Source organism: Pedobacter aquae (assembly GCF_008195825.1).
GTDB lineage: Bacteria > Bacteroidota > Bacteroidia > Sphingobacteriales > Sphingobacteriaceae > Pseudopedobacter > Pseudopedobacter aquae.
Genome location: NZ_CP043329.1, coordinates 2,709,521 through 2,767,191 on the forward strand (window position 1 = coordinate 2,709,521; position 57,671 = coordinate 2,767,191).

A 57,671-nucleotide genomic window follows, 5' to 3' on the forward strand; every position below is an offset into this window, starting at 1 on the left:
TAGAGTTTGAGTAAAAACCCAATTTACCTAACTGCTGTGTTAAGCGCTCTACATAATGCGGATGCGTATGACCTATAGAGATTACAGCATGCCCACCATAAAGGTCTAAATATTCCTGTCCTTTATCGTCCCAAACCAAGCTCCCCTGGCCTTTTACGATTTCTATATTGTTTATTGGGTATACGTCGAAAAGTTTCATTTTTTAGAGTTGTAAGTTTTAGGTTTTTAGGTTGTAAGTAGCTTATGCTCTAACTTTTTGAATTAATAAAATAAGCATTGCCTTCACTTCATTGATGTTTTTTTCTAAAATTAAATAATCTTCTATAGGTAAATAACCGAGGTCTTTTGCAAGCAGCAGAAAGTATTCTGTTTCGTTTGCTGATCCTAAAGCAATATTCAAATATTTACCGAAATCGTTTTTAGTATTTTTTCCACATCCCTCAGCAATATTGGCCGGTATAGATGATGAAGCCCTTCTAATCTGACTGGTAACTGAATAAATCTCTTCTTTCGGAAAGTTCTTAGTCACGCTGTAGATTTTAAGCGTTAATTCATGTGACTTTACCCATACTCTTAAATCTTTGTAATTCTGCATTGGCTAACTTATAACTCAAGAACTTATAACCTAAAACCTTTTAGCTAAAACCCAATCGCTTTCAACCTCAATCCTTCTTTTTCATCCAAACCAAACATCAAATTCATATTTTGTACGGCTTGGCCTGATGCGCCTTTTAGTAAGTTATCTATGATGGATAAAATCATCAGTTTATTGCCGTGTTTTTCTAGATGAATAAAGCATTTATTGGTATTCACAACCTGCTTTAAGTCTATATTTTCCTTGCTGATATGCGTGAAAGGTGCATCTGCATAAAAATCTTGATATAATTTCTCTGCTTCTTCTAAACTTAAATCACAATCCATATAGCTTGAGGCCATAATTCCACGAGCAAAACTACCGCGATAAGGAATAAAGTTTAACACTAAATCCTCTTGTTCTCCTGTCTTTGCTCCCTCTCCTTTGGAGAGGGTTGGGGTGAGGCTTTTTAGGCTTTCGCCGATTTCATTTAAATGCTGATGCTCAAAAGCTTTATAAACCGATAGGTTATTACTCCTCCAACTAAAATGAGAGGTTGTTGTTGGCTTTTGCCCTGCCCCTGTAGAACCTGTTGTTGCAGTGATGTGTACTTCAGATTTTAACAGCCCGGCTTTGGCTAAAGGCAATAAAGCCAGTTGTAAACAGGTTGCAAAACAACCTGGATTAGCAATATTCTGAGCTGTTTTTATGGCTTCTTTGTTAAGCTCGGGTAAACCGTAAATAAATTTTCGATTTTCGATTTTTGATTTTTGATTGAGCCTGAAATCTTGAGAAAGGTCAATAATTTTGATGTTATCGTTAAAATTATTTGCTTCTAAAAACTTTCTAGCATCGCCATGCCCAACGCATAAGTACAACACATCGATATCCTGCGAAAGCTTATCGGTAAATTTCAGGTCGGTATCGCCAAGTAAATCAGTATGCACATCTGATATTAAGTTACCAGCATTGCTATTACTGTGTACATAAGCAATATCAACCTTTTGGTGATTAACCAAAATTCTTAAAAGCTCTCCGCCAGTATATCCTGCACCACCAATTATACCTACTTTTATATTACTCATCTTTAATACCCTCGTTTACTTTATGCCAGATACTTACTTGGTTACCAAATATTTTAGAAAATCCTTTTACATCGTCTCCGGTATAACCTTCGTTCATCTCGCCATAGCTGCCAAATTTGCTACTCATTAAATCGTTCTCAGACTCGATACCGATAATCAGGAATCTGTAAGGTAATAGCTGTACAAATACTTTTCCGTTGACTGTTTTCTGGGTATTTTCTAAGAAAGCTTCAATATCTCTCATCACAGGGTCGTGAAACTGACCTTCATGCATCCAATTCCCGTAGAACATGGCCAATTGGTCTTTCCAGCTTAACTGCCATTTGGTTAAAGTATGCTTTTCTAAAGCATGGTGAGCTTTGATAATTACCATTGGTGCTGCGGCTTCAAAACCAACTCTTCCTTTTATCCCAATAATGGTATCACCTACGTGGATATCTCTTCCTACGCCAAACGGAGCAGCAATTTGCTGTAAAACTTGAACGGCTTCTGTTGGATGGTTATATTTTTTGCCATTTACAGCTACTAACTGCCCTTTTACAAATTCAAGCTCAACATTTTCTGCCTCTGTTTTGGTTACTTGAGTTGGCCATGCTTCTTCTGGTAGCATACCATTAGAAGTTAGGGTTTCTTTACCGCCTACAGAAGTACCCCAAATACCTTTATTGATAGAGTATTTAGCTTTTTCGGCATTAATTTCTACGCCATGTTTATGTAGATATTCAATCTCTGCTTCTCGGCTCAATTTCAAATCTCTAATAGGCGTAATAATACCCACTTTAGGAACCAAGATATTGAAAATCATATCAAAGCGCACTTGGTCATTACCAGCACCTGTACTACCATGAGCAACAAAATCAGCATTAATTTCTTTTGCATAGTTTGCAATAGCAGTAGCTTGGGTAACACGCTCTGCACTTACAGAAAGTGGGTAAGTATTGTTCTTTAACACATTACCAAAAACTAAATATTTTAAACAAGAATCATAATAGCCTTTTACTGCATCAACAGCGTGATGAGAAGCCACCCCTAAACTGTAAGCTCTTTCTTCTATTTGTTTTAATTCTTCTTCAGAAAAACCTCCGGTATTTACAATAACCGAGTGTACTTCTAAATCCAAATCTTTAGTAAGATATATGCAACAAAACGAGGTATCTAATCCTCCGCTAAAGGCTAAAACTACTTTTTTCTTCATTTTTTTAGTATTGAGTATGGAGATATGAGATTTGCGATCTCATATTTCGATACAGTTTATTTTTAAATTAATCCGGCTACTACCATTTTTAAAGAGCGTAATTTTGCTTCTATTCTTTGTAGTAAAGTAGCTTTGTGTGTTATCTTCTTTAACCTTTCGGCTTCTTCGGCTTTTTTCTCTTCTGGGTCGTAAAGCATAGCTGTACACATGCAATTCTGCCTGTTTTTACTCATCAGAATATCGTAGTTTACGCAGCTTTGGCAGCCTTTCCAGAAATTCTCATCTTGGGTAAGTTGCGAATAAGTAACGGGCTCGTAACCTAAATCAGAGTTGATTTTCATAACCGCTAAACCCGTTGTTAAACCAAATATTTTAGCGTCCGGATATTTTTCTCTAGATAAATCAAATATCTTAAACTTAATAGCCTTAGCTAAACCAGCTTTACGGTAAATAGGGTTAACAATTAAACCAGAGTTAGCAACAAACTCGCCATGGCTCCAAGTTTCTATATAACAAAAGCCTGCCCAAGTGCCATCTTTATGTAAAGCAATAACTGCTTTACCTTCCAACATTTTATTGGCAACATATTCTGGAGAACGCTTTGCTATACCTGTTCCACGCACTTTTGCAGAGGTTTCCATCTCTGTGCAAATAGTTTCTGCATAACCTACATGTTGCAAACCAGCAACCAGTATGTTAAAATCTTTAGTATGCATTTTTTGAAAAAGATAAATCCTTCATGAGGGATTTTAATCAGAATAAACAAAAATTTAATTAGAGACCTGTTTACTTACAAACAGAAAAAGAGATTGAAACTATCAGCAGAGGTTTAGGCCCTGGTGACAAACAGAGGTCTTCGTCGTAGTAAACGAATAGATGTGTGTAAATCAGAAAGCAACATATAAAAATTAAACGCCTTTTTAACAGCAGCTAATTTCTTAAAAGTATGTAAGTTTTGTTGTTTCATTTCTTTGTATCCATCAACCACTTAGGGCTGATATTTGACGCAAAAGAGCGCATTATTTTTATTAATTACAATAAAAAAATGCAATTAATAATAATATAACACAGAGGTATTGAAAAAACAACACAACACCTCTGTGTGTAAAGCATTTAAGCTTTTCTTAATTTTATAATTCTTACCCAATGTAAAACCTTTAAAATAGGATATACTGGATCAAACTCGAACCACTTTTTTGCAAAGTTTGGACTGTTTGGAAACTTATGGTGATTGTTTTGAAAAAGCTCTCCTAACATGAAAAAATCAAAAGGGGTTGAGTTTTTAGATTTATCATCATTATCAAAATTTGAATAACCATATTTATGTCCGCACCAGTTTACAATAGCGCCATGTAATGGCCCCATGATAAAATGGATAGGAAGTAATAAAAACATCCACCAAGAGGTTGCAAAAAACACATAAAAAGCAATGTAACCTAAGCCAAACAAAATTCTAGTGATAAAAGAAGAAGCTACTTTATCTATAAATTTCCATTCAGGATAGTTGCCTTTAAACTCTTTATCTGCTTGTAAAGTTCCTTGGGCAAAACCATTGTACATGCCTCTAGTATTCCACATCATTTGGAAAACATCTTCAAAAAAGTGTGGCGAATGCGGGTCTTTTTCTGTATCTGAAAAAGCATGGTGCATACGGTGCATAATGGCGTAAGCTTTAGGTACTAAGTAAGAAGAACCTTGACTAAACCAAGTGAAAATATAAAAGGCTTTCTCCCAGAATGCATTTAAAGTAAACATTTTGTGAGAAGCGTAACGGTGAAGGTAGAAGGTTTGGGCAAAAAGGGAAAGAAACCAATGTGCCAAAAAGAAAATAATAATGTACATGTGTGATTTAAAAAAAAATTCAGATAATATAATCTGGCTACTAAGTTAGGGTAATTGTTTTTAATCTAAAAAAAGCCATCATTTTAATTTGTTAAATATTTAAGTAAACGTAATTTTCTTGCTCCTTGTTATAAATGGCCTTGTAACGTTTATACTGCTGCTCGTCTCCCAATTTTTGGTAGGTTAAAGCCATACCTTTCAAAATATCGGGCCTAAAGTATTTATTTGATGTATTTAGCAAGCTATTAGCTAGTTTTAAATCGGCCAAAGCCAAACCATAATCTTTAATTCTATTTTTCACTTTCGCCAGCATCAATAAAGAACGTATGGTGCCTACCCTATGGTGTAATTTATTTGCTAAAATATTGGCTTGTACAAAAAACCACTTCGCTTCTGTAAACTTATTCTGATGCCAATAAACTCGGCCCAATTGCTGATAACAATTCATTTCGGCTTGTTTACTATTCATCCTGTAAGCCATTAGTAAAATTTTGGTAAGGATTTGTTGCTCTGCTTGTTTTAAATTTCCGGCCCTCAGCATCAACTCATTTTGTTGTAATAACGCTTTCACTAGTTTTTGATCTTGCTCCATAATTCTGTATCCGGCTATGGCCATATCATTAAAATCGGCAGCAGCTTTATCATCTCCAGATAATAAAGATAATTGATACAAATAGCTTGAAGTTTGTGCCACTTGGGCATGGTTAAGTTGCGCCTGATAAAGGAATAATGCTTTACTAAAATGATGATAAGCAATATCTAAATCGCCTGATAAGGTTTCTGTAACGGCCATCATTTTATATAAACCTGCTTGGTGATTAAGTAAGTTTGCCTTCGAATAAAAATCAAGCTGTTGCGGTAAAGCGTTAAAATAATGTTGACGCTGGTGATAGCTAATTGCGCTTACGCTGATGTTTAGACTTAAAGCATCGGTTACGCTTTTTACCAGTTGATAAGTATCTAAAAGCACAATACCATCTGCCAATAAATACTTATCTGGTTGTTTATGGAAAATAGAATCGGCAAATTTTTGTTGGATATTACTGGATAAAACAAAATTCCCTCTTGCAAAGCTCTTCCCTGTTATACAAATACATAAAACTGATAAAAGAAAAAAACGTAGCATGAGGGTATTTTAATTAACAAGCTAAATGCTTTTATATGATATTTTGCAAACGCTTAGCGCTGATTTTGATACTTTCATAAGGATTGATATCAAAGTTTTCTTGCTCTACAAAAGGATATTTTAAGCCTGATAATTTTGCTTCCTTAGTAAAAGACTCAAAATTAATAGAACCGCTGCCAACTTCTGTATTTTTTTGAGGGTTTACCTTATCCATATCTTTTACATGCCACAAAGCAAAACGACCTTTATAAGTTTTAAAGAGCTTTAAAACATCTTGCTTTGCTCTTACGGCCCAATATAAATCTAATTCAAAATCTATACTTGGAAGTGTATTTTCTACTAATATCTCATAAGCTGTTTTATCTCCTAGTTGCTTAAACTCAAAATCGTGATTATGGTAAGCCAGTTTCAATCCTTCTTTTTCTAATCTTTTAGAAGCCTTGTTAAGCTTATCAGCGAAAGCTTTTACACTTTCTACACTATTAAATATTTGAGGGTTGATGAAAGGGACAACAATATATTTTTGTTGCAGTGTTTTGGCAGCTGCAATATAGGCGTCTAAAATAGCATCATTACCTGTTTTTTCCCATTCGCTAAATTCGTAATGAGCGCTGGGCGAGGTTAAGCTATATTTATCTAACAATTGTTTAAACTGCGTTGGAGTTAAGCCCCAAAAACCATTTTTTACAGAGTAGCCATAACCTTCTACCCAAGAATAACCTGCTTTTGATACCTCAGCAATTACATTTTCTACACCTTTAGAAAATTCGTCTCTTAAAGAATAAAGCTGTATTCCTATTCTTTTTTTATCATCTACCAAACAGCCAAGATTTGGTAAAACCAAAACCGATGCGGCAGCCAAACCTACTTGCCTGATAAATACTCTTCTACTGTTAGATGCTTTCATAATTAAACGTCACAAATTTTAACTGCTTGATATAAAGATGCTATTTTATCTTCCTTTTTAGGGATAAATTCTTGAGCAACATAGCCTTTAAAACCTGTTGCTACAATGGCTTTCATAATAGCCGGGTAATTTAGCTCCTGATTTTCGTCTATTTCATTTCTACCGGGTACACCTGCGGTGTGGTAGTGTGCTATATAAGGGTGACTATCTTTTATGGTATGGATAACATCTCCTTCATCTACCTGCATGTGGTAAATATCATAAAGCAATTTGAAGTTTTCTGAGCCTACTCTTTTACAAAGCTCAACACCCCAAGCTGTTTTATCGGCAAAGTAATCTTTATGGTTAATTTTACTATTTAAAAGCTCCATAACTAGGGTTACTTTGTGCTTTTCTGCAAGCGCCATCAGCTCTTTTAAACCTTTAGCGGCATTATTTAAACCGGTTTCATCATCCATACCTCTGCGGTTTCCGCTAAAACAAATTAAGTTTTTATAACCTGCTTTAGCAACCATAGGAATCATCTCGGTATAATTCTGGATAAGTTTCTCATGAAAGTTAGGTTCTGCAAAGCCATCAACCAAATTGATTTCTGCTCCGTTACACATGCTAGAATCTATACCATGTTTTTTCAGAATATCCCACTCTTTAGGCCCAACCAAATCAATAGCTTTAATTCCTATCTTTTTTGATAAAATACAAAGCTCTTCTAAAGACAGAAAACCATAGGTCCATTTACATACAGCATGGTTGATATTACCTTTTAAAGTGATGCTTTGCTTTTCATCAGAAGAATTGCCGAAACTTAGCATAGGTGTTGTGGTTAAAGCAGCAGTGCCTGCTAGTATATTTTTAATAACTGATCTTCTATTAGTTTTCTTTGGCATTATGATGCAAATTAATGAGTTAAAGCCTCTTTTTTCTTATTCTTCATGTAAATAACTAAACCTGTAAAAGCTACCACCAAAATTATTGGAATAACTAAGGTAGCTTGTAAAACTTCTGGACCGGCTGCATTTTTTGCCTCATTAAGCAAATTAGCCATTTCTGTACCTGGTGCTGCACTTAAATAGTCGGCTTCATTAGCACCTGCCGGGAGTTTTTTTAGGATTAATCTATCATAAAAACCTCCCATGAAAATGGTATAAACAGAAACTGCAAACATACCGGCACCGCCCATTAGGTTTAAACCTAAAGCACCCGATTTTGGTATATTCTCTGCCACAAAGCCTAACATGGTAGGCCAGAAATAACATACGCCTAAGCCAAAAATAAAGGCTGCAAAATAAATAGCATTTCCTGTTAAAGTACTTAATAAGTATAAACCTAAAGCAGCTAAAATAGCAGAAATTAACAATACCCCTTGCGGAGAAAAACGATGAACAATAGGTTCTGCCAAGCCTCTGCCAATAACCATTACACCTGTAGTAAGGGTTAATATCAGGATAGCATTATCGGTAACGTTTTTAAGTAATACATCAATCCATTGGCCTGTAAAAAGCTCGGTAATAGCAGTACCAAACATACAGATGAACATGAAAATAAATAAAGGCGATGTTACCGATTTATACATCGTAGCGGTAGAAACACCAGAAGCTACACGCTCTGTTACCGGGAAATCTAATTTAGAGAATAAGTAACCGTATACCAATGTTGGCACTATCATTATAGCTACTTGTATTTGCCAGCTTAAACCTATGCTGTTAAATAAAATCACGATAAGTGTACCTAAAAATATACCACCAGGGAACCATAAATGGAAATGGTTAAGCTTGGTAGTTTTATTATCTGGGTAAATGGTTGCAACAAGTGGGTTACAAGCCGCTTCTACAGTTCCGTTGGCAATGCCTATGAGTAAAGTAGAAATGAAAAGTGTCCAATATCCTTGTGCGAAAATGGTTAAGACGATACCTAACAAATGAAAGATAAAGGCCATTACCAATAATCTTTTCATGCCAATGGCATCAACAATAAAACCACCTATAACTACGGCTAAAGGGAAGCCCCAGAAAGCGGTAGCTGTTATGGTACCTAATTCTGTTGCGGTTAATTGAAAATCTGTGCCTAGTTTTCCTAAGATACCGGCTCTTATTCCGAAAGATAAAGAGGTAACCAACAGCGCAAGACAGCTTGCCCAAAAAAGTTGGCTTTTTTTAATATTGTTCATTTAAAATTGGGTTAGGTTATAATTGGTTGGCTTGTATTAAAGTGCTTTAATCATGATGTTTTTAAACCAAACTTCATCGCCATGGTCTTGTAATACAATTTTTCCTGATTTAAATTTACCAAAATCAGGCATAGATTTAAACTTACTAGCAGCTACCATTTTATTCCAAGCATCATCCCACATGGTGGTAGAAACAACTTTAACACCATTTAAATAAAATTCTAACTTGCCATTATTGCTTATAATTTCGGCTTTATTCCACTCGCCAGCTGGTTTTACTGTTTCTTTGCTGCAAGGAATTAAATCGTATAAATCGCCTGCTCTGTGTTTAAATATTTTAGCATCTGGATGCCCATCATTATCTAAAACTTGCATTTCTGGACCAGTTAAGTAAGGTTGTGGATATTTCTTAGCATCCTCCAATACATTAAACATGATACCGCTATTGGCATTTTTTGCCACTTTCCACTCTAGTTTTAAATGAAAATTTGCATAATCTTTATCGGTAGCTAAATCTCCACGTTGAGCTTTATCTGCAACCGGTTTGAAATGAAGAACTCCATCTTCTACTGTCCAAGCGGCACCTGTTTCTGCTTTGCCGTAAGTATGCCAATCTTGAGTTCCGTTTGCTAATAAGTTTTCCCAGCCTTTATTGGCTTTCACTTTTTGCGATTTGCATGATAGCGTTACCAATAACACTAACATGAAGGTTAAAATACTTCTCATTATTTCTTAATTGTTAAGATATATTTGACCATTTCCTCGGCATCAGCCTGACTAACTTGTGGATGAGCAGACATTGGAACTTCTCCCCAATTTCCTTGTCCGCCATTGATAATTTTACCAGCAAGCATGGCAATATTTTCTGGTGTAGCTTCATATTTTGCAGCTACATCTGCATAAGATGGACCAACTAATTTTTGCTGTTCTTTATGGCAGCCCAAACAGTCTGATTGTGCAATTAATTGCTTGCCCTTTGGTTCTTCTGCCGCTGGTGTTGTTGCGCTTTCTGCTACTGCCGTAGCTTCTGAATTTGTACTTTCTGCACTTTGCTGACTACCACCGCCACAAGCCCATAAACTAACAGCCAGAATACTTAAACTTAATACTTTATTGATTTTCATAATGATACTTTATATGCCTAAAACTTGATTATTAAAATTTGCATCGCCACCAGAAGCAGCAAAATCATCAAAAGCTTTTTCTGTAACCCTGATGATATGGTCTGCAATAAATTTCGCCCCTTCCTTAGCTCCATCTTCTGGATGCTTGATAGCGCATTCCCATTCTAAAACGGCCCAACCATCGTAATTGTATTGTGCCAATTTGCTAAATACCGATTTAAAATTCACCTGTCCATCGCCCAAAGAGCGGAAACGTCCGGCCCTGTCTATCCAGTTTTGATAACCACCATAAACACCCTGTCTGCCCGTTGGGTTAAACTCTGCATCTTTAACATGCATCATTTTTATACGCTCATGGTAAATATCGATAAAAGCTAAATAATCTAAACACTGCAATACAAAATGCGATGGATCATATAAAATATTGGCTCTTTTATGATGATTTACTTTATCTAAAAACATTTCAAAAGTTACGCCATCGTGTAAATCCTCACCAGGATGAAGTTCATAACAAAGGTCTACGCCATTTTCATCAAAAACGTCTAAAATAGGTTTCCAGCGTTTTGCTAACTCATCAAAACCTGTATCAACCAAACCTGCTGGGCGTTGTGGCCATGGGTAAACAAAAGGCCATAACAAAGCACCACTAAAAGTAACATGAGCATTTAAACCCAAATTTTTTGATGCTTGTGCGGCATACTTAAGTTGTTGTACTGCCCAAGCAGTTCTAGCTTTTGGATTTTTGTGTAATTCTGTTGGTGCAAAGGCGTCAAATAAATCGTTATAAACAGGATGAACTGCTACTAATTGCCCTTGAAGGTGCGTAGAAAGTTCGGTAATTTCTAAACCTGCTGCATTTACTTTTCCTTTGATTTCATCGGCATAAGTTTTACTTTCTGCTGCTAGTTTCAAGTCTAAAAACCTGCTATCATTTGTGGGTAATTGCAAGCCTTTAAAACCCAAGTCTTTTGCCCATTTGCAAATACTATCTAAACTATTAAAAGGCGCTTGGTCTCCTATAAATTGCGCTATAAATAATGCTGGTCCTTTTATTGTTTTCATTGTTATCTGAGATTTGCGTAGTGAGTATTAAGTCATTAAAAATTTATCCATTTCTGGGATGATTTTCCAGACTCGATTACCTTTTCTATAAATGTCATCCCTCTTACACCTTCTGTTACACCCGGATAATCAAGTGCTTCTTTTGCTGGCTGCTGCTGGTTCATTTCTGCTAAAACAGTTAAAGCAAAATTTCTGTACAAGTTAGCAAAAGCTTCTAAATAACCTTCGGGATGCCCTGCTGGTGTGCGTGTATTATGCGAAGCAAAAGAACTTACATAAGCACCGCCAGTTCTGTAGGTTTGAGCTGGCGCATCTAACCATTTTATAACTAAAGAGTTAGCATCCACTTGTTGCCATTCTAAACCTCCTTTTTCACCGTAGACTCTTATTTTAACGTTATTTTCTTCTCCAGCAGCTATTTGTGTAGCCATTAAAACCCCGCTTGCCCCATTATTAAATTTAAGTAGAACGGCGCCGTCATCATCTAACCTTCTGCCCTCAATTACGGTATTAATATCAGCACAAAGCTTGGTAACACTTAAACCGCTTACATACTCGGCAAGGTTAAAAGCATGGGTCCCAATATCGCCCATGGCACCAGCAATACCACTTTTAGATGGGTCTGTACGCCAATCGGCTTGCTTATTTTCTACCGCTGTACTTAACCAACCTTGCGGATATTCTACATAGATTTTTCTTATGGCTCCTAGCTTACCTGCCAAAACTTGCTGACGGGCTTCCTTCACCATAGGATAACCTGTGTAAGTATGGGTTAACAACAGTTTTTTACCTGTTTGCTGCTGTATTTTTTCTAACGCTAATGCTTCTTGAAGAGATAGTGTGATAGGTTTATCTAAAATAACATGGAAACCATTTTCTAAAGCCATTTTAGCTGGCTCGAAATGTAAATGGTTTGGTGTTACAATACTGATAACTTCTACTCTTACGTTTTCTGGTAATTTTTTTTCTGTTTCTATGAGTGTTTGGTAAGATGGATAAGCTCTCTCTGGCGATAAGCCTAATATAGCTCCCGTTTGTGCAGATTTCTCTGCCGAGCTACTAAAAGCCCCACAAACCAATTCATAACAATCGTCTATTCTTGCTGCTATACGGTGTACTGCCCCAATAAAAGCATCGGGACCACCACCTATCATGCCTAATCTTAATTTTTGTTTCATAAGTTATGGTGTTAGAAAAACAGGATCTCCTTTTTTATAAGGGATACAAGCGTCATATCTGCCTGGTACTTCTACATAAGTTAAAGCTTGACTACCGCCTATTTCTGATGTAAAATAACCTAATAAAGTTAACTCTTTCATCATTCTAAAATAGTGTGGCGGCGCTTCTTTTTCTTTAGTTTCTTGATACGCTTTTTGTTGTTTATCTAAATGGGTTAATAAAGCTTTTTTCTGGTCTTTATCTAAAGAAAGGAAATCTGCTTTATATTGTTTTTTAGCTTCATCATCAACGTTTTTCAATCCGTCAAGGAACACTTTTTGATGTTCTTTATCATAACAATCTTTCACCATTAGGGCCATAAACTCACCTGCTTTGGTAGCTTTTGCACCTGGTGTATCGGTTTCTGGAATAATGGTTTCTGCAATTTCATCTAAAAGTAAAACATCATTGCTATTAAACAAATCATTTATTTGCTTTGGCGATGAAGTACAACCTGTTAAAGTGAAAATTTCTGCCCCTAAAACAGTACCTCCTAATAATAGGGCTACTGATGATATGGCTTCTCTTCTATTCATGATTTTAATGTTTTTGGTCTTTAATTAAACACCTAGCGTCCAGCCGGCTCTGTAATTTCTTTTTACAAATTGATTAGCTTCCTCAAAATTGGTTACCCGCATTTGCGTATTATCCCAAAGTAATTTGATGTTTCTGCCTGGGAAAATGTCTTTACCATCTTTTTGCGTTTTGATATCATAAGACCTGATAGCTAAATTGGCCATTAAAAGCGCTTCTGTTAAAGGAACCGCTTTTTCAAATGGCGAGCTCAGTTCTTTGTTACCATAACCTGCTAGGCAAGCTTCTACCCATTGTGCATAATGACCATTGGTGCTGCCGGTAACTCTGTCGTATTTTTGTTTAACTTTTACTTCCTGAGTTTTGCTAGTAGGTAATAAACGAGGGTTTTGGTTATAAGTACCTGCCATCATTTTGCCTTTAGTACCTATAAATAACATCCCGTTACCACCATCGCCAAATACTTCATTTGGACCTAATTCTTCTGGGCGTTCTGGCTGTATACCGCCATCCATCCAATGTAATTTAATAGCCGATTTGTTTTTTGCCGTTGCCGGGAAGTTCAAGATAACATGACTAGAAGGGGGGCAAGAATCTGGGAAATAACCTCGTTTAAACTCATCAACATAAACAGAACCCACACTAGCTTCAACAGAAGTTGCTGCATTTAAGCCTAAAACTGTGAACGGACCTTCCATTAGATGGCAACCCATATCGCCTAGTGCTCCAGTACCGTAATCCCACCAGCCTCGCCAGTTAAAAGGCACTAATTTATCTACATAATTTTTCTGAGGTGCAGTGCCTAACCATAAATCCCAATCTAGCTCTTTTGGAATTTCTGCAGCTTGTGATGGCCACGGAATACCTTGTGGCCATACAGGGCGGTTTGTCCAGCAGTAAACGGTATGTACTTTACCAATAACATCAGCATCAAACCATTCTTGCATTTGCCTTACACCATCATCTGAAGCGCCTTGATTACCCATTTGGGTAACTACTTTATACTTTTTAGCGGCATCTAATAAGACACGAGCTTCATAAATATCATGCGTAAGCGGTTTCTGCACATAAACATGCTTACCCAATTGCATGGCTGCTAAAGTGGTGATAGCGTGGTTATGGTCTGGTGTTGAAACGCAAACGGCATCAAAGTTTTTTGATTCTTTATCAAAAAGCTCTCGCCAATCTTTGTAATATTTTGCTGTTGGATAATCTTGTCTTGCTTTTAATGCTCTTCTATCATCAACATCACATAAAAAATTAATAACGGCTTTGCCTGAGTTATGGAAGCTTTTTAAATCGCTATAACCTTTACCGCCAACCCCAACTCCTGCAATATAAAGTTTATCGCTAGGGGCTAAAAAGCCTTTACCCAAAACATGTCTGGGTACAATAGTAAAAGCTGCCGCTGCAATAGCGCCAGATTTGATGAAGTTTCTTCTACTTTGATGATTACTTTCGTTCTCCATGTGTAGGGTATTAAAGGTTCATCTTTTTAAGTTCAGAAACAGCGTGGTCTACCGCTCTGGCAGTAAAAGCCATATAGGTTAAAGATGGATTTACGCAACTTCCTGATGTCATGAAAGAACCATCTGTTACGTAAACATTTTTGGCATCCCAAACTTGATTGTATTTATTTACCACAGAGGTTTTAGGGTCTTTACCCATACGGGCTGTACCCATTTCATGAATACCTTGGCCAAAACCGTAACCATTATCATGCGCTTTAACATCTTTAAGACCTGCTTTTTCAAGCATTTCTTGAGCGTCATCCATCATATCTTTACGCATTTTAATCTCATTCTCTTTTATTTCAGCATCAATAGCTAAAACTGGTAAGCCCCATTTATCTTTCACAGTTTTATCAAGGGTAACTTTATTTTCATGATAAGGTAAAATCTCACCAAAGGCTGTCATCCCCATGGTCCATTGACCAGGTTGTAATAAAGCCTCTTTTAACTCGGCACCTATACTTAGTTCTGCAATTTCACGGTTCCAGCCTTGTCTGCCCGCCGCACCTTGATAGCCAAAGCCACGTAGGTAATCTCTTTTCTCGCCATTCATGTTTCTAAAACGAGGCACATAAATACCGTTGGGTCTTCTTCCGTAATAATATTTATCATCATAGCCCTCTGCAATACCAGAAGCACCTAATCTGAAGTGATGATCCATCAGGTTATGACCAAGCTCGCCACTGCTACTTCCTAAACCGCCTTCCCAAACATCGGTTGCAGAGTTCATTAATACCCAAGCAGAGTTTAAGGTTGATGCGCAAAGGAAAATCACTTTGGCTTTATATTCATAAGTTTTGTTAGTTTCTGCATCTATAATTTCTACACCTGTGGCTTTTTGGGTGTCTTTATCATAAAGAATTTTAGTGACAATAGCATGCGGGCGAAGTGTAAGATTACCAGTTGCCATAGCTGCTGGCAAAGTAGAAGACTGTGTACTGAAATAAGCTCCAAAAGGACAACCTAATGAGCATTTATTTCTGAACTGGCAATTGCTACGACCTTTAACAGGAGCAGTAACATGGGCAACACGACCAATAAACATGTGTCTTTGGTCTTGATATTGTTTTTTGATACGAGCTGCTACATCTTTCTCTACACAATTTAATGCCATTGGAGGTAAAAACTCGCCATCAGGCAAGTGAGCTAAATTTTCTTTTGACCCACTTATACCAGCAAATTTTTCCGCATAGCTATACCAAGGTGCAATTTCATTGTAACGAACTGGCCAGTCTACAGCGATGCCTTCTTTAGCATTGGCTTCAAAATCTAAATCACTCCAGCGGTATGATTGTCTTCCCCACATTAAAGACCTTCCACCAACATGGTAGCCACGGTACCAATCAAAGCGTTTCACTTCTGTGTAGGGAGCATCTTTTTCGTTTACCCAAAAACTCAGGTTTTTTTCTGATAGCGCATAATCTCTTTTAAGAACAGGATAGTTATCTATCATCTCTTGCGTTCTTCTACCTCTGTGCTCAAACTCCCAAGGAGCTTTAGTGGCATTTTCATAGTCTTTTACATGCTCTATGTTTCTGCCTCTTTCTAGTACAAGAGTTTTCAAACCTTTTTCTGTAAGTTCTTTAGCTGCCCAGCCTCCGGAGATACCGGAACCTATAACTATGGCATCATAGCTTTGTTCTGACATTCGTTTAATATTAAAAATTGGTTAAGTGAATATAGAAATTAAATTCTTTAAATCAAGATGCAAAGTGTAAAAATTACAATATCTAATTTGCTCTTTTTGAGGTTCTAAAACGGGAAAAGCCATACTAGTAAGACAATATCATTAATATTGTTACTTACCAATATGGCTTTATAAACCAAACTATACCTTAGTAGAAGTATCTATAAATAGGCTTTTAAGAGTTTTGCCCAAACTGCATAACCTGCTGCTTTTAGGTGTAAACCGTCATGCGTATATTCCTTTTTCATGCGGCCATCGGCATCTAGAAATATTTTATGCGTATCTATTAGGCTAGCTTTTTCTGCTGCTGCTAGCTTTTTTAAACCTGCATTAACCGCTGCAATATGTTCATCCTTATTATAATGGTTTTTAAACTGTGTAAAAGTATTATTAACAGGAAATAAGGTTTGTAGATAAATTTTTGTATCCGGAGATTCTTTTTTAATCTGCTTTACTATACGGTGATAATTGTTCATGATTAAGCTATCAGGAATATTTCTTGAAATATCATTAATACCTATTAATAAAAAAACCTTAGCAGGCTTACCTTCTGTTACTTCCCCTAACCTTTCTAAAACGCCATAAGAAATATCTCCAGAGATACCTCTATTTTTAATATTTGGATTACCTAAGAGTTCTACCCAATCTGCCCCGGCGGTAATGCTATTGCCTAAAAAAACAATATCTGTTTTGGCATTTGGGTAACTTTTAAATTGTTCTACTTTAAGCTCAAAATTATTGGGGCGATAAGTAGAATCCCATTTTACAACTTGTGCATTGCTATGGCTAGCAAAGAAAAATAGCACAAGGCTAAAGCATAATAACTTCTTCATATATTTAAGTTTATGGAGGTTTAAATTACAGTTTTCTCTTCATATTTATTGCCAAACCTATCGGTTGCTTGTACTTTGATAATTTTCACTTCAGGGTTGACATGAGCCATAAACAAATGTTCTGTTCTTCTTGGCTCTGCAAAAGAGCGTGGTTTAGGTAATTGATCGCCTTTGTATAATTTTACGCTTAAAGGATCAAAACCTTTGGTTTGCTCTAATAAGCCCATGTATTTATCATCAGCCCACCATTCTATTTTCCATTGCGGGTCCCAATTCCAAACATTGGCCAAAAGCCTTTTTTGCGCTGTTAATTCTTCTATATGCAAACTTATTTGATGCGTTTTAGGTTTCCGCATAGATTTATAATACCAATCTATCTGGTTGCCTTTTACATGATAAACGCCATAACCACGAGGAGCACCATCGCCACAGATTGGGCCCGTCCACCAAGCGCCACAAACGGTCCCATGTACATGTTCATAAACATTATCTGAGATGTAATTATCATTGTAATGCGTATGGCCAGACATGATATGCACTTGTCTGCCTTTTAGAATTTCATACAAAGCGGTGTTATTCTTTACCGCATTATGTACAGGAATATGTAGGCCTATAACGATTAAATGCTCTTTAGGAACAAAAGCTAAATCTTTCTTTAACCAAGACAACTGTTCTTCTGTGATGTAGCCATCGTATTTTCTTTCTTCGCCTAGGTACCGAACATCATCTAAAACAACATAATGTACCTGCCCCCTGTTAAAAGAATAATAGGTTGGCCCGAAATTTTGCTTAAAGGTTTTATCAGAAGTTTCATCTCCGCCTTGGCGATAATCCATATCATGATTACCTAAAGCTTGGAAAAATGGTATGCCCATTTGTTTAACCGCTTCAGCATAGTCTTTAAATAGCTCAAGTTCATCCCAAACTAAATCTCCAACACCTATGCCATGTACCAAAGCTTTATCGCCTAAATTTTTAACCAATTCCTGTACATCAGGCACAGATTCTTCCAACATCTGCTTTACATCGGCCTTGTTTTTTACCTGTGGGTCTGCCCATATAACGAAATAATGCTCTTGATCGTCCTGTTTAAGTTTGGTTAAGTTAAAATCAAAACTGTTTGTGGTATTTAAATTTTCATATTGTTTTGAGATACTGTTTTGAGTTTCAAACTCGTACCCAGCTGGGGTACTCATAAAAACATGGGTAGCTTTATCATGAGCTTTTAGTTTATACAAACCATTTTTATCGGTTTTCACTACACTAAAACCATCAGAAATAACCACATCTGCCAAAGCTTTACCATTTGTTTTTACGCTTCCGCTGATGGTTTTATCAGCTTTACTTAAAAAACCATGGCTATTTAAACTTATAAAAGCGCTACCGGCTATTAGACTGGTGCTTTTGATAAAAAATCTTCTGTTCATATATGATGAAAACAAATAAAGGCTAGCGTATTAGCTAGCCTTTTAATATTTAATTAGTTAATGTAGTGACGTTTGAAGCCTGAATTTCAGTAATTTCCGATGTTGGAGACATGAGATAAAAAGTATGCGTTCTAGGGCTTGTCCAAGCTTTTGTGGTGGTATTATAAACTCCACCTAATTTCACAAAATAGCCTGCATCTGATGGTGTTGAATGTGGAATTATAAATTGATTAGTTCCTTGAAAAAAGAAAGGTTGGTTTGTAGATGTTGCGACATCAATTGTACTGTAACGGTCGTTATCTACAATGCGATAACCCTGACCAGCTACTTCATTAAATATTGTTGTTTTACCGGTTCCACCAAAGAAAACAACATCTAAAGGAATAGAAGTTTCTGTAACATTAATCCCCTCAAAAACTGCAATACCACCAGCATTTCCACTATTCGGTAATAAGCCAGAACTAGCATTTCCAAAACCATCTCCAGCATTGGTAACATAATTTATAGCTGCTAACCATTTTGCTGAGCTTATGTTCGTAGAATTTGGTCCGTTTATACGCTTATTACTACCTCCTACATAAAAGAATTCTCCTTTAGAAACTGTACCAGAAGTGATGTTAAACTTATAAGTTCTGCCCCCACCTGTAGCCCAACCGCCAGCAGGTGCAGTTCCTGGATATGGGGTTGCAGTGCCAGCATTAGTACATGTCACTACAGATATGGGGTTTTTCTCAAAATCTATATCACGGGTAGCTATAAATTGGAAATATTCATAATTACCATCTGAACCTTTAGAATCATTTACAAACCCTGTTATTAAAATAGGAAATTTACCTAAACCTGGTCCGTTAGGGTCTGGAGGAGCAACTTGATCTGTTATATCATCAATACTTCTTGGCCATAATTGTATCTGTAAGCTATCTGCTGTTAGTTCTTTTAAAAAAATAATACCTGTAAATGTGGCATTAGCAGGAAGTGTAACGTTAGCAAAATTAGCCGCAGCCTCGGTATGTAAAAAAACGCTATCAGCCCCATTTACTACACTTTTATCACCTTCAAAAACATCTGTTGGTAAAGGAACCGGATTAATTGTTCCTGATTTTATTTGAACTAGTGTACTTTCGAAATCACGCGGCCTTTGATTAATATTTAAACTAGAAGTTACTTGGGTTCTTAATGGCCTATCACTTGCTATTTTTTCAACGGCGCTTTCTGTAAGGCCAGTAATTTGTAAAGAACCATTTATTTTAGTTAGGGTTTTTCCATTGATATTAATCATTAAAGAATCTCCAGGTTTATATGTTGACGCATTCTCTAAGGCTAAAATAATTCCTCTGGTTCTAGATCTCCTAGTGTTTTGTATTATTACCATTCCGGATGGTACATTTGCAGCATCGGGATTAGAAATTACAACACCTGTAATTTTTTCTGCCCCCATTAGTTTGTCTTTATCTAATAATACATCCGCATCAACATAAAGACCTCTAACATCTTCTATAGATGTGATAGGGCTTAAAACCCCCTCTGCAAAATTATTTTTTTCACACGACATCCATCCGAATGAAGTAATAAAAAGTAAGAAGTATAAAAATTTCTTTTTCATTGTTTTTTATGTATGAAATAAAACTTATTAAGGTTTTTGCCACCAAACTTGGGTAGTAATATTATCTGGCCCCTGTATAGCTACTGCTGCCTTATAATTTATACTGTTAGATGATTGAATATAAACTGGATAATTTAAGCGGGCAGGCATAAGTCCACCATTGGCCAAGCCTGCTCCTTTTGGAATATTAGGGTGCCCTGTCCTACGATACTCAAACCATTGTTGTAAATCCGTAAAAAACATAGCATAATATTTTTGAAGATGGATGAGTTCCATTTTTTGATTAAATGAATAAGTATCATCCCATTTAACTTTATCGAATGTCAAATAATTATTAGGTACAGTTAAACCCCATAATGTTATTCCATTTGTAGCTCCTCTATCATAGTAAATTTTTGGACTTGTAGAGATATATCCCTTTAATGCTGCTTCTGCAAGGATTAATTGTAATTCTCCATAATTCATGATATTACCTAATAGAGGCTCTATTTTAAGTGATAATGGGAATGAAGATTTTGCTTCCGGTGCTTGTCCAGGTGCATATCCACTTGGAATACCTGCATAATCACCTTGGTATAATGTAGCCCATTTTTGTACCCTTGGATCGCTCCATTCATTTAAATTATCGACAAAAAAACTAGCTATTTTTGGCCCATACCAATCTCCGTCTCTAATCGTTGCAAATGGTGAAACATAAGGTGCGGTTCCTGTCCATCTTAAAACGGCAGCATCATCATTTGAAGTCATCACTGGATAGTCTGCTGGTTTTATATCAACAATTTCGGTGATTTTTGATATGGCTAAAGGCTCTTTCGCTGAAACCCTAAGTAATAATCTTAAATATAAAGAGTTTCCAAATTTTCTCCATTTTAAGGCGTCTCCTTTAAAAACAGGATCACTAGAAGAAAGCACATTGGTTGCACCTTTTAATAAAGTGTTAGCTTGCTCTAACTCTGCAAATAAACCGCTATAAATAGCCTGCTGAGTATCAAAAACCGGGGCTATAATACCCTCTTTCCCTCTATTTGCCTGAGTGTAAGGAGCATCTCCATAAGTATCTGTAATAAGCGAAAAAATCCAGGCTCTACAAATTAGCGCTATGCCTTTATAGGTATTATTATCTATCTCGTCTGCAAATTTATAGACGTCATTAATATTGGTTAATTGTACATACCAAGCGTTCCAAAGAAAGTCTGCTTCCGAAGTACGAATTTCATATCTGAAGATTTTCCCCTCAGTATCGCCCATATTTACAGTTACTTGCATAAGCTCATTGGTAATCCGCTGGCTACGGCTCATATTGGCACTTACTAAGCTAGTTAACGCTGGCGGAAGAATAGCTTGTGGTAAAGCTTGTGAGCTTCCATTGGGGTTAGTATTAATTTCTTTAAAATCTTTCGTACAAGAAGAAAATACAAAAGAAGAAATGAGTAAGCTTGTTATATATATTTTTAAAGTTTTCATATCCTTTGCGTTAAATGCCAATTACTAAATTAAAACCAAGGGTTCTGGTTGAGGGAAACTGCCCATATTCAAAACCTCTGTTAATTTCAGAACCGCTAAGTGTTCCAAACTCGGGGTCAAAAATTGGCCATGCAGAAAAGGTAAATAAATCTCTACCATAAATACCTAAAGTAATTCTCTGTAAACCAACTTTATTAGCCACTTTTATGGGCAAACTATAATCTAATCTAGCTTCTCTGATTTTTATAAAATCTGTTGAATAACTTGTGCCTTCAACATTATCACGCCCATAATGTGCAGTGTAGTAAGTCCATGGGTCTTGGGCAATAACATCATTTTTTCTAAAGGTACCGTCTGTATTTCTTATTACACCATTACCAATAATTCCGTTATATCTTCCTGGTAATGTATTAACTGTCTTGCCTTGTTCTGCCAAAACAGCCGCAGATAGAGAATATGCTTTTGCGCCGTATTGCCCATCCAAAAGAACGTTAAATGAAAAATTCTTATACTTAAAATTATTGCCTACACTGGCTCTCCACTGAGGGATGGTATTACCAATATATTTTGCATCCTGAGTTAAAACTGGATAACCATTTTCATAAATGATTTGACCATCAGGCGCCCTTTCATAACCTCTGCCGTAAAGATCACCTAAACTTCCTCCAATATTTGCGGTTATAGACCCTCTACTTCCAGGTCCGTTTTGTAATACTTGTGGTAAATCATTTGGCAAACTTTCTACTGTATTTCGGTTTGCTGAAAAAGTTCCGAAAATATTCCAATTTAAGCCATTCTTACTTTTTAGGGGAGAGCCATTAATAGCTATTTCCACACCTTTATTAGACACTACACCTAAATTAACCTCAGCAAATCTATATCCGGAAGATGCATCAACAACAGAGCTTAATATTTGGTCTCTTGTCTCACCTTGATATACCGCTACATCAAAACTTAAACGATTTTTAAATAATCTTACATCTGCACCAATTTCAAAGCTTTGTGTATATAAAGATTGTAAGTTAAGATTAGGGAGCGTAGTAGGATTAACCAAGCCTCCTGCGAATATATTTTCTGGAAAATAATTATAAGAATTTCGATAGGCTTGTGTGCTTCCGCTACCCACGCCAGCAAAAGAAGTTCTTAACTTTGCAAAACTTATAGCTTCTGGCAATTTAAATGCTTCTGATAATACAAAACTTAAATTAAAAGAAGGATAAAAGAAATCTGCATTATCAACAGATGTAGGTGTTGCTAAAGTACTGCTCCAATCCTTTCTAGCTGTAACATCAAGATATAAATAATCTTTAAAAGATGCTGTAAAAAGACCATAAAAGCTATTAATAGCATACTTACTTCTGTTTGGTAATGCTTCTAAAACACCAGCAGCGTTTGCTAATGTGAAGAGTCCTGGAAAAGATAAAGAATCGGCTCTTAATTCATCTCTATTATAATTGTTTTTAAGTACGCTACCTCCTACTGAACCAGATACAGCAAATTTTTTATTGATTTTTTTGTTATACCTAAGCAAAAAGTCACTATTTACTTCTTGTGAATTTATATTTTGTGTACGATACATTCCCCTTTTAAACTTTTCAGTATCAAAAGGTCTTTGTTGAGAACGTTGTTCTTGAGCCATATCCAAAGACGTACGTACCATTAAACTTAAATCTTTGGTGAAATTATAAGTAGCTTGTACGTTACCTGTTAAACCATTTCTGTTAGACTTATTTAACATTTGATTGGCTATTAAATATGGATTATCAGGAAAACTACTGAATGGAAAACTCTGATTTCTGTTTTCTCTTCCTGGTAGCCAGTAATCTTTTAACCAATCTACCGATGCGCTTGGTACCCAGAATAAATACCAATACATGATGGATTGATTATTATAGCCTGTAGAAGGTAGATTATCACTAAACTTGTTTGTATAATTTACTTTAGTGACAATCTGTAGCTTATCATTCATTTTTTGCGTTACAGATAGCGCCACTGTATTTCTACCATAGCCTGTGTTAGGTATAATCCATTTGTTATTTACATTGGTATAGGAAAATCTAGCAGAAGTTTTTTCACCTGCACCATCCAAAGTTACGCTATTCGTAAATGTTCTTCCTTCATCAAAAAATCTACGAGAATCATTAACATATGGTATCCAAGGTGTTCTTGTTGTTGATTTTGTATGAGTTACAGGGTCATATTGATAAAACATTTGCCCATTAAACCTTGGTCCCCAAGCAGAACTTGTACTTCTAGTACTTGGCCCATCCTCAGAAGCGTTATAAGAATAATAGTTATCACCATCTACACCTTGTCCATATTCATATTGCAAATCTGGCCAACGATTGATTTGTTCTAAAGAAGTATTTGATGTAAATGTTACACCTAAACCCTTTTTCTTAGCCATTCCAGATTTTGTTGTGATAATAATAGCACCATTAGCACCTCTTTGTCCATAAAGAGCTGCAGCTCCGGGTCCTTTTAAGACAGTTACACTTTCAATATCCTCAGGATTAATATCATTTAAACCACTTCCAAAATCTACCGGCGTCTCAGAGCTTAAATATCCCGAACCACCTGTTCCAGTAGACCTACCGCTTCCTTGATTAATAACCACACCATCAACTACAATAAGCGCATCATTTTCTCCTGTTAAATTATTCTCTCCGCGTAAAATAATTTTATTTGATCCTGTTGGCCCCCCGTTAGACCTTACCAAGTTCAATCCTGCTACTTTACCAGATAAAGCATCTGTCCAATTATTTGATATTGCGCTTGTTAAATCTTCACCTTTTACAGTTGTTGTAGCGTAACCCAATGCTTTCTCTTCCCTTTTAATACCTAAAGCCGTTACTACAACTTCGTTTAAAGCAGTTGTAGATACTTTTAGTCTTATGGTTAAGTTACTTTGGCTGTTAGCAAAAGTCATTCTTGTAGGCTCGTAACCTATGTAAGAAAAAGTAACCGTGGTATTCTTTGGGACGTTGATAGAAAACTCACCATCGAAATTGGTTGTACCTAAATTCTTCTTGTTATTATCTGTTATGATAACACCAATGATGGGCTGACCATCATCTTCACCAAGAAGTTTTCCTTTAACCGTTATTTGTGCCGTTTGCGCAAAGGCACTTAACGTATTAAAAATAATTAGAAAGAAAGATAGAAATAAAAGGCTTATACCCTTTGTTTTTACCACTTTCTTTGAGCGGGGTAAACATTTCTCATTCATTATTCAAAAAATTGATTTTCAATTACTATTTAGTATTTAGGTCTAGCTTAATAATAAATTTATTAAGTTATTTGGTTTATTAAAATTAAAATAAAAAACATTTAAAAACACCATATTATTTACAATTTATTTTTTATTGTTTCTTTTTATTGCTTAGCGGCACAAATAGAGCAATTAAATATTACTAACTGGTTATTCTTATGTTAAGTATTTGTTATGATTGATTATGAGAGTAGTATAAATAATAAAGCGGCCAAAACTGCCCCAACAAGAGGACCTATAACTGGTATCCACGAATAAGGCCAGTTACACACACCAGCTTTCCCTTTATTGATGAAAAAGAAAACAATACGTGGCCCTAAGTCTCTTACCGGATTGATAGCGTATCCGGTTGTGCCTCCTAAAGATAATCCAATTGCCCAAACTAGAAAAGCAACAGGTATAGCACCTAAAGAGCCTAAACCTACAACGGTTTTAGGAATTTCCAACTCGGCCCCAGTAAAATAAAAGATGATAAAAATGAGAACGAAAGTTCCAACAATCTCGTTCATAAAGTTTAATCCTTTATTTAAAATAGCAGGTTGGGTATAAAAACAAGCTGCTCTAAGGTTAATATCTTCTGTGTTTTTGAAATGATCATGATAAAAAAACCACACCATTAAAGAACCAGCTGCTGCTCCTAAAAGTTGTGCTGCCGCATAAGCAGGAACTTCGGCCCATGCAAACTTATCGGCGACAGCCAAAGCAACACTTACGGCAGGGTTTAGATGCGCACCACTATGTGGTCCGGCAATAACTACACCCACAAAAACAGCTAAGGCCCAACCAGTTGTAATTACTATCCAGCCAGAATTTTGTCCTTTTGTTTTATTGAGCACTACATTGGCTACAACACCATTTCCCAATAAAATCAGGAAAAATGTACCCAAAAACTCGGCTACATACTGATTCATGTTTTCTTTATTTTAGTTTATAATTGGTGATGCACCTTTTCTAGACTGGATGCATTTATTTGTTTATAATGTTGTCCAATGGTTAACCGCTTGTACTGCTTTTTTCCATTGTATAATATTGTTCTGAACCTGTGTTGTATGTGCTGGCTCAAAAACTTGATCTACTTCCCACTGCTTCTTTATCTCTTCTATATTAGCCCAAACACCAACCGCCAAACCTGCTAAATAAGCTGCACCAATAGCCGTTAACTCTGCTGCCTTAGGTCTGATAACCGATGTATCTAAAACATCTGCTTGGTACTGCATTAATAAATTATTTACGGTAGCACCACCATCAACACGTAATTCTTTAATAGCAAAATCAGCATCGGCTTCCATGGCTTTTAAAACATCCATAGTTTGGTAGGCTATACTTTCTAAAGCTGCTCTTGCTATATGCGATGATTTAGTCCCTCGGCTTAAGCCAAAAATTGTCCCTTTAGCATAAGGATTCCAATGTGGAGCGCCTAAACCCGTAAAGGCAGGTACCAAAACAACTCCTCCGTTATCTTCACAAGCGCTAGCTAAATCATCAATTTCAGAAGATGTTTTAATAATACCTAAACCATCTCTTAACCATTGCACAATAGCACCGGCCATGAAAATACTGCCCTCTAATGCATAATGGACTTCGTTATTTATCTTCCAGGCTACGGTAGTAACCAAATTGTTTTTAGACATTACAGGTTTGTTACCGGTATTCATCAGCATAAAGCAACCTGTGCCATAAGTGTTTTTTACCATACCAGCTTGTGTACAAAGCTGCCCAAAAAGTGCCGCTTGCTGGTCGCCTGCTATACCTGCAATAGGAATTTTAGCAGAAAATATAGCTCCTGCTGTTTCTCCATAAACTTCACTTGATGATTTTACTTCTGGTAAAACAGATTCTGGGATATCAAAAATGCTTAATAATTCATCATCCCAACTTAATGTATGGATATTAAAAAGCATGGTTCTTGATGCATTGCTTACATCTGTAATATGAACTTTTCCTGCTGTTAATTTCCATACCAACCAGCTATCTACCGTACCAAAAAGTAAGTTTCCTGCATTGGCTTCTGCTCTTGCACCTTCAACGTTATCTAAAATCCATTTTAATTTTGTGGCAGAGAAATAAGCATCAACCATTAAACCGGTTTTTTCCTTTATCAATGGTTCTTTACCAGCTGCTTTTAGCTCATCACAAAAAGAAGCTGTTCTTCTATCTTGCCAAACTATAGCGTTACAAATAGGCTCGCCAGTTTGTTTATTCCAAACGATGGTAGTTTCTCTTTGATTGGTAATGCCAATACAGGCAACGTCTTGCGGAGAAATTCTGGCTTTGATAACAGCTTCTGTAGCCACGCCTATTTGCGAGCTCCAGATTTCCATAGCATCATGCTCTACCCAGCCACTTTGCGGATATATTTGTGTAAATTCTTTTTGAGCAACTGCTAGTTGCTTGCCTTCATCATTAAAAATAATTGCTCTTGAACTTGATGTTCCTTGGTCTAAAGACAAAATGTATTTACTCATGATATCAAGCTTTAGTTAATAATTGGTCTTCTTTATAAGTTGGCGTTACCGGATGCTTGTTTAATAAATATTGCTTAGCTAAAGTTATAAAATTGCCTATTTGTTGGGCTTTCCATTCTTCATTTTGGTTTAAAACCGATGCCATTAAATCGGCAACTTTAGGAGCCATTTCTATAGCCGCTTGTGCATCAACAAATAAAATACGCAATCTTCTGGCCAACACATCTTCTACAGTGCGGGCCATTTCATTTTTAGTAACCCAAACTACTTCTGCCAAATAATGTGGAAATTTAGGATGTAATAACTCGCCTAAATTTGGCTCTTTTTTGATAAGATTTTGAATATGCGCAGCATCCAAGCCATAAAAATCTAAATGATTACCAAGTTTTTTAGTTGTGCTTCCGTGGATAGCCAAGGCTTCTGTTTTACAAACTGCTTTTGATAATTGAGCCACCTGAATAACTTGATCTATAGTGTCTTGCGCCATTTTACGGTAGGTAGTCCACTTACCGCCGGTAATAGTTACCAAACCAGTATCGCTCACAATAAGCTTATGACTTCTAGATATTTCTTTGGTTTTACCCGTATTTTTTGTTGGCGCAGCTAAAGGCCTTAAGCCCGCAAAAACGCTTAATACATCTTTCTCGGTTGGCTTTTTAGCAAGATATAGCGCTGCCGTTTGTAAAATAAAATCTATTTCTTGTTGTAGTGCTTCTGGCTCGAGGCTGTTTTTATCTAGTGGTGTATCTGTTGTACCTACTACTAGATAGTTATGCCATGGCACCGCAAAGAGCACCCTACCATCAGAAGTTTCTGGAATCATTAAGGCAGCATCAGCAGGCATAAAAGATTTATCTAACACAATATGCACTCCTTGACTAGGTCTTACCAATGCTTTTGCGCCTGGTTTATCCATACTTAAAATATCATCAACAAATACACCTGTAGCATTGATAACAGCTTTGGCTTTAACATTATAGGTGATTTGTGTTTCTAAATCTCTTACAGCAACACCATTTACCCTAGCACCAGATTTCAACAAACCTTCTACCTTTATGTAATTAAGTACAGTAGCGCCTTGCTCTATAGCCGTTTGTGCAATGTTAACCGCTAAACGGGCATCATCAAACTGGCCATCGTAATACTCTACACCACCTCTTAACTTCGTACTATCTAAACCTGGTAAAGCTTTCTCTACACTCTTTTTATTTAATATGGTTGATGAACCAAAGCTAAATCTTCCAGATAACCAATCGTAAAGCTTCAAACCTACCACGTATTTAAGCTGTTCAAAAATGCTAAAACATGGTATAATAAAAGGTTGCTTTTTAACTAGGTGAGCTGCATTTCTCAATAGCAAACCTCTTTCTCTTAAAGCCTCGTAAACCAATGCCACATCTCCGGCTGCCAGATACCTAACCCCGCCATGAACTAATTTGGTACTTCTGCTTGAGGTTCCCTTTGCAAAATCTGATTGCTCTACCAATAAGGTTTTAAAACCTCTTGAAGCAGCATCAACTGCACAACCCAAACCTGTTGCACCTCCTCCAATCACAACAATATCCCACTGTATGTCTTTTTCTAAGTCTTTTATCTGGCCTTCTCTATTCCTATCCATAATTTAAAAATCGAAAGTAAATCGAAACACTAAACAATTATAAGAAAATAAATCGAAATAAAAAAGAACAAATAAAAATAAAAAGAAAACCTCAAGACTTTAAAAAGAGATTAGAAAATATTTTGATAACCTTTAAAACATTTTCTTTTTATATTTAATTATTACCTTAGAAAATCAAAAAATTAGTGTAATGATAAATATTGCAGAACGTCATCAGTTTATTTTGAATAAACTTCAAAAAGAAGAATATATAGCCGTAGTTGATTTGTGTAAAGAACTTGATGTATCACCTGTTACTATTAGGAAGGATTTAAAGCTGCTAGAAGAGAAAAACTTACTTTTCAAAACTCATGGCGGGGCAACACTTCAAAACCCTTACACTATAGACAGACCTGTTAATGAAAAAGAGAAAATTCAATCTTTGGAGAAGGTTAAAATTGCATCTACAGCAGCGGGTATGATACAAGAGAACGATGCTTTAATTATAGCATCGGGCACCACGGTTTTGGCTTTGGCAAGAGCTATTCCTGCCAATATGCATCTAACTGTAGTTACAGCAGCATTAAACGTAGCGCTAGAGTTAACTAGGCATCAAAATATTGAGGTTTTACAATTGGGTGGTTTGTTAAGAAAAAGCTCTTCTTCTGTTACAGGTTCTTATGCGGAAACTATTTTAAAAGACTTTTTCTGTAATAAGCTCTTTTTAGGTGTTGATGGTATTGATCTTGAATTTGGCTTAACCACAACCAGTTCTATGGAAGCTCAGTTAAACAGGGAAATGATTAAAGTTGCCCAAAAAACCATTGTTTTGGCAGATTCTACGAAGTTTGGTAAAAGAGGATTTGGTAAAATTTGCCCAATTGATGAAATAGACCATATCATTACCGATAGTGGCATTTCTGCTTCAACTTTGCAAGCAATAGAGAGTATGGGGATACATGTGACTGTAGTTTAATTCTTATTTGTCAGAAATAAAAAAACAGCGCCCTCAAATAAGAGAAGCGCTGTAATTATAAATCTCCAAACTAAATTTAAACCTGTATATCCATTATCTTACCGGTTTTACGACTTTCCTCTGCCATAAAACCCATGATATGGCTTTCGATAGATTCATCAATAGTAGAAGTTAAAATACTAGCATTTTGCTGCCCAACGGCTTGTACAAAATCTTTAACCAGCAGCCAATCACCTCCACCATGACCACTGTTTTTGTAACCATCTACATCTTCTGCCTTAGGTATGAATTTAACCGATTTTCCTGTTTTAAAATCACTTAAAACCAGTTCTTCCATATCGCCAACCATATCTCCCATAGTTCCCATAATGCGGGTTCTTCTTCCATGATAAGAAGTAAAAGCCTCCATAGAGAAACTTGCCGTAACACTATCGGCAAACTGGATGCTGGTAATGTAATGGTCTGGCTGGTCGTTCTCCATACGGTAAACACATCTGCCATAATTGGTGGTTTTTAAACGCTCCATAATGACTTCCGGATGCTTAGTTTTATCCTCTGGCAAATCTAAAACGCCCAACCTCTTTCTATTTTCGTAGTACTCTTTTATAGCAGAATAAGGGCATTCTCTTTCAACTTTACATCCATCTGTACAACGGGCGGTACTTCCTTCCGGAGCATTTTCTTTTTTAAACCATTTTAAATCGCCCATGGCAACTATTTTCCGACTTGGCTTATTGATAATCCATTTAATGATGTCTAAATCATGACAAGATTTTGCTAGAATAATAGGTGTTGTTTGCTTTGCGTTATGCCAATTACCACGCACAAAAGAATGTGCCATATGGGTATGTTCTATAGGCTCGAAATGTTGTACACTTACTATCTCACCAATAGCACCTTGAGCAATTAAATCTCTCATTTTAACAAAATAAGGTGCATACCTCAGCACATGGCAAACAGCAACAATTCTACCTTTCTTTTTAGCTAAACTTAAAATTGCTCTGCATTCTTTTTCTGTAGGCGCAATGGGCTTTTCTAGCAAAACATCGTAACCCATTTCTAAGGCTTTCATGCAAGGCGCATAATGTAAATCGTCTGGAGTAGAAATGATAACAGCATCGGCAAACTTGGGTTGTTTAAAAACATCTTCCCAGGTTTTGAATCTATTTTTATCAGCTATCTGATGCTGTTTTGCATACCTATCATTTCTAAATTCATTAGGCTCTGCAATACCAATAATATCTAATTGATCTGGAAATTTAGCTGCAAAATTACCATAAACTGTACCCCGGTTGCCAGCACCAATAGTGATAGCTGTTACTGCCTTACCAAGCGGTTTGTGAAGTAAATTTGGCCTACTGGTATACAAAAAAGAATCATTAGCTAATTTTGCAATAACCTCTGTACTGATAACCGAAGCACCCAAAGAGATGCTTATTGTTTTTAATAAATTTCTACGATTCATGATAATTTCATTTTGCTTAAAAGCAATTATTATTGATGTTTATTTGATGAATTTTGTTGTAAGCTTCTCTTGAGCTTTATCTAACCTTAATACATATACACCTTTAGCTAAACGGATAGGTAATGCTACCTTATTTAAGCCAAAAGCTAATCTCACTTTTTCTGATAAAAGCTTTCTACCCGATATATCAAAAATATTTAAATAACCTTCATCTACTTGTTGTTGGCTTATAAAAGCTATCACTTGAGCATCATCGGCGTAAGCCTTTAACTCATTGGTTAACAAGCCATAATTTACAACTTTGATTTCAGATAATGCAATATCGCCATTAAAATCTATCTGTTTCAGTTGATAATAATTGTTTCCTATTTCAGGATTTACATCTGCATAACTATAAGTAGAAAGCTCATCTTTTGTCCCTTGACCCTGTATAGTGCTTAGTAAAGTCCAGTTTTTAGCATCAGAAGATCTTAAAATTTCAAAATGGGAATTATTTTTTTCTGATGATGTGCTCCAATTTAAACCTACTTGTGTTACTTGTTTAACTGCTTCAAATTTGTTGAGTACAACTGGTAAAGATGTTGAAACAGCTGTACCTGCAATGGTAAATACATCATCAGAAGATGTTTCTGATAAACCAAAAGCAAAAGAACCAACCGTAGATGTATAACCCCAAGAATAAATTCTGAATTTGATATTTTTACTTCCTTCTATATTCTGCAAGGCAGTTACACCAGATACATCTATAGGGTCTTGAGGAATACCTCCAGCAAAACTATTTGAAAAAGAAAGAGCTGGGCTCGCATCTAAAAAAGTACCTCCGTTAATACTATATTGTATAATATAATTTCTTGCACCTGCACTAGACCGTCTTAACTTAGCATAAATGGTCTTAATAGAAACTTTATAATTAGCCAATACATTAACATCAAACTCTACATAACTATTGTTGGCAATAGCACTGGTTTTATCTGTTACAATTGTAAAATTCAAGCTTGCATTTGTTCTAGAGCTAAAACCTTTTGATAAGGAAGATGCTTCTAAACCGCCGCCTCTAATCATAGTAGATGAACTAATGGCATTAGAACGAGTAGTTGAAGTAAAAGAAGCTGTCGCTCCACTTAAAGTATTTGCAGACCAGCTGATGAGTAAATTATCATCAGAAATATTGGCTAAATCGCCTCTAATGGTAAGTACGTTTACATCTGTAGCCGAACTTACTCCAAACGCAATAGTTCCTGTCCTGGTGCCTTCGCCATAAACATAAAGTCTTATTTTTACTAATTCATCAGGTCTGATGTCTTGTAAATCGATAATATTACTAACATTAACAGGGGCTAAATAATAGCCCTCAGTAGTAGAGTTTACACCAATTTCTGAACCAATATTTGTAATAGCACCACCGTTAAGGATATAAGTCCATTGTATTTTTGATGAACCATTAGAAGTTCTTCTAATCTTAGCGGAGATTTCTGATAAAGAGATAGCTTTACCCGGTAAAGGCTTTACAGAAAATTCATAATACTCATTTCTATCTTTAGCCTCGGTAAAAGTTGTAGTTAATACGCCCGAACCTAAATCTGCTTTAGCGGATGAAAATCCTTTGGTTAAGACATTATATACTAATCCGCTTCCTCTGGCTATTTTTGAGCCCAACATCCCTGACAAATAAGTAGCCGGATAGTCAGACTGGTCTGAGCTAGTTAATCCGGTTAAATCCCAAGCCAATAATTGAACCGTGGGAACAACCGTTTTTAGACCCTCAAAATAATTATGGTATTGATTAAAAAGCGGAGAATTTAATAAATAAACCAAAACTTCATTATTGGCTTTCAGCGCAGGGTCTGTATAATTATGAGAACCTGTAATAATCACTTTTGAGTTAGCCTGACCTTTCCATGTACCTTCAATCAGCATGATTTTAGCATGAATATTAAATTTAGCATCACTACCGCTTTCTAAGTTAAATATCCTTACTGTTGCCCCTAGTTGTTGTAATTGTCTTAATTTAGTTTGTACTAATGTTCCTGCTGCATCTTTTGCATAAACTTCTATAGTAGCTCCCTGATTTTTTAAGGCGATTAATTTATCGGCTATAGCAACTCTTAAATCAGACCAGTCTGACATGGCAATTCTAATTTTAGCATTTGCTACATCTGTAATAGCATTTAAATTTTCTATAACATTATCTTGGCCAATAAAACTACCATTTGTAATTTTAGGAAAAAACTCTGCCCTTAAGCCATTAGTAACATCTTCATAAACCGTATAATTGAAATTATTCTTCATACCGGCAGCTGCATAAGACCGCATCATTTGCCAATTATTTAAAAAAGCATTGTAAATACCGGCATCGTTAAACGTAATAGCATCTTGAACTTTTTTAGCATCTGAAAGAGTGAAGTTATGCGATGTTTGTAAGGTAATATTGCTTACTAAACCTGCTGTGGTATTTACTTTAGAAAACAAGACATATTTATGGTGATTGATAGATAAAGAACTTACATCGTTTACTGTAGAAACAATTTCTGAGCCAGCTAAATTTGCCTGCAACCATGGTAAGGAAGCTGCGTTTGTTTCCTGACTATCAGAACGGCTCATATCTACCAACATTTTAATATTAACGCCTCTAGTTTCAGCATTTTTCAAGGCATCCATTACAGGCTGATAATTAATTAGATAAATAGATATTCTGATGTTTTCACCAGCTGGGGTATTATCTATCAAAGCTATTAACCTATCTAAAATAACGGTAGAAGTGCCTTCTCTGGCAATCAAAGATGCATCTGTAAATAAAACCTCTGGAAAAGTAATATTTACTTGTGCTTTTAAAGATGTATTCATGACACCAAGCATCATAAATATCATACTTATTTTTAGTAGTAATTTTCTTATCATATTTCTAATTTTAGTTTATAATATTTTGATTTACTGTTATTTAACTCATAATTCAAGCCCAAATTTTAGACATAACAAAGGACCCTCAAGAGTTTTTAGCTCTTGAAAAAACTTATAAGCAATATGCGTTAATTGTTATCTCCTAATGTGAGTATGTAATTTATCTACCAAACGAAGAAATAGTGTAAAATCTAAAGTTTTGGCTTACATTTTCTTCAGTATTACATAAAAATTATATCGTTGATAATCGTTTAATTTCATCCTTCCATGTTAATAAACTCAAGAATATGGTTAAAACACATGCCATTACCAAAACGTAAAAGCCGCCATCCCAACCCCAAGCATCAACAATGTAACCTATAGCAATATTTGCAAATACAGAACCGCCTAAATATCCAAATAAGCCTGTAAAACCTGCTGCCGTACCAGCTGCTTTTTTAGGTACCAAATCCAAAGCTTGTACGCCAATCAACATCACAGGGCCATAAATAAGGAAACCAATAACAATCAAAGAAATGTTATCTATCATGGGGTTTCCCGGCGGATTTTTCCAGTAAACCAGTACAGCTATCAATACAAAAAACATGTACACTATAGTCGCAGGTACTCTTCTTCCGTTAAAAACTTTATCGCTTAACCAGCCGCATAAAAGCGTACCCGGTATACCTGCATACTCGTAAGCAAAATAGGCCCAGCCAGATTCTGACATAGAAAAACCTTTCACTTCTTTCAAATAAGTTGGTGCCCAGTCTAATACACCATACCTTACCAAATAGACAAAAACATTAGCGACAGCTATGAACCACAAAGCCTTATTAAAAAGCACATAATCTAAAAAAATGCGCTTAGCGCTGAGTTCTTTTTCTGCTTCTGGGGAAACTTCACCTTCGTTTTTATAAACTTCTATAGGTGGTAAACCGCAAGATTGCGGCGTATCTCTTATTAAAATGTAAGCTAACAGCGCTATGGCTAAAGCAATAAAACCTGGGAAATAGAAATTGCTATGCCAATCGTTAAAAAAGGCTAAACCTAAAATAGCTAAAGGACCAATAAGGCCGCCACCAACATTGTGTGCCACATTCCAGATAGACATTTTAACACCTCTTTCTTTCTTAGAAAACCAGTGTACCATTACACGTCCGCATGCTGGCCAACCCATCCCTTGAAACCATCCGTTAAGAAACAATAAGCTGAACATGATGGCTATAGAACTTGTAGCAAAAGGGAAAAACCCCATTAAAATCATGGTAAAGGCAGATAAAAGCAACCCTAATGTTAAAAATTTACGAGCATCACTTCTGTCTGATACGTTGCCCATTAAAAACTTACTAATTCCGTAAGCAATAGAAACTCCTGATAAAGCCAATCCCAAATCTCCTTTAGAATAGCCTTCTTCTATCAAGTTGGGTATAGCTAAAGAGAAATTTTTCCTTACCAAATAATAGCCCGCATAACCAATAAAAATCCCTAAAAAAACTTTCCACCTTAACTCCTTATAAGTGGGGTCTATTTTTTGTTCTTGTATAAGAGGTTGATGCTTTGCTGGGTCTAAAAAAGATAATTTCATGTATCCTAAAGATAATTAGCTATTAAAATAAGTTTGGATAATCTGATATAATACCATCAACACCTAATTCTTTTAGTTTCTCTATCTCTTCTTTGGTATTAACTGTCCAAGGTATCACTTTTATATCTTGCTTTTTACAAGCTTCTACCATTTCTTTTGTTACTAATTTATAAGCCGGACTATATATAGCGGGTTTAAAACTTAAGTCTTTAAGATGATTTTCTAGATAGCCTTTAGAAACCAAATAAGCAGTTTTTACTTGTGGATATTTTTGGTGAACAATTTCTAAAGAGCGAGGATCAAAAGATTGAATAATCACTCTATCCGTAATTCCTTTTTTCTTGATGACTTTCATTAAGCGCTTCACAAACTCTTCTGGTGCCGGATGTAATTCGCCATCACCTTTTAGAGTAATTTTAGTTTCTATGTTATAATGAGGTGCAGGATAACCTTTTTCTTTAGCGTAAGCCTCAGAAGCATCAATTAAATCCTCGAGAAGTGGGATATGTACTTTTATTTTTTTTTGTTCTGGAAATAAAGGATGAAATTTTGAACCTACATCAAAAGTTTTTATTTCTGCGTAGTTCATTTGGTAAAGCTTTAAACCTTTTCCTTTAGGTATTTCTTTACCATTTTGATCTAAAGCAAATACATCAGAAATATAAGGGTCATGAGCAACCAATACCTTTTTATCTTTACTGATAGTAATATCCATTTCTAAAGTAACCCCATAATCTAGCGCCAATTTCATTGCCGGAATGGTGTTCTCAGGCATTAACCCTCTACTTCCACGATGCCCTTGTTTATCAAAATTTGCTTGTGCCATGCTAACAAGGTTAGAAAAATCAATAATAAAACTAATACTATATTTCTCATCTATTTTTAATTGTATATACAATGCTAAACAAAAAGAAACAAATAAAAAATAAAACAATAAATAAAAATAAAAAGGAAATAAAAAGATAATAATTAGTTAATAGTGGGTTTCATTTTAGCCTTGTCTCCTTATCCCATATATCCATGTAAATTTTAATATGTGGTATTAGTATTTAATGGCTTATTCAGAAAGCTTATCAGGATGATCATTATTTGTATGAAAAAGTGAGTATAATCGAATAATTTTTAAAAAAGATCAGATAACCTGAATCATTAGGAAGAATTTCAGAAACAAAATTTTATAAATAACACAGTAAGACTAGCCTTGACTTTCTGTAATTAATCTATCAACTTCCAACTTTAGCTTAGGTAAGTGATGAGTAAGTACCGACCATATATTTTCATCAGAAATATTATCGTAAGCATGGATAACTTGATTTCTTAATCCTATGATAGCTCTTGAATTATTTATTTTTTCTATAAAAGAACTATCACGAGTAATAATTCTATTTACTGCCTCCCCAATAATTTCCAGGTTTCTTTCCACTGCTCTTTTAAGCATAATATTGCTTTTGTATTTCAAGAAGTTTTTTTCTTCTCCACTGAAAAAACCATCAATTTCATCAACACAAATTTTAATATCAAAAAGCCACTTAAGAATTCTTTCATCCATAAACAAGTTCCTTAGATTTATTAATGGAATTAATTAAAACAGGATTTCTTAATGTTTGCTCTTCAACTAAGTCGACTTCACGTCCAAATAATTTTTCAAGCTTCTCTTTGAAATTTATATAATTATCAAAATAATATGACAAATCCATAGATTTAAACTTTACAAGAAAATCTATATCGCTCTTATCAGAAAAGTTTTGATTTAAAGCCGAGCCAAATAAATAAATCCTCTCAACTTTATATATGCTACAAAGTTTTATAAATTTCTCTATATTTTTATCGTCAATAATCATATAACAAATTTATTAAAATTTTCTTTCGTTGTCTTTTATAATTGCTGCTCCTCTTTAATCTGATTTATTAATCTTAGCTAAAGAGCATTTCCTCAGTAAATCACCATCAAGCTAAATAAAAAAGAAAAGAGGAGCATAAATATCCATTCAAACCCCTTGACAATTAAAGATAAAGCCCTATCTTTGCAGTCCCTAAAAATTAGGGATAGAACATATTTATAAATAATTTAAAACAAAGCAAGTGAATACGTTAAGTTACAAAACTGTCTCTGCTAACAAAAAGACCGTTGACAAACAATGGATTGTTGTTGACGCTCAGGGCGAGATTTTGGGGCGCTTGTGTTCTAACATCGCGAAAGTGATTAAGGGCAAAAACAAGCCAGGGTACACCCCACACGTAGACTGCGGCGATAATGTAATCGTTATCAATGCAGACAAGGTTAGACTAACTGGTAATAAATTAGGTGACAAAACCTATATTTCTTACACTGGTTATCCAGGTGGTCAACGTTTTATTTCTCCGAAAGAGTTATTAGCAAAACATCCTGAAAGAGTAATCGAGAAGGCTGTACGTGGTATGTTACCTAAAAACAGATTAGGAAGAGCAATCTTCAAAAACTTATATGTTTATGCAGGTAATGAGCATCCACATGTTGCACAAAACCCTAAAGAAGTTAAATTTTAATTAAAGGAGAAAGAAAATGTCAGTTACTAACACTTCTGGAAGAAGAAAAACTGCAGTTGCCCGCATTTATTTAACTGAGGGTAATGGTCAAATTACCGTAAATGGTAAAGATTATACAGAATATTTCCCAACCTTACCTTTACAATACATTGTTAACCAAGCCTTCATCGTTGCTGAGGTTACTGGTCAATACGATGTTAAAGTAAACGTAGCTGGTGGTGGTATTAAAGGTCAAGCTGAAGCTGTTCGTTTAGCGATTGCTAAAGCTATTGTTGAATTAGATGGAATTAGAAAACCTGCTCTAAGAGCTAAAGGCTTAATGACACGTGATAGACGTATGGTTGAGCGTAAGAAACCAGGTAGAGCTAAAGCTCGTAAGAGATTCCAGTTCAGTAAACGTTAATTTTAGGAGGACACAACAATGGCAAGAACAACTTATCAGGACTTATTGGATGCAGGTGTACACTTTGGACACCTTACCCGCAAGTGGAATCCTAAAATGGCGCAATACATTTTCATGGAGCGCAATGGAATCCATATTATCGACTTAAACAAAACTTTAGTAAAAGTTGAAGAGGCTGCAGCTGCTATCAAGCAGATTGTAAAATCAGGTCGTAAAGTATTATTTGTTTCTACAAAGAAACAAGCAAAAGACATCGTTGCAGAATATGCAAGATCTGTAAACATGCCTTACGTAACCGAAAGATGGTTAGGTGGTATGTTAACTAACTTTGCTACCGTAAGAAAGTCAATTAAAAAGATGACTAACATCGATAAAATGACTAAAGACGGTACTTACGATGTATTATCTAAAAAAGAAAAATTAATGATACAGCGTGAGCGTATTAAATTAGAAAACCTTTTAGGAGGTATCGCTGATTTAAACCGTTTACCAGCAGCATTATTCTTAATAGATGTTAAGAAAGAGCATATCGCTGTTACTGAGGCTTTAAAGTTAAATATCCCAACTTTTGCAATGGTGGATACTAACTCTGACCCTTCTAACATTGATTTCCCTATTCCTGCGAATGATGACGCAACTAAATCTATCTCTTTAATCGCTGGCATTATTGTTAAAGCCATTGAAGAAGGTTTAGAAGAGCGTAAGCAAGAGAAAGAAGCAGAATCTGACAAAGAAGCAGCAGCTGAAAAAGCTAAAGCTGATGCGCCAGCTGTTGAAGCTAGAAAAGGAAAAAAAGCAACTGAAGTTACTGCAGAAGTAACTGAAGAAGCTAAAGGCGAATAAATAATTTAGTTGTGGGTTGTTTGTTTTTAGTTGATAGATTTCTACAACTAACAACTAACAGCCCATTACTTTTAGTTTGAAACTTAAAAAAAGAAAATAAAATGTCTACAGTACAAATTTCTGCAGCAGATGTAAATAAACTTCGCCAACAAACTGGCGCAGGTATGATGGATTGTAAAAAAGCTTTAACAGAGTCTAACGGCGATTTTGAAGCAGCAGTAGATTACCTACGTAAAAAAGGTGCTAAAGTAGCAGCTTCTCGTCAGGATAGAGATTCTAACGAAGGTGTTGTTATTGCTAAAACTACTGCCGATGGTAAAAAAGGTGTTGTAGTAGAAGTAAACTGCGAAACAGATTTCGTAGCTAAAAATGCTGATTTTATTGCATTTGCTGATGCTATTGCTGCTAAAGCTATTGAAACTAACCCAGCTTCTTTAGAAGATTTATTAGCTCAAGAATTAAACGGAACTAAAATTTCTGACTTGATATTAGACCAAACTGGTAAAATAGGTGAGAAAATTGGCGTTTCTAAATACGAAGTTATTGAGGCTGAAAAAGTTGTTGCTTATATCCACGGTAACTACCGTTTAGGTGTATTGGTTGGTTTAAGCCAAGATGCAGCGGGTGTTGATGAAGCTGGTAAAGACGTAGCTATGCAAATTGCTGCTATGAGCCCAGTTGGCGTTGATAAAGACGATGTTGATTCAAGAGTAATCGAAAGAGAACTTGAAATTGCTAAAGAACAAATCAGAGCAGAAGGTAAACCAGAAGAAATGGTAGAAAAAATTGCTGCTGGTAAATTAAACAAGTTCTACAAAGAGCAAACTTTATTAAATCAAGAATTTGTTAAAGATTCTTCTAAAGATATCAGAGCTTTCTTAAATGGAGTTTCTAACGGTTTAACCGTTAAATCTTTCAAGAGAGTTGTTTTAGGAGCTTAATTGAGATTTGAGTAGTGTGTATTGAGTGGTAAGATTGCTTGATAGGCCGAAAAAATTATAAAATCCTCATCTTTTATTAGATGGGGATTTTTTGTATCGGCGTTTAGCTAAATCTAAATTGTTATTTTATTTAACAGGATAATTCCTATTTTTGCCAAAATCCCCCTTTAATGAAATATAAGAGAATTTTACTGAAACTAAGTGGAGAATCCCTGATGGGAGACCAACAATATGGTATTGATAATGCCAGAGTATTACAATATGCTAAAGAGATAAAAGCGGTTAAAGAAGAGGGCGTTGAAGTAGCTATTGTAATTGGCGGAGGGAATATTTTTAGAGGCTTAAGCGCAGAAAAATCTGGAATGGATAGAGCGCAGGCTGATTATATGGGTATGTTAGCCACCGTCATTAATTCTATGGCGCTACAAAACGCTTTAGAAACAGTTGGGGTATATACTCGTTTACAATCGGCTATTAAAATGGAGCAAATTTGCGAGCCTTACGTTCGTAGAAGAGCCATGAGACATTTAGAAAAAGGAAGAGTTGTAATTTTTGGTGCCGGCACAGGTAATCCGTATTTCACAACAGACTCTGCAGCTGCATTAAGAGCAATTGAGATTAAAGCTGATGTTGTTTTAAAAGGAACCCGTGTAGATGGTATCTACACTGCAGACCCAGAGAAAGACGCTACAGCTACTAAGTTTGATCATTTATCGTTTACTGAGGTATACGATAGAAATTTAAACGTCATGGATATGACAGCTTTTACGTTATGTGATGAAAACAATCTTCCCATTATTGTATTTGATATGAATAAGCCTGGTAACCTAATGAAATTGATTAAAGGCGAAACCATAGGCACTTTGGTTAAATAAAAACTAATTTTACGTAAATAAATTAAAGATGAACGAGTTTATTAAGTTAGAACTGGAAGAGGCAAGCTCTACCATGCAAAAAGCTTTAGCCCATACGGATAGTGAGTTTACTAAAATTAGAGCGGGTAAAGCGTCTCCGGCTATGTTAGATGGCATAATGGTTGATTATTATGGCGCTCCTACTCCGCTTACGCAAGTAGCTAATATCAACACACCAGACGCAAGAACCATTGTGGTACAACCATGGGAGAAAAGCATGATTGGCCCCATAGAAAAAGCCATCATGATTTCTAATGTAGGCTTAAACCCACAAAATGATGGGCAATTGATAAGATTGAATGTACCACCTTTAACAGAAGAAAGAAGACGCGATTTAGTGAAGAAAGTTAAAGAGGAAGCAGAAACAGGCAGAATCAGCATCAGAAACATCAGAAAAAACACGAATGAAAGCATCAAAAAACTAAAAAATGATGGTGCTTCTGAAGACGAGATTAAAGTTGGCGAAGCCGAAGTTCAGAAAATTACCGACGCTTACATTGCCAAAATTGACCAATTGGTTGAGCTGAAAGAGAAAGATATCATGACTGTTTAAGTCTGTAAAATAAAAAAAAGGGAACATCGCTATTGCTTTGTTCCCATTACTGTTAGTTAGTCAGTGTATTATCTTCAACCTTAAGCAGGTATTTCTTCTTCTAATCTGATGGGTTCTAATGGTAAGTTAAAAGCATCTGCAACGCCTTTATAAACTACATCTCCATTTACAATATTTAATCCTTTTCTTAATTCTTCATTTTCTTTTACGGCTTTTACCCACCCTTTGTTTGCCAATTGTAAAGCATAGGGTAAAGTAGCATTGGTTAAAGCTAAAGTAGAGGTATAAGGCACAGCACCCGGCATATTAGCTACACAATAGTGCACAATACCATCTATGATAAATATAGGATTCTCATGTGTAGTAGGCGTACAAGTCTCTATACAACCGCCTTGGTCTACAGCTACGTCAACCAAAACCGTTCCCGGTTTCATTAACTTTAGCATAGAACGTGTAACCAAATGAGGCGCTTTGGCTCCGGGTATTAAAACGGCACCAACAATTAAATCTGCTGTTTTTACAGCTTCTTCTAAATTATATTCGTTAGAAATTACAGTATCTACATTGGCAGGCATGATATCTTCTAAATAACGTAGTCTTTGTAAATCTACATCCATCATGGTAACATTAGCCCCTAAGCCAGCGGCCATTTTAGCAGCCTGTGTACCAACAATACCACCACCAATGATGAGGACATTAGCGGGCTTAACTCCGGCAACGCCGCCCAATAAAACTCCTCTGCCGCCTGTTGGTTTACCTAGGTATTTAGCCCCTTCCTGTATAGCCATTCTGCCTGCTACTTCAGACATAGGAATTAAAAGTGGTAAGCTTCTATCTTTTTTCTCTACTGTTTCATAAGCTAAACAGATAGCCTTACTAGCAATCATAGCTTTTGTTAAAGCCTCGGATGATGCAAAATGAAAATATGTAAATATTAATTGATTTTCTTTTACTAGAGGATATTCTTCTGCAATAGGCTCTTTTACTTTGCAAATCATCTCGGCAACAGCATAAACCTCTTCAATGGTATCCAGTAATTGAGCGCCTACTTTTGCGTAATCTTCATCGGTAAAACCGCTACCTAAACCAGCAGATTTTTGGATATAAACCTGATGACCATTCTTCACAAAAGCAGCTGCACCGGCAGGAGTAACTGCAACCCTATTCTCGTTATTCTTAATTTCCTTCGGTACTCCTATAATCATAAATATGTTTTGCTCTTTAAGTATTTAAAATGAATTCCTTAAAGAGTAACTAAATTACAACATCAGAATTTTTTTTTATCATCATGAAAAAAATAAGAAAATACATATATTTATACTACATATAAAAGAAAAATATTCTTTAAATAATTGTTAAAACCGCCGATAAAGAAAAATATTTCTTATTTAGAGCTTATGGAAGTAGATAAAACAGACCTTAAAATATTGAAACTTTTGCAAGAAAATGCGCAGTTAACCTTTAAAGAGATTTCACAACAAATTAATCTTTCTATCACACCTATTCATGATCGTATAAAAAGGATGGAGAAAGAAGGGGTGATAGAAAAATATGTTACCATCCTCAATAAGAAAAAAGTAGGTACATCATTAGTGGTATATTGTAACATCACTTTGGATAAACAAACACGGCATAATTTCACCGAATTTGAAGAACGTGTTACCCAATTTCCAGAGGTTGTAGAATGCCATATTGTTTCTGGAGGTTTTGATTATTTGCTTAAAGTGATAACCAAAGACATGGAGAGCTACAACCAGTTTCATCAACAGAAATTATCTGTGATGAGTACAGTGGCACACATCCATAGTTTCTTTGTGATGTCTGAAATTAAGAGTACAACGGTTTTACATTTGGAGGATTAAACCAAATAAACCGTTAAACTTCTTGCTCCGTGGGCACCTATCACTAAACTTTGCTCAATATCGGCGGTTTTAGATGGACCAGCAATAAAAACACCAAAGCCTGTTTCCTGAACTTGTAATTTTTGGTATGCCTGATACATGTTATCTACCAAAGTAGCTTTATCTAAAACAATAAATAAATGCTGGCAAATGAAAGGTAATAACCTGTTGCCCATTTGTGCCTCATACAACCATACCGAACCATTTTCTGCTACGCCTAAAGTTGCTTGTAAATAGGCTCTGTCTACCCGTTCTAAATCAAATGAAGTTTGCGCTTTTAAGGCATCATCCGTATTAAAAACGGTATCAACTACAAATTCTCCTGATTGCTTATGTATAGCAATTTCCTCTTTTACCTGCTCTATATTTTCTAAAGCAACAACTTTACCGCCTATACCTTCTAAAATTAGCTTAAACTGAGCTATTTTATCATCGTAGTGGGTTAAATGCTCGTCTGATAGCTGGGGTAAATCAACCAAAGCTGGTTTATTTGCGGTACAGGTTGCTAATATTTTTTCTCTTGAGCTCATTTGTTTTTGTTTTGTTGATACCAATCGTGAAAACTTTGCTTTGGTGCTTCTGGCATTTCTCTTTGTTTATACCAAACGTTTAATTTATTATTGCCTAAGAAAGGCATCGTTCTTAAAAACCATCTTCCAGATTTACCAGCCCATCTGTAAACTTTAGGATTAGAGAATAGCCAAGCCATCCCTTTCATAGCTATTTTCTTTTCTGGCTTCACATAGCCTTCTTCTACGATGACTTGTCGCCATTTCCACAATTGTTCATGAATATCAATCTTAACTGGGCAAACATTGCTGCAAGAACCACATAGGGTTGATGCAAAAGGTAAGTCTGCGTTGGCTTTCATATCTAAATTTGGATTTAAGATAGAACCAATAGGACCAGCAACAGCGGTATGATAGCTATGTCCGCCACTACGTCTGTACACCGGGCAGGTATTAAAACATGCTGCACAACGAATACATTTTAATGAGTTTCTAAAATCGGCTCTGCCTAACTGTTTAGTTCTACCATTATCAACAATAATGATGTGCATTTCTTGCCCTGATCTTGGCTTTTGAAAATGACTAGAATAGGTGGTGATAGGTTGCCCAGTTGCACTTCTGGCTAGTAATCTTAAAAACACGCCTAAATGCTCTGTTTTAGGAATAATTTTTTCTATCCCCATACAGGCCACATGAATTTTAGCGGTGTGGGCACCCATATCAGCATTACCCTCATTGGTACATACCACAAAGCCCCCAGTTTCTGCTATAGCGAAGTTAACACCCGTAATAGCTAGTTCTGATTGAATGAAATGGTCTCTTAAATGTTGTCGAGCGGCTTCTGTAAGGTATTGAGGGTCGTTATTTCCTTCCTCGGTATGTAAATGTTCATGAAAAGTTTCACTAACATCTTGTTTTTTAAGGTGAATAGCTGGTAAAACGATATGACTAGGCGCTTCATCACGCAATTGTACAATACGCTCGCCCAAATCTGTATCCACCACTTCAATGCCTTGTTTTTTTAAATAATCATTTAAATGGCATTCCTCCGTAAGCATACTCTTGCTTTTCACAATGCGGCTGATGTTATTATCTTTTAAGATTTTATGCATCAACTGGTTATGCTCTAAAGCATCAGCAGCCCAATGAATTTTAATACCATTGGCTTCAGCTTGTTTCTCAAAAGCAATGAGGTAATTATCAAGATTTGAAAGCGTATGGTTTTTAATTTCAGAGGCCCATTCTCTTAGCTGTTCCCACTCGGCAATACCATGTACAGCTTTATCTCGCTTTTGGCGCACAAACCACAAGGTATCATCATGCCAATCTGTTCTGGCCTCATCTTTTATAAATATCTCTGCCGCAGCAGCGTGGTCTAAAGTCTTTAAATTACTCATGATTTAATATTTCTGCCAGATGTATGGCCTTTACCTTACTACCTTGTCTTTTTAAAATTCCTTCTAAGTGCATTAAGCAGCTTACATCACCAGCGGTGATATAATCTACCTCGTTTTTTTGATGCTCTTCTATCCTATCTTTACCCATTTTCACACTTACAGCTTCTTCAAATACGCAGAAAGTACCACCAAAACCACAACATTCATCTTTACGCTCTGGATAAGACAATTGCAAACCTTTAACTTTTTGCAGCAATTGCTCTGGTTTAGAGAATTGCGGTAATACCCTTTCTGTCATAGATGATAAATGCAAGCCTCTTTGTCCGTGGCAACTGGTGTGAAAACCAACTTTGTAAGGAAAGTTTGAAGAAAGATGCTCTACTTTTAAAATATCAACCAAAAACTCGGTCAATTCATAAATGTTATTTCTAATTTTTTGTGCCTTTTCGGGATTTTTATCATCCTTAAGATGCTCTTTAATATGCAAAACACAGCTACCAGATGGCGCTACGATATAGTCATAAGCATCAAAATTGGCAACAAAGTTTTTATCACAGCCCCCAGTTAAAGGAGAGAAACCACTATTAGCCATAGGCTGTCCGCAGCAGGTTTGATTTTCTGGATAATCAACATCGCAGCCCAATTTTTTTAATAATTGATAGGTGGCGATACCCACTTGAGGGTAAAACTGATCTATATAACAAGGTATAAATAATCCAACTTTCATGAATGCAAGGTTTTATAATTGCGATTTGAAAAGTAAAACTACAGCGAATAGGATTTTTAGACTACCACATCTTTAACCAAAATTGATACTATTTTAACATAAATTGGTAATTATTGCTATTTTTAGATTATAATAACATCAAAAATGAAACCTCACTTACTTAAAATAGCTTTAAACCCCGAGCATTCTTTTAATGTAAGGTATGATATTGTGCCGCATTTTTATGATAAATGGCATTATCATCATGAGGTAGAATTGGTTTATATCATTAAAGGAACAGGTTTACAATTTATTGGCGATGAGATTTACCGTTGGAAACCCGGCGATATGTTATTAATAGGCTCAAACCTGCCCCATTTATGGCGTAGTGATGAAGAGTTTCTTTTGCCAGATTCATTGGAAAAAGTTGAGGCCATTGTGGTACATTTTTTACCTAGCTGCTTTGGTGCAGATTTTTTTAGTTTACCAGAACATCAGGAAATCAACAGGTTGTTAAATCAATCAAAAAAAGCTTTTAGAATACAGGATGCGTGTAGAGATTTAGTTGCCGATAAGCTATTTCAGCTGCTTAAAGCTTCAAAGAGTAAAAGAACCATTTTGCTTCTAGATATTTTATCAGATTTAGCTGATAGTCCGCTTAAAAAGCCTGTTTTAGATAAAGAATCAGACTTTATCAATCAACCTAGTGAGATGGATAGGTTAAATAATATATATCAATACATCCTGAATAACTTTACAGAAGAGGTGAGTTTAGACCAAGCTGCACAAATTGCACATTTAACTCCTCCGGCTTTTTGCAGATATTTTAAAACCAGAACACGCAAAACCTTCTCTAGATTTTTATTAGAGTTAAGAACTGCCCATGCTGCCAAGCTACTGACAGAAAGTTCTAAAACGGTAGCCGAGATTTGTTATGAAAGTGGTTTCAATAATTTCTCGAACTTTAACAGGCATTTTAAAAATATCATTGGAAGAACGCCTCTAGAGCATAGAAAATTTTTTAGGGTTTTATAAATGATATAAACCTTATTTCTATATATTTACTGATGATTAATTTATATTAAATAAGTTAATTGTAACAAATTTTTTCTTTCATAGTATAAAAGAATTTGTAATTGCTCTCATTATTAGAACTACAGTATATGCCTGACATTAAAAATGTTATCAGGTGGTTTCGTTATGTTAAAAAGTATGTAATAGGTCAAAAAATCTACCCGTCCTATATTCTTTTCATGTTTTTTAGCTTTGGTTTTACAACCGAGGCCTTGGCGCAGTGTGGAACAGGCGCAATACCCATAAATTTGAGTAGTTCGCCTGATGCAACAATTGTTACTCCATTATTAACACGTAACGAACCTGGAAGTTGTATTACATTTAGTATTACATTGCATCCAGGAGCACAAGGAATTAGGTTTGCTATCCAGGACGGAGCTAACCCACCAGGAGCATTAACTTACAGCATTAACTGTGGCCCTAGCCAAACATACGGTCAAATTGTTTGCTTAACAGGAGTAGGCCCTCATATTGTTACCTTTTGTAAACCTGGAAATAATGCTAATAGCTATGCTGTAACTTCTGTACCTAATGTGCAAGCACAAAGTAATAGTCCTACAGGTTCAAGCGTATCAAGTCAGGTTTGTGAGGGAGGAACGTTAAGTTTAACAGCTACCACTATCCCAAATGCTACTTATAGCTGGTCTGGACCAAATGGTTTCGCTTCTAACGTACAAAATCCAATTATCCCAAATGTTTCAGCAGCTGCTGCCGGAACTTATACAGTAGTTGTTACAGCCCCAGGTAGCTGTGGAACTCCATCAAGTTCTACACAGGTTACCATAAATCCAAAACCAGCAACACCTATTGCTACTGCTAATGGACCAATTTGTGAAGGGGGGAGTATTAGCCTTTTTGCTAGCACTATACCAGGGGCAAGCTACAGCTGGACAGGGCCTAACGGGTTTACATCAACCTTACAAAATCCAGTTATTAATAATGCAAGTACAGCTGCATCCGGAACTTATACCGTTAGAGCAGTTAGCGGTAATTGTATTTCAGACGCAAGCACAACAAATGTTGTGGTAAACCCTAAACCGGTTGCTACTGCAACACCAACCGTAGCTAGTTTATGCTCTGGCTCAACCAGTGCTATCGTCTTATCTAGCAACGTAGCATCAACAACATTTTCTTGGACGGTTACCACAACAGGTAATATTACTGGTGCTTCTGCGGGAAGTGGATCAAGTATCAACCAAAATCTTGTTAATACAGGCACTAATAATGAAACGGTAACTTACACCATCACCCCCACTGCAAACGGCTGTGCTGGCGATCCTATTACTGTGACTTTAACTGTTGCACCAACTCCGCAGAGAGCACCAATAACACCACTATCTCAAACTATTTGTTCTGGAAGTAGTACTAATTTACCGCTAAGTTCTACCGTTGCTAATACAACTTTTAGCTGGATAGTAACACAGAACGGCGTAACCGGAGCTTTTGCAGGAAGTGGTACTAGTATCAACCAAATATTATCTACAACAGGTGCCAGTAGCGGAACAGCTACCTATACCGTTACTCCTATTTTAAATGGTTGTAGTGGAACATCATTTAATATCACAGTAAGCGTAAACCCTTTACCAGTGGTTACTGTGCCAAATAATTTGGTTTATTGTGATGGAGATAATGTACCAGTTACCAACTTTAGTAGTACTTCAGTAGGTACTACTTTTTCATGGACAAGTTCTAACCCAGCACTTGGTTTAGCAGCATCTGGAACTGGGAATTTACCTTCATTTACAGCTACCAATACTACAAATGCACCAATCACCAGTATTATTATAGTTAGAGGAACAGCTAATGGCTGTGAGGGTGCTCCTGCAAGTTTCAGCATTACTGTAAACCCAAGAATTATTGTAAGTGTACCTTCTAATTTAACTGTTTGTGATAATACCATCATCTCTGCTAGTAATTTTAGTAGTAACTTAGCTGGTACAACATATACTTGGACAAATTCTAATACGAGTATAGGCTTAGCATCATCTGGAACAGATAATGTGCCTAGTTTTACGGCTACAAATACCAGTGGTGCAACCCAAACCGCCACCATAACAGTGACCCCTTCTTTAAATGGATGCTCTGGAATACCAAGTTCTTATACCATTACGGTAGAACCTCTCCCTAATGTTACTGTTTCAACAACACAAACTTCATCTTGTGTCAGTAATGATGGAACTATTACCGTAACAGCTACCGGAACTGGCACATTAGCATATTCTAAAGATGGTGGAATAAATTTCCAGACTAGTAATATTTTTACTGGTTTGCCTGCTGGGAGTTATCCAATAGCAGTAAGAAATGCTTTAGGTTGTATTGTTTATGCAAATCCGGTAACCTCTGTAACAGCACCTAATCCTCCGGTAAAACCACAATTATCTACTAACAACCCGGTTTGTGTAGGAGAAGTATTTAGTATAGGTATTGTTTCTCCGGCTGCCGGCACTACCTACAATTGGACTGGCCCTAATGGTTTTATTGCTAGTGGTCCATCTATAACTATTAATAACCCAACAGCAGGAAGCTATGCGGTTACCGCTATTACAGGCGGTTGTAGCAGTGAATCTGAAACTTTTAGTTTAGTAGTAAAACCCTCGCCAATTGTTAACGTACCGTCTAATATGGTAGTTTGTAATAATAGCTCCATTCCTGCTACTAACTTTAGTAGTAACCCTAATGGAGCTACTTATACATGGACAAATGACAACACTGCTATTAACTTACCCGCAAGTGGAAATGGTAATATCAATAGTTTTACAGCTACTAATAATACAAATGCCCCTATAACAGCTACCATAACCGTTACACCAAGCTTAAATGGTTGTGTTGGAACACCAAGAAGTTATACCATTACAGTTAATCCATCACCTATTGTTACTGCCACCCCTCCTAGCCAAAGTATTTGTTCTGGTAGTGCGCCATCCATACAATTATCTAGCAATATACCCGGAACTACCTATTCTTGGACAGTAGTACAAACCGGAGTAAGTGGAGCAACATCGGGAACGGGAAATGTTATTGATCAAGTAATTACTGCTACATCAGGAACGGCGGTTTATACGATTACGCCCACGGCTAATGGTTGTGTGGGAAATCCTATCAATGTTACTATTAATGTTTATGCGGTTCCGGTAGTAGAAACTACCGCCGGAGATAGCCAAGAAATTTGCTCTGGAACAAGCACTAATATTCCGCTTTTTAGCAGTACCAGTGGTACCACTTACAATTGGACGGTTGTTCAAAATGGTGTAACAGGAGCTTTTAATGGTTCTGGAACTGGTCCGATAGCACAAAATTTAGTTGCCACCAGTAATGTAACTGGCACAGCTGTTTACACGATAATTCCTGTTTCTAATGCTTGTACTGGTAACCCAATTACCGTTACAGTTTTTGTAAAACCATTAGCAGAGGTAAGTGTACCTAATAATTTTGAGGTTTGTGCAGAATCTCAGATACCTGCGAGTGTTTTTACAAGTACAGTTGCGGGTACCATTTACAACTGGACAAATTCTAATCCGGCTATTGGGCTGGTAGCCAGTGGCGGTGGAAATGTACCCAGTTTTATAGCTAAAAATACTGGTACTACGCCTATTACTGGTACTATTACAGTAACCCCAAGTCTTAATGGCTGTAATGGTCCATCAAAAACTTATATTCTAACAGTTAAACCTCAGCCTAGAGCTATAAAACCTAATGATATTACTGTTTGTGCAGGCAATACTGTAGCGCAAGAAATATTACAAAGCTTACCTAGTGGGGCTACTTATATCTGGACAAACTCTAATTCTGCTATAGGTTTGGCAAGTAGTGGAATAGGAAACATCCCAGCTTTTACAGCAATAAATACATCAGGGACACCTGTTACGGCCGTAATAACTATTATACCTACAGTAAATGGATGTATTGGTTTACCAACCAGTTACTCTATAACAGTAAATCCTTCACCTAATTTAAATATCAGCCCGGCAGAGGCTATTATTTGTGCTGGTGGTAGTGTAACCCTTTCGGTAAGTGGTGCAAATAGTTATACATGGTCTCCTGCTACAGGGTTAAATACAACATCATCTGCTACGGTTGTTGCATCACCATCAGTAACAACAACCTATACTGTTTTTGGAGTTGGAAATTTTGGTTGTGCTTATGCTAAAACAGTGAAAGTTATTGTTAACCCTCGTATCGTTTTAGCATCAACAATTAAAAATATTAGTTGTAATGGAGCTAATGATGGAGAGATAAATCTTAATATTTCTGGTGGTACAGCCCCTTATAATGTTTCTTATAGTTTAAATAGCGGCCCTTCTTCAAGTTTAATCAATACTTCATCTGGCTTGGTAAACTTTAATAATTTAAGTGCCGGAAATTATAGCATTAGCGTAGTTGACGCTGTGGGATGTACAGAAATTATCAATATTGTTATTAACCAACCGTCTCCTTTATCGGCAACAGCAAGTATTAATAATACGACTTGTAAAACATCATCTGATGGTAGGATAACCATTGCGCCTAGCGGAGGAACAGCCCCTTATAGCTATAATTGGGTAAACCAAAATAGTACAAGCGCTGTGTTAAATAATGTACCTGCTGGAAGCTATACTGTAACAATTAGAGATGCCAATAATTGTACCTTTTCTTTGAGTTCTACTATTTCATCAGGAAATTGCCCTCCAGTGGCTTTAGATGACAATTTTGTCACAGCAGAAGACACACCAATAAATGCTATTGTTGCAACTAATGATATTGATGCAGATGGGGATGTTTTAACTTTTACAAGATTAAGCAACCCAGCTAATGGTAGTATTTCTTTTAATAGCAATGGTAGTTTCACTTATGTACCTAATAGTAATTGGAGTGGCACTACATTTTTTGATTATAGAGTTTGTGACCCCTTAGGTTTATGCGATATTGCAAGAGTTACTATTACCGTAACCCCAGTAAATGATGCCCCGATTGCTAATGATGACAGTTTTTCTCAGACAGAGGATAACCCTATTAATACCACAGTAACCAATAATGATTTTGATATAGATGGCGATGCTTTGGTTTACACCAGAATAAGTAACCCTGCCAATGGTAGCTTAATTTTTGACCCGAATGGTACTTTTACCTTCACGCCTAATCCTAATTGGCATGGTACAACTTCTTTTGATTATCAGGTTTGTGACCCTAATAATTTATGTGATATTGCAACTGTAACGATTAGGATAAACCCTGTAAATGACCCTCCGACAGCCGTTAATGATAACTTCTTTGAAAGGGAAGATAGACCTGTACAAGGTACTATAAGTACAAATGATTCTGACCCTGATGAGGATAATTTAACTTTTATTAGGTTAAGTAGTCCTGCTAACGGTAATATCACATTTAATAATAATGGTACGTTTACTTTTATACCTAATTCTAATTGGAATGGGACAACATCTTTTGATTATCAAGCTTGCGATCCTTTTGGTTTATGTACCAGAGCAACTGTGTTTATCAACATCACTCCGGTAAACGACCCTCCATTAGCAATTAATGATAATTTTACAGGTGTAGAAGATGTTATGATAAACGGGAGTGTTGCACCTAATGATCGTGATATTGAGGGTGACCCTCTATCATTTAATATTTTAACTAACCCAACCAATGGTAGCATAACTTTTAATACCAATGGTACTTTTAATTTTAGACCTCATAACAATTGGAATGGCACCACAACCTTTACTTATCGGGTTTGTGATAACCAAAACTTATGTGATACGGCAACCGTAACAATAGTTATTAGCCCGGTTAATGACCCACCAACGGCCATTAACGATAGATTTTTGGTTGTAAAAGATTCTTTAATAACTGAAACAGTTGCTAGAAATGACTTTGACGTTGATGGTGATTTTTTAACTTTCACGAGACTTACCAACCCTTTTCATGGTTCTATCACTTTTTCTGGAAATGGAAATTTCACCTATGTTCCAAATAGAAATTTTGTAGGTAGAGATTCTTTACGTTACCGGATATGCGATCCATCGGGTTTATGTAATACCGCAACAGTTACTTTTTTGATACAACCTAGAGTCATCGTTAACTTAATACCTCCAACCGGAGAGATTTTAGAAGGTGAAAGTATAACTATTAAGGCGCAACTAACCGAAGCATTACTAGAAGATGTTATTGTTAATTTGGTAAATACTGGCTCTGCAAACTTTCCTTTAGATTATGAACTTAGAGCAAGTACACAAAGTTTATTTTTTCCAGCTGGCAGTATTTTTAGTACTGATTCTTTAATTATAGCTAGTAAAATAGATGCTTTAAAAGAACCTGCTGAAAATGTGGAGGTGAATATTGCTTCAACTTCGTCGGTTTTTGTGCGTATAGGTACCGGGTCTAATATCATCATCACAGATAAATATCCAGAAAGCAAACCTATAGGCCCTGAGGAAAACCCAGATATTAATCCAGATCCATACATTTCTCCAAATGGTGATGGTATTGGGAATGAAGGTTTTGTTATTTATAATATTGAAAAATATCTTGATAATGAACTTATTATCTTCAATAGATGGGGAAATGCTATTTTTAGAGCCAGAAATTATAACAATAAAGACAACTTATTTACTGGAAGTGCCAATACGGGTATATTAACCAATGAAAATGTTGTTCTGGTTGATGGGGTTTATTATTTTCTGGTTTACACTACGGATAATGCTGGTGTCAGAAGAATGAATAAAGGATATATTATTTTGAGGAGGTAGTAGTTTAGCTACCTCTTCTTATTGATAAAAATACCTTTATTAATTTATTACAAAAACTCCTGATGATTTAAAGGTATGTAGGGTAAATCCGTTGATTTGAGATATTTCACCTCCTATTGCTTTAGGCGCACCTAAATATCTTATAAGTACAAGTCCGGAAGCTCCTCTACCTGCATTCAAATTAGTTGCTGTTGAAGGCCCGCCTCCTCCACCTCCACCAGTATTAGGTGTGGCATCTTTGCCAAAAGTAGGCCCTGTTCTACCTCCATCGCCGCCTCCATGTGTACCTAAACCAGTTGCAGTACCTCCATATTCACCGCCGCCACCGCCGCCACCGTAATATTTACCATCAACTATACTGAGTACGCCTAAACCACCATTGCCAGGATTGGTAATCGTTGCAGCTTGCCCAGCCCCACCAGAACCTCCTCCTCCTCCACAGCTTCTGCCACTAAATGCATTACCACCTGCAAAACCACCTTGCCCAGCATGTGCAGCATTATAATCGTAAGAACCACCACCACCATTCCAACCCGTATTTGTGCCAGGCCCTCCGGAACTTCTAGATCTTCCACCGTTGCCCCCCATTGCTGTTATTGTTCCTGCATTTCCTCCTGAAACAGAAGAATTGCCTCCATTTCTACCAAAATGATTATAACCAGCTGGATAATCTGTTTGTACGGCAACTGTGATAGTTAAACTTTGTAAACCAGTAATATCATAATTAGAAACGTTTACAACCTGACCGCCACCTCCGCCGCCGCCAACATCGCCGCCACCTCCGCCGCCGCCACCAACAACAGTTAATCCTATTTCATTAATTGGTTCTTTAGGCGCAGCATAACTATTATTACTTCTGAAAAAACTCTGCTGGGCTTGTAAATTAAAGCTCGATAAAAGAATAAAAATGAAACATCTAGTTTTAAATTTCATATTATATATAGTTTAATTAGATCACAAGGACATGGTAATACCCAAATAGGCGAATAATCAAATGAGCCTTATTACAATCTTTTGTAGCATTAATAATTATCATATTAGTAACTTTATCAAGCTTATAATGAGATACTTCATCTTTAAAAATTTATAATTACATGCCAAATCTTGATTTTAATACATTATAATTTTGTTGAATTTCTGAAGCTGTTAATTCGCGATTATAAATTCTAAGATTACCATATTGCATATTTCCGAGAAAACCTCCATTGTTCCAACTACATAATCTTAGGTTGTTGTTAAAACCAGGAATATTAGCATCAGTTCTTACTACCGGAGTTAGTACCCCCACATCAACACCGTCTATATAAATTTTATTTGTAGATAATAGGCCTGAACTTTTCATAACAAATGTATAATGGTGCCAATTACCCACTAAGTTTAAATTCGAAACTATAGCAGCCGATATTCCAACTACATTACCCCCTCCGGTATTATAACCGAGTGTTCCACTTTCAGTCCATACATCATAAGTAGTGAAACCAAAAAACATCCCTCCAGAGCCAGAAACCCATTTCACAAAACCCTCTATGGTTAGTATGGTTGCCGAGCCGAATGAATTAGAAGTGATATCGGCATAATCATTTACACCATCAAAAACTAAAGATCCACCATTTGAACTATTAAAGGCGACCCCATTAAATAAAGTACCATGATTACCGTTACCACTTAAATCTGTCCAAGTAATGCCATTTCCAGGGTATGATGACGTATTACCAGCATCTAGATTTACAATTAAACTGTTAGTAACCAAATTACTAGTGTTAATCTTAGATTGATAAAAGCTAAAAGGCATTACTTGCGAAAACCCTAATGAAGATGATAAGAATAGAAAGGAGAAGAAAGATGATTTAAGTTTTTTCATATTTAGAGTATTTTAATGCCGAATTTTAGTTTATAAATTAAGTTATCTAACCCAATACCATAAAATACCAGGATTGGGATTTGTTGTGCCCCCACCCGCATTATCTATCCAAGGAGTTGGAATCCAGCCAGTACAACGAGAAACTAAGGTTCCCCACCAATTGCCTCCGCCATTATCGGTAGTTATTTGTCCGCAATCATTTTGGTACCATGGCATTCTTTCGCTAATACCATTATCATTTATATAAGCCCAATTACCAAATTTGGTATTAATTGTAATGTTGGTTTGAGAATTATCGGTTTTCACAAAACTATAATTACCGTTAGCAGTCCAAATTGCACCATGGCTTCTTCTTGTTGTTGCATCAATCATGTATTGAAAGCCGGATGCACTTCTTTTGATAAAATCTGCCCAGCCAATGATAGAATAATTAGCTGTTGATGTACTGATGACATCTGCAGTATTAGTAAATGGCATAGATGTATTTAATGAAATTGCATTTTCATATGTCCAGCCAGCACTATTAGAATTCTTTAAAATCAAAGTCCAGCCACCACCATCAGTAGTCATATCTGCATAAATTTGAAATGGCGTATTACTATTGATATTTACATTCTTAATCCAATAAATACCATCTGTAGAACTTGGATAATCTCTCTTAATTTGAAAAGCACTGCTACCAGCTGTAGCACTTGTTTTACCATCGCCAAAGCCCGACGCATTATTTCTCTGAATAAAACTCATAGGCATAACCTGAGCATGTGCCAAAAAAGGAATAATTATTATAAAAAGTAGAACGTTTAATTTAAGATGGTTCATTTTTGCATATTTAAATTAAAGACCAAACCTTGATTTTAATGCATTATAATTTTGTTGAATTTCTAAATCCGTAAGTGTTCTATTGTAAATTCTAACTATAGCAATTCTTCCATTCAATCGGGAATTAACATCAGATCTAGTACCGCCAAAATTTAATACTCCGTATGGATTTTCATTTCCGGTTCCAGTATGTTTAGTTTGATTGATAAACAGATTAGCCCCCTTAGTAATACAGAACCTATACCAAGTATTTAGAGGAGGTTGTCCTACTGTGCCGTAACTTCTTCCTCCTAAACCATTACCATCAGTTCTAAACGATGAACCATTGAATGTGTAAGATCCTGCATTCCCATTGTAAGATAAGATATCTCTCTCTCCACTGCTCCGTGTATCATAAATCCAGATTTCTAAAGTAAAATTAGTGTAGGATGATAAATTTATACTTGATACAATATCATCAGCACCGTCTAATCTTAAATATCCCCCATTGCCACTATTGTAACTAACACCATTTTGAAGAGTTGCATGATTGCCATTACCACTTAAATCTGTCCAAGTTGTTCCAGTTCCAGAGTAAGATGCTGTATTACCTGCATCTAGGTTTACAACTAATCCAGAATTTATTATGGGGCCGTCAGCTATAGTAGCTTGTGGTGGTTTTCCTAAAAAACTTACTGGCACTACTTGTGCTTTTCCCAACCATGGAGTTATTAGAAAAAGAAATAAGATAGTTGATTTTAATTGTTTCATTGTGTAGTTTACTTAACTAATATCCAAACCTGGATTTAAGTGCTTCAAAATTGTCTAGGACTTGTTTTGCTGTTAAAACAATGGAGTAGGCTTGGGCAATGGCAATATTTCCTGCAAACTTTGGGTCGCCAGTAACATTTGCGTTATA

50 protein-coding genes (2 of these 50 running past the window's edge) are annotated in these 57,671 nt (G+C 36.1%); 10 read left to right on the top strand and 40 right to left on the bottom strand.

Annotated features, from left to right (window positions below; all coding sequences use genetic code 11):
* The 25 genes from FYC62_RS11885 to FYC62_RS12005 form a co-directional block, all read right to left on the bottom strand.
* Positions 1-199: the 5' end (the start) of an aspartate aminotransferase family protein gene (locus FYC62_RS11885; protein ID WP_149075075.1), read on the bottom strand. 935 nt of this gene lie to the left of the window's left edge; the window shows 199 of its 1,134 coding nt (coding positions 1-199); its start codon is at positions 197-199; the stop codon falls past the left edge of the window.
* A gap of 42 nt (positions 200-241) precedes the next feature.
* On the bottom strand, positions 242-595 hold the full coding sequence (locus FYC62_RS11890; RefSeq protein ID WP_039448824.1) for a four helix bundle protein: 354 nt from the start codon (positions 593-595) through the stop codon (positions 242-244).
* Positions 596-639: 44 nt separating this feature from the next.
* Positions 640-1,659, bottom strand: a complete 1,020-nt coding sequence (gene argC, locus FYC62_RS11895) for an N-acetyl-gamma-glutamyl-phosphate reductase (protein WP_149075076.1) — start codon at positions 1,657-1,659, stop codon at positions 640-642.
* Positions 1,652-2,854 (bottom strand): argininosuccinate synthase, encoded by a 1,203-nt coding sequence (gene argG / locus FYC62_RS11900; RefSeq protein WP_149075077.1) that lies wholly within the window; start codon positions 2,852-2,854, stop codon positions 1,652-1,654. Before argG ends, argC begins: the two co-directional genes overlap by 8 nt.
* A gap of 62 nt (positions 2,855-2,916) precedes the next feature.
* The gene (locus FYC62_RS11905; protein WP_149075078.1) at positions 2,917-3,570 is read right to left on the bottom strand and encodes a GNAT family N-acetyltransferase; all 654 of its coding nucleotides are present in this window, start codon (positions 3,568-3,570) and stop codon (positions 2,917-2,919) included.
* A 397-nt stretch (positions 3,571-3,967) separates the two neighbouring features.
* The gene (locus FYC62_RS11910) at positions 3,968-4,696 is read right to left on the bottom strand and encodes an acyl-CoA desaturase (RefSeq protein ID WP_039448817.1); all 729 of its coding nucleotides are present in this window, start codon (positions 4,694-4,696) and stop codon (positions 3,968-3,970) included.
* A gap of 91 nt (positions 4,697-4,787) precedes the next feature.
* On the bottom strand, positions 4,788-5,822 hold the full coding sequence (locus FYC62_RS11915) for a tetratricopeptide repeat protein (protein ID WP_149075079.1): 1,035 nt from the start codon (positions 5,820-5,822) through the stop codon (positions 4,788-4,790).
* 31 nt (positions 5,823-5,853) lie between these two features.
* Positions 5,854-6,729: a sugar phosphate isomerase/epimerase family protein gene (locus tag FYC62_RS11920; protein WP_149075080.1), complete on the bottom strand. Its 876-nt coding sequence runs from the start codon at positions 6,727-6,729 to the stop codon at positions 5,854-5,856.
* A gap of 2 nt (positions 6,730-6,731) precedes the next feature.
* Entirely contained in the window at positions 6,732-7,616 is an 885-nt protein-coding gene (locus FYC62_RS11925; RefSeq protein WP_149075081.1) for a hydroxypyruvate isomerase family protein, read from the bottom strand.
* 11 nt (positions 7,617-7,627) lie between these two features.
* Positions 7,628-8,896 (bottom strand): MFS transporter, encoded by a 1,269-nt coding sequence (locus tag FYC62_RS11930; protein ID WP_149075082.1) that lies wholly within the window; start codon positions 8,894-8,896, stop codon positions 7,628-7,630.
* A gap of 36 nt (positions 8,897-8,932) precedes the next feature.
* Entirely contained in the window at positions 8,933-9,622 is a 690-nt protein-coding gene (locus FYC62_RS11935) for a 3-keto-disaccharide hydrolase (protein ID WP_149075083.1), read from the bottom strand.
* Entirely contained in the window at positions 9,622-10,020 is a 399-nt protein-coding gene (locus FYC62_RS11940) for a c-type cytochrome (protein WP_039448809.1), read from the bottom strand. Before FYC62_RS11940 ends, FYC62_RS11935 begins: the two co-directional genes overlap by 1 nt.
* 9 nt (positions 10,021-10,029) lie before the next feature.
* The gene (locus FYC62_RS11945) at positions 10,030-11,082 is read right to left on the bottom strand and encodes a sugar phosphate isomerase/epimerase family protein (protein WP_149075084.1); all 1,053 of its coding nucleotides are present in this window, start codon (positions 11,080-11,082) and stop codon (positions 10,030-10,032) included.
* Positions 11,083-11,117: 35 nt separating this feature from the next.
* A complete protein-coding gene (locus FYC62_RS11950) occupies positions 11,118-12,260 on the bottom strand; it encodes a Gfo/Idh/MocA family protein (protein ID WP_149075085.1) in 1,143 nt (380 codons plus the stop codon).
* A gap of 3 nt (positions 12,261-12,263) precedes the next feature.
* Entirely contained in the window at positions 12,264-12,836 is a 573-nt protein-coding gene (locus tag FYC62_RS11955; protein WP_149075086.1) for a gluconate 2-dehydrogenase subunit 3 family protein, read from the bottom strand.
* A 24-nt stretch (positions 12,837-12,860) separates the two neighbouring features.
* On the bottom strand, positions 12,861-14,303 hold the full coding sequence (locus FYC62_RS11960) for a Gfo/Idh/MocA family protein (protein WP_149075087.1): 1,443 nt from the start codon (positions 14,301-14,303) through the stop codon (positions 12,861-12,863).
* A gap of 10 nt (positions 14,304-14,313) precedes the next feature.
* The gene (locus tag FYC62_RS11965) at positions 14,314-15,993 is read right to left on the bottom strand and encodes a GMC oxidoreductase (protein ID WP_149075088.1); all 1,680 of its coding nucleotides are present in this window, start codon (positions 15,991-15,993) and stop codon (positions 14,314-14,316) included.
* A gap of 200 nt (positions 15,994-16,193) precedes the next feature.
* Positions 16,194-16,865 carry a GDSL-type esterase/lipase family protein gene (locus tag FYC62_RS11970; protein ID WP_149075089.1) on the bottom strand — a complete coding sequence of 224 codons (672 nt, stop codon included), beginning with the start codon at positions 16,863-16,865 and terminating at the stop codon, positions 16,194-16,196.
* Between the two features lie 20 nt (positions 16,866-16,885).
* On the bottom strand, positions 16,886-18,292 hold the full coding sequence (locus FYC62_RS11975; protein WP_149075090.1) for a calcineurin-like phosphoesterase C-terminal domain-containing protein: 1,407 nt from the start codon (positions 18,290-18,292) through the stop codon (positions 16,886-16,888).
* A 49-nt stretch (positions 18,293-18,341) separates the two neighbouring features.
* The gene (locus FYC62_RS11980; RefSeq protein ID WP_149075091.1) at positions 18,342-19,895 is read right to left on the bottom strand and encodes a DUF5689 domain-containing protein; all 1,554 of its coding nucleotides are present in this window, start codon (positions 19,893-19,895) and stop codon (positions 18,342-18,344) included.
* 27 nt (positions 19,896-19,922) lie between these two features.
* Positions 19,923-21,359, bottom strand: a complete 1,437-nt coding sequence (locus FYC62_RS11985) for a SusD/RagB family nutrient-binding outer membrane lipoprotein (protein WP_149075092.1) — start codon at positions 21,357-21,359, stop codon at positions 19,923-19,925.
* A gap of 10 nt (positions 21,360-21,369) precedes the next feature.
* Positions 21,370-24,588: a SusC/RagA family TonB-linked outer membrane protein gene (locus tag FYC62_RS11990; protein ID WP_149075093.1), complete on the bottom strand. Its 3,219-nt coding sequence runs from the start codon at positions 24,586-24,588 to the stop codon at positions 21,370-21,372.
* A gap of 224 nt (positions 24,589-24,812) precedes the next feature.
* Complete coding sequence (locus tag FYC62_RS11995) at positions 24,813-25,541, bottom strand: MIP/aquaporin family protein (protein ID WP_149075094.1); 729 nt, start codon at positions 25,539-25,541, stop codon at positions 24,813-24,815.
* A gap of 63 nt (positions 25,542-25,604) precedes the next feature.
* The gene (glpK, locus tag FYC62_RS12000) at positions 25,605-27,095 is read right to left on the bottom strand and encodes a glycerol kinase GlpK (RefSeq protein WP_149075095.1); all 1,491 of its coding nucleotides are present in this window, start codon (positions 27,093-27,095) and stop codon (positions 25,605-25,607) included.
* 4 nt (positions 27,096-27,099) lie between these two features.
* Positions 27,100-28,713 (bottom strand): glycerol-3-phosphate dehydrogenase/oxidase, encoded by a 1,614-nt coding sequence (locus FYC62_RS12005; protein ID WP_149075096.1) that lies wholly within the window; start codon positions 28,711-28,713, stop codon positions 27,100-27,102.
* A gap of 190 nt (positions 28,714-28,903) precedes the next feature.
* Here FYC62_RS12005 and FYC62_RS12010 point away from each other — a divergent pair, with 190 nt between their 5' ends.
* The gene (locus FYC62_RS12010; protein WP_039448788.1) at positions 28,904-29,668 is read left to right on the top strand and encodes a DeoR/GlpR family DNA-binding transcription regulator; all 765 of its coding nucleotides are present in this window, start codon (positions 28,904-28,906) and stop codon (positions 29,666-29,668) included.
* A 76-nt stretch (positions 29,669-29,744) separates the two neighbouring features.
* On the opposite strand, the gene FYC62_RS12015 is transcribed toward FYC62_RS12010, so the two are convergent.
* The 6 genes from FYC62_RS12015 to FYC62_RS12040 form a co-directional block, all read right to left on the bottom strand.
* Positions 29,745-31,133, bottom strand: coding sequence for a Gfo/Idh/MocA family protein (locus FYC62_RS12015; RefSeq protein ID WP_149075097.1), 1,389 nt, complete (start codon positions 31,131-31,133; stop codon positions 29,745-29,747).
* 39 nt (positions 31,134-31,172) lie between these two features.
* Positions 31,173-34,031, bottom strand: a complete 2,859-nt coding sequence (locus FYC62_RS12020) for a phospholipase D-like domain-containing protein (RefSeq protein ID WP_149075098.1) — start codon at positions 34,029-34,031, stop codon at positions 31,173-31,175.
* Between the two features lie 232 nt (positions 34,032-34,263).
* The gene (gene glpT / locus FYC62_RS12025; RefSeq protein ID WP_039448784.1) at positions 34,264-35,598 is read right to left on the bottom strand and encodes a glycerol-3-phosphate transporter; all 1,335 of its coding nucleotides are present in this window, start codon (positions 35,596-35,598) and stop codon (positions 34,264-34,266) included.
* 22 nt (positions 35,599-35,620) lie between these two features.
* Complete coding sequence (locus tag FYC62_RS12030; protein WP_149075099.1) at positions 35,621-36,424, bottom strand: glycerophosphodiester phosphodiesterase; 804 nt, start codon at positions 36,422-36,424, stop codon at positions 35,621-35,623.
* 369 nt (positions 36,425-36,793) lie between these two features.
* Positions 36,794-37,147: a HepT-like ribonuclease domain-containing protein gene (locus tag FYC62_RS12035; protein ID WP_039448780.1), complete on the bottom strand. Its 354-nt coding sequence runs from the start codon at positions 37,145-37,147 to the stop codon at positions 36,794-36,796.
* Positions 37,140-37,439, bottom strand: coding sequence for a nucleotidyltransferase family protein (locus FYC62_RS12040; protein WP_039448778.1), 300 nt, complete (start codon positions 37,437-37,439; stop codon positions 37,140-37,142). Before FYC62_RS12040 ends, FYC62_RS12035 begins: the two co-directional genes overlap by 8 nt.
* Positions 37,440-37,680: 241 nt before the next feature.
* Here FYC62_RS12040 and rplM point away from each other — a divergent pair, with 241 nt between their 5' ends.
* The 6 genes from rplM (at position 37,681) to frr (ending at position 41,778) form a co-directional block, all read left to right on the top strand.
* Positions 37,681-38,124 (top strand): 50S ribosomal protein L13, encoded by a 444-nt coding sequence (gene rplM / locus FYC62_RS12045; protein ID WP_026905384.1) that lies wholly within the window; start codon positions 37,681-37,683, stop codon positions 38,122-38,124.
* Positions 38,125-38,140: 16 nt separating this feature from the next.
* Complete coding sequence (rpsI, locus tag FYC62_RS12050; RefSeq protein WP_039448776.1) at positions 38,141-38,527, top strand: 30S ribosomal protein S9; 387 nt, start codon at positions 38,141-38,143, stop codon at positions 38,525-38,527.
* Positions 38,528-38,545: 18 nt separating this feature from the next.
* Entirely contained in the window at positions 38,546-39,370 is an 825-nt protein-coding gene (gene rpsB / locus FYC62_RS12055) for a 30S ribosomal protein S2 (RefSeq protein ID WP_149075100.1), read from the top strand.
* Positions 39,371-39,471: 101 nt separating this feature from the next.
* Entirely contained in the window at positions 39,472-40,311 is an 840-nt protein-coding gene (tsf, locus tag FYC62_RS12060; protein ID WP_039448772.1) for a translation elongation factor Ts, read from the top strand.
* Positions 40,312-40,481: 170 nt separating this feature from the next.
* A complete protein-coding gene (pyrH, locus tag FYC62_RS12065; protein WP_026905388.1) occupies positions 40,482-41,186 on the top strand; it encodes a UMP kinase in 705 nt (234 codons plus the stop codon).
* A gap of 28 nt (positions 41,187-41,214) precedes the next feature.
* On the top strand, positions 41,215-41,778 hold the full coding sequence (frr, locus tag FYC62_RS12070; protein WP_149075101.1) for a ribosome recycling factor: 564 nt from the start codon (positions 41,215-41,217) through the stop codon (positions 41,776-41,778).
* A gap of 80 nt (positions 41,779-41,858) precedes the next feature.
* On the opposite strand, the gene ald is transcribed toward frr, so the two are convergent.
* Positions 41,859-42,983 (bottom strand): alanine dehydrogenase, encoded by a 1,125-nt coding sequence (ald, locus tag FYC62_RS12075; protein WP_149075102.1) that lies wholly within the window; start codon positions 42,981-42,983, stop codon positions 41,859-41,861.
* A gap of 192 nt (positions 42,984-43,175) precedes the next feature.
* Here ald and FYC62_RS12080 point away from each other — a divergent pair, with 192 nt between their 5' ends.
* Positions 43,176-43,640 (top strand): Lrp/AsnC family transcriptional regulator, encoded by a 465-nt coding sequence (locus FYC62_RS12080; RefSeq protein ID WP_039448976.1) that lies wholly within the window; start codon positions 43,176-43,178, stop codon positions 43,638-43,640.
* Here the strand turns inward: FYC62_RS12080 and FYC62_RS12085 are convergent.
* From FYC62_RS12085 to FYC62_RS12095, 3 genes are read right to left on the bottom strand one after another with little or no spacing between them, the layout of a single operon-like run.
* On the bottom strand, positions 43,637-44,209 hold the full coding sequence (locus tag FYC62_RS12085; RefSeq protein WP_149075103.1) for a LutC/YkgG family protein: 573 nt from the start codon (positions 44,207-44,209) through the stop codon (positions 43,637-43,639). The two genes, FYC62_RS12080 and FYC62_RS12085, sit on opposite strands and share 4 nt — an antisense overlap.
* Positions 44,206-45,585, bottom strand: a complete 1,380-nt coding sequence (locus FYC62_RS12090) for a lactate utilization protein B (protein ID WP_149075104.1) — start codon at positions 45,583-45,585, stop codon at positions 44,206-44,208. Before FYC62_RS12090 ends, FYC62_RS12085 begins: the two co-directional genes overlap by 4 nt.
* Entirely contained in the window at positions 45,578-46,312 is a 735-nt protein-coding gene (locus tag FYC62_RS12095) for a (Fe-S)-binding protein (protein ID WP_149075105.1), read from the bottom strand. The genes FYC62_RS12090 and FYC62_RS12095 overlap by 8 nt, the downstream gene beginning before the upstream one ends.
* A 144-nt stretch (positions 46,313-46,456) precedes the next feature.
* Here FYC62_RS12095 and FYC62_RS12100 point away from each other — a divergent pair, with 144 nt between their 5' ends.
* Positions 46,457-47,326, top strand: coding sequence for a helix-turn-helix domain-containing protein (locus FYC62_RS12100; protein ID WP_149075106.1), 870 nt, complete (start codon positions 46,457-46,459; stop codon positions 47,324-47,326).
* 218 nt (positions 47,327-47,544) lie between these two features.
* The gene (locus tag FYC62_RS12105; protein WP_205943720.1) at positions 47,545-54,093 is read left to right on the top strand and encodes an Ig-like domain-containing protein; all 6,549 of its coding nucleotides are present in this window, start codon (positions 47,545-47,547) and stop codon (positions 54,091-54,093) included.
* A 39-nt stretch (positions 54,094-54,132) separates the two neighbouring features.
* Here the strand turns inward: FYC62_RS12105 and FYC62_RS12110 are convergent, their stop codons facing one another.
* From FYC62_RS12110 to FYC62_RS12130, 5 genes are all read right to left on the bottom strand, one after another.
* On the bottom strand, positions 54,133-55,026 hold the full coding sequence (locus tag FYC62_RS12110) for a glycine-rich domain-containing protein (protein WP_149075108.1): 894 nt from the start codon (positions 55,024-55,026) through the stop codon (positions 54,133-54,135).
* Positions 55,027-55,183: 157 nt separating this feature from the next.
* The gene (locus FYC62_RS12115) at positions 55,184-55,954 is read right to left on the bottom strand and encodes a LamG-like jellyroll fold domain-containing protein (RefSeq protein ID WP_149075109.1); all 771 of its coding nucleotides are present in this window, start codon (positions 55,952-55,954) and stop codon (positions 55,184-55,186) included.
* A gap of 42 nt (positions 55,955-55,996) precedes the next feature.
* The gene (locus FYC62_RS12120; protein WP_039454896.1) at positions 55,997-56,773 is read right to left on the bottom strand and encodes a fibrinogen-like YCDxxxxGGGW domain-containing protein; all 777 of its coding nucleotides are present in this window, start codon (positions 56,771-56,773) and stop codon (positions 55,997-55,999) included.
* Positions 56,774-56,788: 15 nt separating this feature from the next.
* Complete coding sequence (locus FYC62_RS12125) at positions 56,789-57,523, bottom strand: LamG domain-containing protein (protein ID WP_149075110.1); 735 nt, start codon at positions 57,521-57,523, stop codon at positions 56,789-56,791.
* 16 nt (positions 57,524-57,539) lie between these two features.
* Positions 57,540-57,671: the end of a LamG domain-containing protein gene (locus FYC62_RS12130; RefSeq protein WP_168199439.1), read on the bottom strand. Its footprint extends 660 nt past the window's final position; only the last 132 of its 792 coding nucleotides appear in the window; its start codon lies off the right edge, out of view; it ends in the stop codon at positions 57,540-57,542.

Coding starts and splice junctions, on each gene's coding strand:
- FYC62_RS11890 (WP_039448824.1), bottom strand. CDS start 595: ATGCAGAATTACAAAGATTTAAGAGTATGGGTAAAGTCACATGAATTA.
- argC (WP_149075076.1), bottom strand. CDS start 1,659: ATGAGTAATATAAAAGTAGGTATAATTGGTGGTGCAGGATATACTGGC.
- argG (WP_149075077.1), bottom strand. CDS start 2,854: ATGAAGAAAAAAGTAGTTTTAGCCTTTAGCGGAGGATTAGATACCTCG.
- FYC62_RS11905 (WP_149075078.1), bottom strand. CDS start 3,570: ATGCATACTAAAGATTTTAACATACTGGTTGCTGGTTTGCAACATGTA.
- FYC62_RS11910 (WP_039448817.1), bottom strand. CDS start 4,696: ATGTACATTATTATTTTCTTTTTGGCACATTGGTTTCTTTCCCTTTTT.
- FYC62_RS11915 (WP_149075079.1), bottom strand. CDS start 5,822: ATGCTACGTTTTTTTCTTTTATCAGTTTTATGTATTTGTATAACAGGG.
- FYC62_RS11920 (WP_149075080.1), bottom strand. CDS start 6,729: ATGAAAGCATCTAACAGTAGAAGAGTATTTATCAGGCAAGTAGGTTTG.
- FYC62_RS11925 (WP_149075081.1), bottom strand. CDS start 7,616: ATGCCAAAGAAAACTAATAGAAGATCAGTTATTAAAAATATACTAGCA.
- FYC62_RS11930 (WP_149075082.1), bottom strand. CDS start 8,896: ATGAACAATATTAAAAAAAGCCAACTTTTTTGGGCAAGCTGTCTTGCG.
- FYC62_RS11935 (WP_149075083.1), bottom strand. CDS start 9,622: ATGAGAAGTATTTTAACCTTCATGTTAGTGTTATTGGTAACGCTATCA.
- FYC62_RS11940 (WP_039448809.1), bottom strand. CDS start 10,020: ATGAAAATCAATAAAGTATTAAGTTTAAGTATTCTGGCTGTTAGTTTA.
- FYC62_RS11945 (WP_149075084.1), bottom strand. CDS start 11,082: ATGAAAACAATAAAAGGACCAGCATTATTTATAGCGCAATTTATAGGA.
- FYC62_RS11950 (WP_149075085.1), bottom strand. CDS start 12,260: ATGAAACAAAAATTAAGATTAGGCATGATAGGTGGTGGTCCCGATGCT.
- FYC62_RS11955 (WP_149075086.1), bottom strand. CDS start 12,836: ATGAATAGAAGAGAAGCCATATCATCAGTAGCCCTATTATTAGGAGGT.
- FYC62_RS11960 (WP_149075087.1), bottom strand. CDS start 14,303: ATGGAGAACGAAAGTAATCATCAAAGTAGAAGAAACTTCATCAAATCT.
- FYC62_RS11965 (WP_149075088.1), bottom strand. CDS start 15,993: ATGTCAGAACAAAGCTATGATGCCATAGTTATAGGTTCCGGTATCTCC.
- FYC62_RS11970 (WP_149075089.1), bottom strand. CDS start 16,865: ATGAAGAAGTTATTATGCTTTAGCCTTGTGCTATTTTTCTTTGCTAGC.
- FYC62_RS11975 (WP_149075090.1), bottom strand. CDS start 18,292: ATGAACAGAAGATTTTTTATCAAAAGCACCAGTCTAATAGCCGGTAGC.
- FYC62_RS11980 (WP_149075091.1), bottom strand. CDS start 19,895: ATGAAAAAGAAATTTTTATACTTCTTACTTTTTATTACTTCATTCGGA.
- FYC62_RS11985 (WP_149075092.1), bottom strand. CDS start 21,359: ATGAAAACTTTAAAAATATATATAACAAGCTTACTCATTTCTTCTTTT.
- FYC62_RS11990 (WP_149075093.1), bottom strand. CDS start 24,588: ATGAATGAGAAATGTTTACCCCGCTCAAAGAAAGTGGTAAAAACAAAG.
- FYC62_RS11995 (WP_149075094.1), bottom strand. CDS start 25,541: ATGAATCAGTATGTAGCCGAGTTTTTGGGTACATTTTTCCTGATTTTA.
- glpK (WP_149075095.1), bottom strand. CDS start 27,095: ATGAGTAAATACATTTTGTCTTTAGACCAAGGAACATCAAGTTCAAGA.
- FYC62_RS12005 (WP_149075096.1), bottom strand. CDS start 28,713: ATGGATAGGAATAGAGAAGGCCAGATAAAAGACTTAGAAAAAGACATA.
- FYC62_RS12010 (WP_039448788.1), top strand. CDS start 28,904: ATGATAAATATTGCAGAACGTCATCAGTTTATTTTGAATAAACTTCAA.
- FYC62_RS12015 (WP_149075097.1), bottom strand. CDS start 31,133: ATGAATCGTAGAAATTTATTAAAAACAATAAGCATCTCTTTGGGTGCT.
- FYC62_RS12020 (WP_149075098.1), bottom strand. CDS start 34,031: ATGATAAGAAAATTACTACTAAAAATAAGTATGATATTTATGATGCTT.
- glpT (WP_039448784.1), bottom strand. CDS start 35,598: ATGAAATTATCTTTTTTAGACCCAGCAAAGCATCAACCTCTTATACAA.
- FYC62_RS12030 (WP_149075099.1), bottom strand. CDS start 36,424: ATGGCACAAGCAAATTTTGATAAACAAGGGCATCGTGGAAGTAGAGGG.
- FYC62_RS12035 (WP_039448780.1), bottom strand. CDS start 37,147: ATGGATGAAAGAATTCTTAAGTGGCTTTTTGATATTAAAATTTGTGTT.
- FYC62_RS12040 (WP_039448778.1), bottom strand. CDS start 37,439: ATGATTATTGACGATAAAAATATAGAGAAATTTATAAAACTTTGTAGC.
- rpsI (WP_039448776.1), top strand. CDS start 38,141: ATGTCAGTTACTAACACTTCTGGAAGAAGAAAAACTGCAGTTGCCCGC.
- rpsB (WP_149075100.1), top strand. CDS start 38,546: ATGGCAAGAACAACTTATCAGGACTTATTGGATGCAGGTGTACACTTT.
- tsf (WP_039448772.1), top strand. CDS start 39,472: ATGTCTACAGTACAAATTTCTGCAGCAGATGTAAATAAACTTCGCCAA.
- pyrH (WP_026905388.1), top strand. CDS start 40,482: ATGAAATATAAGAGAATTTTACTGAAACTAAGTGGAGAATCCCTGATG.
- frr (WP_149075101.1), top strand. CDS start 41,215: ATGAACGAGTTTATTAAGTTAGAACTGGAAGAGGCAAGCTCTACCATG.
- ald (WP_149075102.1), bottom strand. CDS start 42,983: ATGATTATAGGAGTACCGAAGGAAATTAAGAATAACGAGAATAGGGTT.
- FYC62_RS12080 (WP_039448976.1), top strand. CDS start 43,176: ATGGAAGTAGATAAAACAGACCTTAAAATATTGAAACTTTTGCAAGAA.
- FYC62_RS12085 (WP_149075103.1), bottom strand. CDS start 44,209: ATGAGCTCAAGAGAAAAAATATTAGCAACCTGTACCGCAAATAAACCA.
- FYC62_RS12090 (WP_149075104.1), bottom strand. CDS start 45,585: ATGAGTAATTTAAAGACTTTAGACCACGCTGCTGCGGCAGAGATATTT.
- FYC62_RS12095 (WP_149075105.1), bottom strand. CDS start 46,312: ATGAAAGTTGGATTATTTATACCTTGTTATATAGATCAGTTTTACCCT.
- FYC62_RS12100 (WP_149075106.1), top strand. CDS start 46,457: ATGAAACCTCACTTACTTAAAATAGCTTTAAACCCCGAGCATTCTTTT.
- FYC62_RS12105 (WP_205943720.1), top strand. CDS start 47,545: ATGTTTTTTAGCTTTGGTTTTACAACCGAGGCCTTGGCGCAGTGTGGA.
- FYC62_RS12110 (WP_149075108.1), bottom strand. CDS start 55,026: ATGAAATTTAAAACTAGATGTTTCATTTTTATTCTTTTATCGAGCTTT.
- FYC62_RS12115 (WP_149075109.1), bottom strand. CDS start 55,954: ATGAAAAAACTTAAATCATCTTTCTTCTCCTTTCTATTCTTATCATCT.
- FYC62_RS12120 (WP_039454896.1), bottom strand. CDS start 56,773: ATGAACCATCTTAAATTAAACGTTCTACTTTTTATAATAATTATTCCT.
- FYC62_RS12125 (WP_149075110.1), bottom strand. CDS start 57,523: ATGAAACAATTAAAATCAACTATCTTATTTCTTTTTCTAATAACTCCA.